The sequence below is a fragment of the Stutzerimonas stutzeri genome, from assembly GCF_024448695.1.
In the GTDB taxonomy this organism is placed as follows: domain Bacteria; phylum Pseudomonadota; class Gammaproteobacteria; order Pseudomonadales; family Pseudomonadaceae; genus Stutzerimonas; species Stutzerimonas stutzeri_T.
Genome location: NZ_JAMOHY010000002.1, coordinates 167,557 through 224,601, shown reverse-complemented (window position 1 = coordinate 224,601; position 57,045 = coordinate 167,557). Strand labels below are relative to the sequence as shown.

Genomic DNA, 57,045 nt, shown 5'->3' with positions numbered 1-57,045 from the left:
GATGCTGGCCCTGGGCGTGGGCATCCTGGTGCGCTGGAAAGACACGCCGGTGAAATGGCTGCTGAGCATGCTGATCCCGGTGCTGATCACCAGTGCCGTGCTGGGTGGGCTGGGTTCGATGCTGCTCGGGGATTTCCACTGGGCGGTGGTTGCCGTGTGCATGTTGGCTGCCTGGGTCGTGTCGGCCGGCGTGCGTGATGTGTTCGACAAGACCCGCCACAAGGGTCTTCTCAAGGGCATCCGCAGCCTGGCGCCGAGTTATTGGGGCATGCAGACTGCGCATCTGGGTCTGGCGGTGTGCGCCATCGGTGTGGTGCTTGTGAGTCAGAACAGTTCCGAGCGCGATTTGCGTCTGGCACCGGGTGAGTCGCTGGAGTTGGGCGGCTACAGCTTCGTTTTCGAAGGCGCCACACACTTCGAGGGGCCCAATTTCACCTCGGACAAAGGCACCATCCGTGTGTTCGACGGTGACAAGCAGATCACCACCCTGCATCCCGAGAAGCGGCTGTATACCGTGCAGCAGATGCCCATGACCGAAGCCGGGATTGATCCGGGCCTTACCCGTGACCTCTATGTAGCCCTCGGCGAACCGCTGGAAGATGGCGCCTGGGCAGTGAGGGTGCATATCAAACCCTTCGTGCGCTGGATCTGGCTGGGCGCGTTGCTTATGTCCGTCGGTGGTGTCCTCTCTGCCTGTGACCGGCGTTATCGCGTGAAGGTCAAGACTCGCGTCCGCGAGGCCCTTGGACTGGCCCAGCAAGGAGCCTGAGAATGAAAAGACTATTGATGCTGCTGCCGTTGGCGATCTTCCTGATGGTTGCAGTATTTCTTTATCGCGGTCTGTTTCTGGACCCGTCGGAGCTGCCGTCGGCACTGATCGACAAGCCGCTGCCCGCGTTTTCCCTGCCTTCGCTGGAAGACCCGGACCGTATGCTGAGCGCCGAGGACTTCAAGGGCGAGGCAGCGCTGGTGAATGTCTGGGCGACCTGGTGTCCGACCTGTCGCGCCGAGCATGAGATGCTCAACCAGCTGGCGAGTCAGGGCGTGGTCGTTTATGGGGTCAACTACAAGGATGACAGCGAGGCTGCACGTCGCTGGCTGAATGAGCTGGGCAACCCCTACCGGCTCAACGTTGAAGACCCGCAGGGCAGTCTGGGGATCAACCTCGGCGTCTACGGTGCTCCGGAAACCTTCCTGATCGACAAGGATGGCGTCATTCGCCACAAGTACGTCGGGGCCATCGACCAGCGCGTGTGGCGTGAACAGCTCGCGGCGCTCTATCAGGAGCTGGTAGACCAATGAAGCAGCTGATCCAGGGGTTTTTGCTGGCGCTGTGCATGATTGGCGGCGCGCAGGCGGCAATTGATGCCTACGAGTTCCAGAGCGAGGCCGAGCGCGAGCGTTACCGGACCCTGGTCGAGGAACTCCGCTGCCCAAAATGCCAGAACCAGAACATTGCCGACTCCAATGCACCCATCGCCATGGATTTGCGGCGTGAAATCTTCCGCATGCTCGAAGAAGGGCAGAGCAACGAACAGATCGTTGACTATCTGGTCGCGCGCTATGGGGATTTCGTGCGCTACAAACCACCGGTCAACATCAAGACGCTGTTGCTCTGGTACGGCCCGATAGCCTTGCTGGTGGTTGGCTTCGGCGTGCTCGCACTGATCCTGATGCGGCGTCGCCGCGGGACGGATAGCGATGCACACAACACCCTTTCCGAGGCAGAACGCGAACGCCTCGCCACGTTGCTGGATAAAAAAGAACCATGATCGATTTCTGGATAGGAGCCGGGTTGCTGCTGTTGGCTGCTCTGGCATTCCTTCTGCTTCCCGTGCTGCGGGGCCGTCGGGTACAGGCAGAGGAAGACAGGACAGCGCTCAATGTTGCGCTGTACGAAGAAAGGCTCGGCGAGCTGGCCAGCCAGCAGGCTGCCGGCACACTCGCGCCGGAACAGTTTGAGGAAGGGCGCGCCGATGCCGCGCGCGAGTTGCTCGACGACACTGAAGGTGCCGAAGTGCGGCGTAGCAGTAGCCTGGGTCGCACCATTCCGTTGATTGCAGCGATACTGGTGCCGCTGTTCGGGTATGGCATGTACATGCACTGGGGGGCCAGCGACAAGCTGGAGCTGACACGCGAGTTCATCGAGCAGCCCAAGACCATGGAAGAGATGACGGCGCGGCTCGAGCGTGCGGTCAAGGCGCAGCCCGAGTCTACCGAAGCATGGTATTTCCTGGCTCGTACCTACATGAATCAGGAACGTCCGGCTGACGCTGCTGCCGCCTATGCGCAGCTCGTCGAGCTGGCTGGGCGTGCGCCGGAGCTGCTCGGGCAGTGGGCGCAGGCACTGTATTTTGCCGGTGATCGCCAATGGACCGATGAGATTCAACAACTCACCGACGAGGCGCTGAAAGCTGATCCGCATGAAGTGACGAGTCTCGGCCTGTTGGGCATTGCAGCTTTTGAAGACGGACGCTTCGAGGAGGCTGCCGGCTTCTGGGAGCGCCTGGTGGCCACGCTGCCGCCCGAAGATCCTTCGCGCGAGGCCATTCAGGGCGGTATTGCCCAGGCCCGTGAGCGACTTGGTCAGCCCGCCAGTGCCGACAAGCCTGTTGAAGAGGCTACTGGGGCTGCGAGCCTGAGCGTCGAAGTTCGTCTCGGTGATGCGCTGACCGAGAAGGTGCGGCCCGATGATGCGGTATTCGTATTCGCTCGAGCGGTTTCAGGACCGCCCATGCCGTTGGCGGTCAAACGTCTTAATGTCAGTGATCTCCCCGCGACTGTCAGTTTGAGCGATGCCGATGCAATGACTCCGCAGCTTCGGTTGTCCAACTTCGAGCAGGTCAGGCTGTTCGCGCGCATATCCAGAGATGGCGATGCAACGCGTGGCGAGTGGCAGGGCAGCAGCGAACCCCTGGAACTGGGTGGTGAGGGTGCGGTCCAGCTGACCATAGATCAACCTGAAACGCCCTGATCGCGTACAGATCATCGAAACACTATCTGCGTTGGCAATACTGCGTCAAAACAGGCTTGGAATGTCCCTTGCGGCTAGCGCGCTTTAGCGCGACCCGGTGGGTAAACGAAGTGAGCGCTGCTCATCTGGATCACCCGGTTCGATCGCGAGCCGGTCCGCATTCTCGCCTGTTTTGACTCGTTGCACTCGCCCTCGGGCCCAGCCATCGGCTGTTACTCCCGCTGGTCGTTGCACCCTGTCTTGCCTGTCTTGATTGCGTTTTCAACGGTCTGCCTGCGGGGCGAGCGAGAGGCGCGTGATGACAGATTTGGTTTTCAGGCAGGCTGAGAGTCTGCTCAAGGCAGGCGTTGCAGTGATGCTGGCGTTACTGCTGGCAGCCTGCGCCGGTAGACCCTATCAACGCCCCGAGCTGGCCCCCAGGCCGGTCCCGCCTGCAACGGATGTGCCTCGAGAGCCTGCCATCAAACCGCCACCCGTGCGAGTACCTTCCGCTCCGCATCCTCCCGCCACGCAAAAAAGCCATCCGCGCTACGCGCCGCCGCCGCATGCTACCGCGCACTGGGACAACCGGTTGAATGTCTATGTCGTGGAAGGACGGAATCTGTACTACCGCGAACGCCTTTACTACCGCTGGGATGGCGACTGGTATAGCGCAGGACGTCCGGAGGGACCGTGGGACCCGGTAGCCGTACCCAGCGTGCCACCCGGGCTTCGGCAGTTGCATTGATCATTACAGACCTTGGTTCGTCCGTAGCCTTCGTCTTCGCGTGCTCCAGACGGTTGAATCCGGCGTATCGTTTAAGTCGCAGCAGGTTTTACAGCGGCCCGCTAAAGAGCTGTTAGCAATTGCCGATACAGTCATCAGGCACGCAAGAGGGTGCCACTTATCAGGCTGCAAGGGCCCGGCTGCGAACGGAGCGGATTCATGAATGCATCAGTCAAGCGTCTCGAAGAAACCGGTATCGCACTGCGCGACGCGATGGTGCAGCAGGACTGGACAGCAATCAGCGTTCTGGATACCCAGTGTCGCCAGGTTGTCGAAGCCGCAATGAACGAGCCCCGCGAAGACGAGTCGGCGATCCGTCGACATCTGCAAGAGCTGACCATTATTTATCGCGAGTTGGTGGGCGCCTGCCAGGCAGAGCAGAGTCGCGTGAAGGGAGAGTTGATCCATATCAATCACTCTCAACATCGGGCTAAAGTTTATAAACTGTTTGGTTGAGCGATGAATCATCCTGTTTCAAAAATTCACCGCTCGTCAGTTTAAGCAGACGCCTTCCTTTAATTTTCATTCGCCTCTTTTGTCGCGCTCTATGGATTTTCAGTGATTCCATCTTTCTTCAAATTTTGCCTATTGAGCAGCCTTTTTCGCTGAAAATCTTTTAACGTCCTGCATCCTTTATTTAAAACTGTTTAGTTTCCTTGTGCCGCCTCCCTGCCTGTTGCGGGGTGGCCGGCAAGTAACCAAACAAAAGAAGGTTGTTCTTTAGTCGCTAAATCACGTCATAAATTTGACTCCGCGCGATTTTTTTAATTAACCTAGTGGCTATCTGCCGGTGACGCTTCGTTTCTCTCGATGCGCATTCAGTATTTCTTCCCAGCCTCTAGAGCCTATAAACAAGATGTGGCGTGAAACCAAGATTTTGTTGATAGACGACGACAAGGATCGTCGGCGTGATTTGGCGGTTATCCTCAATTTTCTAGGCGAAGATCATCTGGCTTGTACCAGTGATGACTGGCGGGAAGTGGTGGGTTCGCTTGAGTCGAGCCGAGCCGTACTTGGGGTCATGCTCGGTGCTGTTTCGACAAAAGGTGGTGTGGCCGAGCTGCTCAAGCAGCTCGGCAAGTGGGATGAGAATCTGCCGCTGCTATTGATTGGCGAGCCTGTTCCGACTGACTGGCCGGAAGATGTTCGTCGACAAGTGCTGGCCAGCCTCGAGATGCCTCCCAGCTATAACAAGTTGCTCGACTCCTTGCACCGTGCGCAGGTTTATCGCGAAGTATATGACCAGGCCCGGGCGCGTGGACGTCAGCGCGAGACCAACCTGTTTCGCAGCTTGGTAGGCACCAGCCGTGCCGTGCAGCATGTCCGGCAGATGATGCAGCAGGTCGCCGATACCGAGGCGAGCGTACTGATCCTTGGCGAATCCGGTACCGGCAAGGAAGTGGTCGCCAGAAACCTTCATTACCATTCCAAGCGCCGCAACGGCCCCTTCGTTCCGGTCAACTGTGGCGCGATCCCGGCTGAGCTGCTGGAAAGCGAGCTGTTCGGTCACGAGAAAGGTGCCTTTACCGGGGCTATCACCTCCCGTGCCGGTCGTTTCGAGCTGGCTGAGGGCGGTACGCTCTTTCTCGATGAAATCGGCGACATGCCCTTGCCAATGCAGGTCAAGCTGTTGCGCGTATTGCAGGAGCGTACCTTCGAGCGGATAGGCAGCAATCGTACGCAGAACGCCGATGTGCGAATTATTGCGGCAACCCACAAAGACCTGGAAAAGATGATCGTGGAAGGCACTTTCCGCGAGGATCTTTACTACCGGCTCAATGTATTTCCCATCGAAATGGCGCCACTGCGCGAGCGCATAGAAGATATACCGCTGCTGATGAATGAGCTTATTTCGCGCATGGAGCACGAAAAGCGCGGCTCGATTCGTTTCAACTCTGCAGCCATCATGTCCCTGTGTCGGCACGACTGGCCAGGTAATGTGCGGGAGTTGGCCAATCTCGTCGAGCGCATGGCCATCATGCATCCTTACGGGGTGATCGGCGTGATGGAACTGCCGAAGAAATTTCGCCATGTCGACGATGACGACGAGCAGTATGCCGCCAGTCTGCATACAGAAATGGAAGAGCGTGCGGCGATCAATGCGCCCGTCGTGATCAGCGATGCGCAAGCTATGCTGCCTACGGAAGGGCTTGATCTGAAGGATTATCTGGCCAACCTCGAGCAGGGTCTTATCCAGCAGGCGCTGGATGACGCTGGCGGCGTTGTGGCGCGAGCTGCGGAACGCCTGCGCATTCGCCGGACGACTCTTGTAGAGAAGATGCGCAAGTACGGCATGAATCGCCGTGACGAGGAAGCCGAGGAGTAAGGTATTTGCCGCGCAGCTCAAAGGTGGCGCGGTTATCTCACCGTCATTAATCAATTGCCAGGCATGATCCTTGCTCCCTGACACTGACCGACCATCTTTTGACGGACATGGTGCCAGTGACTTCAGTGTTTTCTCCCTCCGCTGTCATTCCGCGTTCTACCGAAGCTTGTGTCAGCGCCGAGCTTGAGCAATCGCTCGAAAATTTTTCTCATCTTTCGGGACGCCTGAAAGGCTCGCAAGAGTTGTTGCAGGCCCACATGTCCGAACTCAAAGGACAGCTTGCCGAAGCCAGCGCTCAGCACCTGCGGGAGTTCGACGAAAAGGAGCGTCTGGCCAATCGTCTGCAAAGCCTGCTGGATCTGCTGCCCGGCGGTGTCATTGTGATTGATGGTCAAGGGGTCGTTCGCGAAGCCAATCCGGTGGCCCTTGACTTGCTCAGTGAGCCTCTCGAAGGGCAGTTGTGGCGCGAGGTGATTGCACGCAGCTTTGCGCCGCGCAAGGACGATGGGCATGAGGTTTCCCTGAAGGATGGTCGCCGTGTGTCGATTGCCACCCGCTCATTGAATGGCGAACCGGGGCAGTTGGTCTTGTTGACGGATCTGACTGAAACACGACGTTTGCAGGAGCAATTGGCACGTCATGAGCGCCTGTCATCACTGGGACGCATGGTGGCCTCGTTGGCGCATCAGATCCGCACGCCCCTGTCTTCAGCCCTGCTGTATGCCAGCCATCTGGAGCAGGGTGGCCTAAGCAATGAGCAGCAGCAGCGTTTTGCTGGCCGTCTGAAGGATCGCTTGAATGAGCTGGAACATCAGGTTCGCGACATGCTGGTGTTCGCTCGCGGTGATCTGCCCCTTGAGAACCGTCTGACTCCAGCGCAATTGCTGGCGGCCTTGCGCGCTGCATCCGAGGTTCGCTTGCAGGGCGCCGAGGTTCGCTGGCAATGCGATGTGCGTGAGGGTGTGTTGCTGTGCAATCGCGACACGCTGGTCGGGGCGCTGCTCAATCTGATCGAAAATGCACTGCAGGCCAGCGCTGATCATGCGCGTCTGAAAATACATCTATATGCACGGGATTCGGTCATGCATATCAGCATCAGCGACCAGGGTGTCGGCATCGATGCGGTGACCCTGGCGCGACTCGGCGAGCCTTTTTTCACGACCAGAGCGACTGGCACCGGTTTGGGAGTGGCTGTGGTCAAATCCATCGCCCGCGCTCACTCGGGCACGCTGACACTGCGCTCACGGCCAGGCCGGGGCACCTGCGCCACCCTGCGTTTGCCGTTGCTGACGGAGCAGGTCCGATGACTGTGAGACTTTTGCTGGTTGAGGATGACCGCGCCTTGCGTGAAGCTCTGAGCGACACGCTGGAGCTCGCAGGCTTTGACTATGAGGCGGTCGACAGCGCGGAGTCTGCGGTACTGGCGCTGCAAATGAATGTCTTTGGGCTGGTTATCAGTGATGTGAACATGCCGGGCATGGATGGTCATGCGCTGCAGGTCTTTATACGCCAGCGCTACCCGCAGCTGCCGGTCTTGCTGATGACGGCCTACGGCGCGGTCGAGCGGGCTGTCGAGGCGATGCGTCAGGGCGCGGTGGACTATCTGGTCAAACCCTTCGAGCCGAAAGTATTGCTTGAACTGATCGCGCGGCATGCCTGTGGCCAACCCGGTAGCCCGGACGCGAAAGGGCCTGTCGCCGAAGAGGCCACCAGCCTTCAGTTGCTGGCACTGGCTGCTCGCGTGGCACAAAGTGACTCCACGGTGCTGATATCCGGTGAGTCGGGCACCGGCAAGGAAGTGCTGGCGCGCTACATCCATCTGCAATCACGCCGCGCCAGCAAGCCCTTCGTGGCGATCAACTGTGCGGCGATCCCGGACAATATGCTCGAGGCCACATTGTTCGGCCATGAGAAAGGGGCGTTTACCGGCGCGATCGCCAGTCAGCCGGGCAAGTTCGAGCTGGCAGAAGGTGGCACCCTGCTGCTCGATGAAATTTCCGAAATGCCGCTGGCGCTGCAGGCCAAGCTGCTGCGTGTGTTGCAGGAGCGCGAGGTTGAACGTGTCGGTGCGCGCAAGCCGGTGGCGCTGGATATCCGCATCATTGCCACCACCAACCGTGACCTGGCCGAGGAAGTGCGCAGCGGGCGCTTTCGTGAAGACCTGTTCTATCGCGTCTCGGTGTTTCCGCTCGCCTGGGCGCCCCTGCGTGATCGCCCGGCGGACATCGTACCGCTGGCCGAACAGTTATTGGCAAGCCACGCAACCAAGATGCGCCAGCCTGTCGCGAGGCTGACGAGTGAGGCGCGTCAATACCTGCTCAGGCACGCCTGGCCCGGCAATGTTCGCGAGTTGGACAACGCTATTCAACGAGCTCTGATTCTGCAACAAGGCGGGTTGATTCGCCCAGAGGATCTGTGCCTGAGCGCAGCGGTAGGCTTTGCTTCGTCGACAGGTAGTGGCGCCGTACCTGCGTTCCCGGTGGAGCAGGAGTTCATTGCGCCGGTTCATTCGGATGGCAGTGGTGGCCTTGGTGACGACCTTCGTCGACGGGAGTTCGAGCTGATTCTCGAAACCCTGCGCAGCGAGCGTGGGCGCCGCAAGGAGACGGCTGATCGCTTGGGCATCAGTGCGCGCACCCTGCGCTACAAGCTGGCGCAGATGCGTGATGCTGGCATGGATATCGAGGCCATGCTGTCCGGCGAGTGAGCGGCGCCGCAGGCGACTCTGATAATCTCCGGCGAGTATGGGCTGCAAGGATCTGATTATGGACGAAGCGTTTTGGCACCGCCGTTGGGCGCAAAACGAAATAGGCTTTCATCTGCGCGAGGTTAACCCCTTGCTGCGTCGTTACTGGCCCGGGTTGCAGCTGGCGGTCGGAACGAAGGTGCTGGTGCCACTCTGCGGCAAAAGTCTGGACCTGGTCTGGCTGGTTGAGCAGGGTTTCGAGGTGCTGGGCGTCGAGTTGAGTGAGAAGGCTGTCGAGGGCTTCTTCGTCGAGCAGAATTTGCCTGTCCAGGTCGAGCGGCGGAGTGGGTTCAAGGTCTATCGTTCCGGCGTGCTGGAGGTTCACTGCGGCGATTTCTTTGCGCTGACAGCCGAGGATGTTGCCGGATGCGAGGGGCTATATGACCGGGCAGCGCTGATAGCCTTGCCGGCGTCGATGCGGCAGCGTTATACCGAACATCTGTCGAGTATCCTCGCCTCGGGCTGCACCGGCTTGCTGGTGGTGCTGGACTACGAGCAGGCGCAGATGGAAGGCCCGCCTTTTGCGGTAAGCGATGCGGAGATTCAGGCGTCTCTGGGTGATGGCTGGGATATTTCGCTGTTGGAGCGGGCGAGCGCCCTTGATGATAAATTCCTGCAGCGCGGTCTGAGGCGAATGGATCAGAACTGCTATCGGCTGATACGGCGCTAGTACCTCGTTCACCCGTTTGTGTAAGCCATGAAAAAGCCCAGCCTGATCAGGCTGGGCTTTTTCATGTCGTCGATCAACCGCGTTGGCGCAGGGCTTCGATACGGGCTTCCAGTGGCGGGTGGGTCATCAGCAGCCCGGCCAGGCCATTGCGCAGCGAGCCGTTGATGCTGAATGCCTTGAGGGTGTCGGGCATGTCAACCGGTACGCCCTGTTCGGCGCGCAGGCGCTGTAATGCGGCAATCATTGCGCCGGTACCGGCCAGTTGGGCGCCGGCTTCGTCTGCGCGGAATTCGCGTTTGCGCGAGAACCACATGACGACAATGCTGGCGAGAATGCCCAGTACCAGCTCGGCGAAGATGGTGGCGACGAAGTAGCCGATGCCGTGGCCATCCTCATTCTTCAGGATTGCCTTGTCGACGAAGTTGCCGAAGATACGCGCGAAGAACATCACGAAAGTGTTCACCACGCCCTGAATCAGCGCCAGTGTGACCATGTCACCGTTGGCTACGTGGCCGATTTCATGGGCCAGTACGGCCTTAACTTCATCCGGAGAGAAGCGCTCGAGCAAGCCCTGGCTAACGGCGACCAGGGCATCGTTCTTGTTCCAGCCGGTGGCGAAGGCGTTGGCTTCGTAGGCGGGGAAGATACCGACTTCCGGCATCTTGATGCCGGCATCGCGAGAAAGCTGCTCGACAGTCTGCAGCAGCCACTGCTCATGGCGCGTGCGCGGCTGGCTGATGATCTCTGTGCGGGTACTCATCTTCGCCATCCATTTGGAGATGAACAGCGATACCAGCGATCCAGCGAAGCCGAACACGGCGCAGAAGACCAGCAGGCTACCGTGGTTCTGGCCGGTGAAGCGGTCAACCCCGAGCAGCTTCAGGGTGATGCCTGCGACGACCAGTACGGCAAGGTTGGTGGCCAGGAACAAGAAAATGCGCATCATGTTGCGGCAAACTCCAAGGAAACAGTGAGAACGTTAGGCTATATAAGGTGCGGGTCGGCGCGATTCAACCAGGCGACTATTTCAAGCTATGTCGCCTGTGTCATTGCCCCGCGGATTCCTGCCAGTTACTGACTGTAAGAGCCAAGGAAGTTGCCGATGCGACCGATGGCCTGCTCCAGATCATCCACTCGGGGCAATGTGACAACCCGGAAGTGGTCAGGCCAGGGCCAGTTGAAGGCAGTGCCCTGGACAATCAGCAGCTTTTCGGAGAGCAGCAGGTCGAGTACGAACTTTTCGTCGTTGTGGATCGGGCAGACCTTCGGGTCGATGCGCGGGAAGGCATACAGCGCACCCATTGGCTTCACGCAGCTGACGCCAGGGATGTCGTTGAGCAGTTCCCAGGTGCGGTTGCGCTGCTCGAGCAGGCGTCCTGGCGGTAGCACCAAGTCGTTGATGCTCTGGTAGCCTCCCAGAGCCGTCTGGATCGCATGCTGCGCCGGCACGTTGGCGCACAGGCGCATGTTGGCCAGGATATCAATGCCTTCGATATAGCTTTTGGCCTTGTGCTTCGGCCCGGTGATGACGACCCAGCCGGAGCGGAAGCCGGCAACCCGGTAGGACTTGGACAGACCATTGAAGGTCAGGCAAAGCACGTCCGGCGCCAGGGAGGCGGTACAGATATGCACGGCACCGTCGTAGAGGATCTTGTCGTAGATCTCATCTGAGAACAGCACCAGATTATGCTGGCGTGCCAGCTCGACCATACCTTCCAGCACTTCTTTCGAGTAGACCGCGCCGGTGGGGTTGTTCGGGTTGATCAGCACCAGGGCCTTGGTGTTGGGTGTGATCTTGGCCTTGATGTCGTCCAGGTCGGGCCACCAGTTGGCCTGCTCGTCGCACAGGTAGTGCACCGGCTTGCCGCCGGCCAGGCTGACGGCGGCAGTCCATAGCGGATAATCCGGGGCAGGAATCAGCACCTCGTCGCCATTGTTGAGCAGCGCCTGCATGGACATCACGATCAGCTCGGATACTCCGTTGCCAAGATAGATGTCTTCGATGGTCACGCCTTCTACCTGCTTCTGCTGGTAGTACTGCATGATGGCCTTGCGTGCGCTGAACAGGCCCTTGGAGTCGCTGTAGCCTTGGGCGGTCGGCAGGTTGCGGATTACGTCCTGAAGAATTTCCTCCGGGGCTTCGAAACCGAACGGCGCCGGGTTGCCGATATTCAGCTTGAGGATGCGATGGCCTTCCTCTTCCAGGCGTTTGGCGTGCTTGAGCACTGGCCCGCGAATGTCGTAGCAGACATTGGCGAGCTTGTTCGATTTGCTGACCTGCATGATCCTGAATGTCCCGAAGTAAGGACGTGCCATGCCAGAAGGCTGGCAACGTTAGACGTGAACCTGGCGCCTTGGCAGTCTGAAACTCCACTGCCAGACTAGGCGTCTGAGAACGATGCATGATACGTGCGGCCCGATCACCGGAAAAGGTACAGATCCGCCTTTTTTGAGTTCAAGAGGTGTACCGATGGAAAAGCTTGAGAAACCCCTCGAAACCTGGCGTGCCGAGCTTTCGGATGAGCAGTTTCAAGTCTGCCGGCTGGGTGCGACAGAACGGCCATTCACAGGCCAATACAATGACACCAGGACGCCAGGCATTTACCACTGCGTCTGTTGTGATGAGCCGCTGTTCGACTCGGACGCCAAATTCAGTTCCGGCTGCGGCTGGCCGAGCTATTTCCAGCCGGTCAGCGAGCGCGCCATCGCCAGCGTCGATGACTTCAGTCATGGCATGCATCGCATCGAGGTCAAATGTTCCCGCTGTGACGCCCATCTGGGGCATGTTTTTCCCGATGGTCCGGCACCGACCGGTCTGCGCTACTGCATCAACTCGGCTTCCCTCACTCACAAGCCGCGCGATGTCTGAGCGGCCAGCACGCACTTAACGGGGTTCTACAGATGCGCGATCCGCTTTTTGATATTCCCTGCCAGACAATTGATGGTCAGGAGAAAACACTGGCCGAATTCGATGCCAGGGTGCTGCTGGTGGTCAATACGGCCAGTCAATGCGGATTCACACATCAATACAAGGGGCTGGAAGCGCTGTGGAAGCGCTACGGGGCGCAAGGGCTGGTCGTACTGGGGTTTCCCTGTGATCAGTTTGGCGGGCAGGAGCCGGGTGATGAGCAGCAGATTGCCACCTTCTGCGAGCGCAACTATGGCGTCAGTTTTCCGCTGTTCGCCAAGATCCAGGTGAATGGCGGTGATGCCCATCCCTTGTTCGTGCAACTGAAGAAGCGCGCGCCGGGACTGCTGGGCAGCAAGGCGATCAAGTGGAATTTCACCAAGTTTCTGATTGCCGATGAGGGGCGCTCCGTCGAGCGCTTCGCTTCGCGAACAGCACCGGAAGCCTTGGCGCAATCCATTGAGGCCCATTTGTAGGTCTGTCGCTTCGGCTGCCAATGCTGCTGTCTAGGCATGCTCTGGAGTTCGCTTGTTTTGTCATTGAAAGTCTTGGGGTAAATGAATGGAAGTCGAGCTGAAAGCCTTCTTGCAGCGTGCCGAAACGCTGATGGCCAGGCTGGAGCCCTTGCTGCCAGCTCCGCGCCTCGCGCTGGACTGGACGCAAAGCCTGGCTGCGCGCTGGCACCGGGAAGGGCAGGGAGGTTATCTGCAGGCGCTTGAGGTGACGCTGGACCTGCGCCTGGAGGACCTGATCGGCATCGACCGGCAGCGTGAGCGCCTGTCGAGCAATACCAGGCAGTTTGTTGCCGGGCTGCCGGCCAATCACGTGCTGCTTTGGGGCGCGCGTGGCACCGGTAAGTCCTCTCTGATTCGCGCCTTGCTGGCCGAGCATGCGTCGGCGGGTTTGCGTCTGATCGAGATCGAGCGTGACCATCTGGCCGATTTGCCGAAGGTGGTCGATGCGCTCGCCGGGCTGCCGCATTACTTCGTGGTGTTCTGTGACGACCTGTCTTTCGAGGCAGGTGAAGGCGATTACCGGGTGCTGAAAAGCGTGCTGGATGGCTCCCTGGAGCGTGCGCCCGAAAATGTATTGTTGTATGCAACTTCCAATCGCCGGCATCTGGTGCCGGAGCGTCAGAGCGATAACGAAAACTGGCAAATGATCGATGGCGAGCTGCATCCAAACGAGGCAGTGGAAGACAAGATCGCCCTGTCCGACCGCTTCGGTCTCTGGCTGTCGTTCTATCCCTTCAGCCAGGAGCATTACCTGAACGTGGTGCGCCACTGGGTCGGCTCGCTGGCCGGGCAGGCAGGGCTTGGTTGGGAATGGGACGAAACGCTGGAGAAGGATGCAATCCGCTGGGCTACCGCACGGGGCAACCGCAACGGACGCTGTGCCTATCAGTTTGCGCGACAGTGGGTAGGCATTCGTCTGTTGCAGTAACCCCAATGCGCTGATTCAGCCAGGCTGCTGCATCCTTTTGCCCATCTCGCCGAGTTTGGCATTCATGCGCTGCTCTTCCGGCAGCAGGCTGGTAACCGAGGTGAGTGTCTTCATTCGGTTGAAATGCGCTGCCAGGGCTGGCCAGCGGCTTGAATCGACCTGCTCTCCACCGTGTTCCATGTTGATCAGCTGACAAACGATGGCAATGTCGGCCAGTGACAACTGCGAGCCGACGAAATAGTCGTTCTGTCCCAGCTGCCGCTCAAGGTAGTCGAAGTGCGGCGGCAGCTTTTCGTTCAGCGCCGCCTGCACGCCGTCTTCATTGCAGGAGTGACCCATGCTGGGTTTGAGGATGCGATTGCGAAAGATGACGAAGGTCGTCAGCGGCGCCAGTTCATAGTCGGCATATTTTTCCAGCCAGCGTATCTGGGCGCGCTGTGTCGCATCAGCGCCGTACAGACGAGTAGTGCTTTCGTAGGCTTCTTCCAGGTACTGACAGATCACGCTGGAATCGGCCAGGCAAAGCTCATCATCCTTGAGTGCCGGAATGCGTCCGAGGGGGTTCAATTGCAGATACCACTCCGGTGGCGTGAACGGCATGACCACTTCAAGTCGGTAATCCAGCGATTTTTCCAGCAGGCACAGGCGTACCTTGCGCACGAAGGGTGACAGCTGAGCGCCAAACAGGGTTAGGGACATGCGGTTCTCCGGGAGTGGCTCAGGGGGGGTGTTTACAAGCTACTGCGCTCGACCATGCTGCGTTGAGATCAGCCTCACAGCCAGAGGCTGAACGCGCTTCAGCGCGGCCCCGAAGGGGTGAACGTAGCGAATCAAATGCTCATGTACAGCCGTACATTCCGCTTTCTCGGCTGATCTCGCCTTGTCTGATCTTCGCTCGCTACCTTTGTAAACACCCTCTCAGTAGATGTTGTTCTTCTTCCAGTCGTCTTCGCTTTCAAGATCCTTCAGACCTTCGGCCAGCTCGCTGGTTTCTTCAAGGAGGGGCTTCTGCTGCGTTTGTTCGAGCTGGCTGGCGTGGGCGTAATGGGCTTCAAGCTGTTTGAGCTGTGACTGAAAGCTGGCCTTGTCGGGCTGCTTGCGCACATGTTGGATGCCCCGCTCGAAAGCCAGACGTGCCTTGTGCGCATTGCCCTGCTGCAGGGCCTGTCTGCCGAGGTTGTTGAAGTACTCGATATGTAATATCACCATCATGCGCTGGATTTCGCCTACCCAGTGCTTGGCCGAAGCAGTATCCAGCTGGCCTTTCTTGTTGGCCCAGATTGCTTGTGCGTGCAGGTCTTCGAGCAGGAGGCGAACAGCCTTGGCCTGGGCTTCGGCAAGAATCTTCACAGGCATGTTCGATACGGGGATCGAATCGCCCAAAGCGACCATGGCGCGCAATGATTCGAGGCGAGCGGCAAGGTTCTGGTTTTTCTTTTCCAGCGCCAGCAAGCGCTCGCCCACATGAAGCTCAAGTCGAGTCAGCATCAGCTTGAGTGCGGGTGTCATCATCTGGCCAGGGAAAGACTCGGAAAGATCGGCACAACGTCGCATGCGATTGTTGAGCTCGGCCCGCGCGCGTGCCTTCTCCAGATTGTTCTTCTCTACGACCTGGTTGATGAAACCAATCAGAATCAGTATGAACAGGCCGGCAAGGACCAATCCTGCAATCAGAACAGGAGACACTAGGCGCACCTCTTTGGGTGGTGGTTTTTCCTGAGTGTAGTGCGTTGGATGGCAACCTGATAGCGCGATGCAGGGGGGTGAAGCCATTGATTGAAAAAGTTTTAGCTGACGCTTGACGACCTTGCGACTCATCCCTAGAATGCGCGCCACTTGCAGCGTGAAGCACAGCGTGAAAAGCTGCAAGCCGGAAGAAAGTTGTTGTTTCCGGGCAGCGTCCCCTTCGTCTAGTGGCCTAGGACACCGCCCTTTCACGGCGGTAACAGGGGTTCGAGTCCCCTAGGGGACGCCATTTTCTGTAAAAGTAGCGCGGGAATAGCTCAGTTGGTAGAGCACGACCTTGCCAAGGTCGGGGTCGCGAGTTCGAGTCTCGTTTCCCGCTCCAGTTTGTAAAGATGGCGCCGCATCAACCTGCGGCGCTTTCGTTTTGAGGCCGGTTGGCAGAGTGGTTATGCAGCGGATTGCAAATCCGTGTACGCCGGTTCGATTCCGACATCGGCCTCCATATTGAAAGCCCCGTAAATCTTTGATTTACGGGGCTTTTCTATTTACAGGTTGGCTTGCGAGGGTGGCCCGGGCTGTATATAGTCCGACCTCTTGAATGCACTACCGCCCGAATGGCGAAATCGGTAGACGCAGGAGACTTAAAATCTCTCGACCGCAAGGTCATGCCGGTTCGAGTCCGGCTTCGGGCACCATTGTCATCATTTCAGGTTTTTCCCTTCAGGCTCGTCGATAGGTAAGCAGGACAATTCCCGCAACCACGACGGCGCCGCCGAGAATCTGCACCGTAGACAGCATCTGCCCCAGTACCAGCCAGCCCATCACCAGCGTCGCCAGTGGCTCGATATTCATGACCGGCGCATTGCGTGGCATGTCCAGTCGCGGGATGGAGACAAACAGGGTGATGAAGCCGGTGCCGTAGAGCGTCATCAGAACAAGCAGGGCGAACCAGCCATTGGTTGTGGCTGGCATGTTCAGCGCGCCGGGTAGCGCATCGCTGGCTCCGGCGAGTGCTGCGCTGCAGAACACCACCAGCATGGTCAGCAGGCTGCGTACCGAGCCGCGGATCTGTGACAGCTTTTGATCGGTAATCCAGAGCGCGCTGGCGAATGCGCAGGCAGCGCCGAACGCGAGTGCCACGCCAGTCAGCCACTGTGCTTCCACATCCTTGCCGCGCATCTGGCCGGGAATATCGAGCACCAGCAGCAGGCCAAACAGAATCACGCCCATCAGTGCCGCGCTGCGTGCAGTTGGCCTGGGGCCACCCAGAGCCCAGGTGAGTAGAGCCAGGATGATGGGGAAGACATTGGCGACCAGCAGCGCCAGTGCTACCGGAATGCGCGCTACCGCGGAATACAGGCACAGGCTCTGGATCGCGATGAGCAGGCCGAGCAGGAGCTGCCAGCGGCGGCTTCCGGCAGGCAGCCTCAGACGCTGGCGCTGCCAGAGAACCAATGCCGACAGCGCCAGAAGGGCTCCACCGGATCGCATCAGAATAGCCAGCAGTACACCTGCTCCGTCGTCGAAGGCGACGCGGGCCGCGATATGGTTACCGGCGAATGCACACCCTATGCAAAGCAGTATCAGCACGGCGATGTGACGTGCAAAAGGTGCCGACGTGACAGGCAGGTGGTTTGCAGGCATGGAGTCGTTCCAGACGAGAAAACGGGGCAGGATACGAAATCCTGCCCCGTTCGTCTGTCTGCGTCTGTGCTTTCGCGCCAGCTCTCAGACGGTGCGCGAGAACCGACCGCGCTGTTCGCCGCCCAGATAGGCATCGAAGGCCATGGCCACGTTGCGCATCATCAGGTGTCCCTGGGGCATCAGTACCAGAGCATCGTTGCGGATCTCCACCAGGCCATCGGTGACGTGCTCGCCCAGCTGTGCCAGCGACTCGGCGAAGTAGTCCTTGAAGGCGATGCCGTAACGCTGCTCCATTTCGGCGAAATCGATACGGCCATGGCACATCAGCGAGATGATCACGTCGCGGCGCAGACGGTCGTCCTCGCTGAGCTTGTAACCGCGCTGTACCGGCAGCATGCCTTCGTTCAGGCGCGCGTAATACTGCGACAACTCCTTCACGTTCTGGCTGTAGCTGTTGCCTACCTTGCCGATCGAGGAAATGCCAAGGCCGATCAGATCGCAATCGGCATGGGTCGAATAGCCCTGAAAGTTGCGCTGCAGGGTGCCGTTGGCGCGGGCCAGGGTCAGCTCGTCCTCGGGAAGGGAGAAGTGATCCATGCCGATATAGACGTAGCCGGCATCGGTGAGGCGCTTGATGGTCAGTTCCAGCAGTTCCAGCTTGCGTTCGGGGGGCGGCATATCCTCGGGACGGATCAGCTTCTGCGCGCGCACCAGATCCGGCAGGTGTGCGTAGCTGTAGGCCGCGATGCGGTCGGGGCGGATGTCGATGATCTTGTCCAGCGTGGCGTCGAAGCTATCGACGGTTTGCAGCGGCAGGCCGTAGATCAGATCGACACTGATGGATTTGAACTTGGCATCACGCGCCGCCTGCACCAGTTCGCGGGTCTGTTCTTCGGTCTGGATGCGGTTGACCGCGATCTGCACTTGCTCGTCGAAGTCCTGCACGCCGAAGCTCAGTCGATTGAAGCCAAGTTTGCGCAAACCATGAATCTGTTCGGGCGTCACGGTGCGCGGGTCGACTTCAAGCGAGAATTCGTGGCTGTCGCTGTCATCCATGTTGAATGCCTGATGCAGCGTCGCCATCAGGTCTGCCAGCTGTTCACTGGTGAAATAGGTCGGGGTGCCGCCGCCCAGATGCAGCTGGGTCAGTTTGCGCGAGCGGTCGAACAGCGCGGCCTGCATCTGGATTTCGCGCTTGAGATACTCGAGATATTCGACGGCGCGTTCGGTCTTGTGGGTAATGATCTTGTTGCAGGCGCAGTAGTAGCAGAGGCTTTTGCAGAAGGGGATATGGATATACACCGACAAGGGTTTGGGCTCAGCGGCCTCGTTGGTCTCCTGAGCTGCGCGGCGATAGTCATCAATGGCGAAGGCCTGATGGAACTGCGGCGCCGTGGGGTAGGAGGTATAACGGGGGCCCGGGCGGTCATATTTCTCGACCAGGGCGCGGTTAAAGCTCGGCGTTTGGTCCATGTATAGTTTCACCTTGCGGTTGAGAGGGTTCTGGCTGGCCGGGGATGTGTTCCGGCAGCCTGTGATCTGATGCGAATTATCGATGATTCTAGCCCATTGGCCGGCTGTCCCAAATCAAGAATGGTAAGGCGGTCAATGGCGGCGATAACGCAAAAGCCGGGCATAGGCGCCCGGCTTCGGTAGTGGCGCGATCTTACAGCTTGAACTGGCTGACCAGTCGGTTCAGTTCGGCGGCCAGGCGTACCAGCTCTTCGCTGATCTGCGAGGTTTGCTGGGCATCGGTCGAAGTGGTGTCGGCAATCACGCTGATGGTGGTGATGTTGCGGTTGATCTCTTCGGCTACCGCGCTTTGTTCCTCGGCGGCGGTGGCGATCTGGGTGTTCATGTCGTTGATGGTGCCCACCTCACCGGCGATCACGTTGAGGCTCTGAGCAACCTTGGCGACGCTGTCCGAACCGGCATGAGCCTTGATCTGGGCACCTTCCATCGCCTTCACTGCATTGCGCACGCCGTTTTGCAGCTGCTCAATGGTCGCCTGGATTTCCTCGGTGGATTTCTGTGTGCGCGAGGCCAGGGTGCGCACCTCGTCGGCGACCACGGCGAAACCGCGACCCTGTTCGCCTGCCCGTGCCGCTTCGATGGCGGCATTGAGCGCCAGCAGATTGGTTTGCTCGGCAATGCCGTTGATCACGCCGAGCACCATGCCGATGCTGACGCTGTCGGCTTCCACCTGCTTGATCACCTGCGCCGCGTTTTCGATGTCGCGAATCAGCACTTCAATACCGTCCAGTGCTTCGGTGGCGACGCGAACGCCAAGCCTGGATTCATCGTCAGCCCCACTGGACGCCGAGGCTGTCTGGGTTGCATGGCGCGCTACTTCCTGAACGGTTGCACTCATTTCGTTCATGGCCGAGGCAACCATGTCGGTTTCGCTGCGCTGCTCCATGACCGCCGAATGGGTCTTCTCTGCCACGTTGGAGACACGTTCCGACACTTCACCCAGGTGGCGTGTAACCCCTGCAACCGCTTCGAGACTGTGACGAAACTTGTCGATCATGCGGTTGAAGGCATGTCCCATGGCACCTACTTCGTCTTCGGCATGGATGGATACGGAACGGCTAAGGTCCTCATCCTCGGTCATTGCCTCCATGGTGTGGCGCATGTCGTTGATGCGGCTGATGATCACGCGACGAATGATGTAGCCCATCACCAGCAGGCCGGCCAGAAGCAGCAGCAATTGGATGCCGGCGGAAATCATGATGTTGCGGTCGACCTCGCTGTCCAGCGCAGACAGGTCGTAACTGATGCGTACCGCACCCATGACCGAGTCTTCCTGCACCTGGTGGCAGGTCAGGCAGTTGGTGCCGCGATAGTCCTTGTGTCCGAGGATCGGGTTGACAACGGTCAGGATGCGACCGTTTTTCTCTTCGACCACTTCAATGATGGATTCGCCAGCCAGTGCCCGCTTGTCCAGTTCATCGGCGGGCGCCTGATGGGCGAAGCCCGGCCCGAATACCGACGTGACCGAGTCGCCACGGATGATCCGAGCATCGACCACGCCGGGACGCGCAAGGATCTTGTTTCGCAGTACGTCGCGCTGGGCCATGGTGCCGGTCAGCATCATGGTGTTGATGCTGTCGAAATAGGAATCGGCGGCATCCTTGGTCTGTTGTTCGACCACCTGCAGCACCAGACGCTTTTCAGTAATGGCGGCATAAAACAGGGACGCGGAAAGCACCGAGGCGAATACCACCAGCAGGGCCAGATTGATCTTGGCCTGGACAGACATTTGTCGAGTAGCGGGAGAATTGTTCATCGTTTTCCTTGGTATCTGCTGCGGGTGGCCACGTCGTTGTTACGGGTTCGCTGAGGGCCGCAGTTTCGCGAGTCGCCATATCAGCCACGCCAGTCATTGCTATCGGCTCGGTAATGATTTTCTTGAAGGGCGATGGCGTTCTGTCAGATTGATGGCTAAAGGCTACTTATGTGAATAGTCACATAGTATGAGCGGACCGTCCTGCGGGACGCCTGCCAACCTGTGCTTGGGAAATATATTTGCCAGTTCAATGATACAGGTCAGTTTTTTGGCATTTGATGCAAGGCTTCGAGCGTCCGCGCACGCTCGTGGCCGAAAGCACGTTGCGGTGCGATAAAAACGAGTCGGGGGACTTGGCATTCACGGGGTCAGGCGTCACGCTATGCTCAGCTGTGCAGGTCAACTACCGTCTGTCTTCTTCTTTCTCGACTTTTCGTTTTTCGTAGTGATCGAAGCGCGAACCCCGCGTGAATTCGATGGTCGTAGCCTCTGCGTCGGGTAGCCGACGGAGCGGGCAGGACAACGGCTATCGATGTCAGCGCTGCGCAGCAACCGGAACCCTTTTTCTTCAAGGACTCACATGATCAAGAAATGCCTTTTCCCTGCGGCCGGATATGGCACGCGATTCCTTCCTGCAACCAAGGCGATGCCCAAGGAAATGCTGCCGGTAGTGAACAAGCCCTTGATTCAGTACGGGGTTGAAGAGGCATTGGCGGCAGGGCTCAACCAGATTGCCGTCGTTACTGGCCGAGGCAAGCGCTCGCTGGAAGACCACTTCGATATCAGCTATGAACTCGAGCACCAGATCCGCAACACCGACAAGGAAAAATACCTGGTTGGCATCCGCCGTCTGATCGACGAGTGCAGTTTTTCCTACACCCGTCAGGTGGAAATGAAAGGCCTCGGCCACGCAATCCTCAGTGGTCGCCCCCTGATTGGCGATGAGCCGTTTGCAGTGGTGCTGGCCGATGACCTGTGCATCAACCTGGACGGTGATCCGGTACTGCTGCAGATGGTCAAGCTGTACAACCAGTTTCGCTGCTCGATCGTCGCGATTCAGGAAGTACCACCGGAAGAGACCAGCAAGTACGGTGTGATCGCTGGCGAAATGATCCGTGACGACATCTTCCGTGTCAGCCACATGGTGGAGAAGCCCAAGCCGGAAGAGGCCCCGTCCAACCTTGCCATTATCGGTCGCTATATCCTGACGCCGGATATCTTCGAGCTGATCGAGCAGACCGAACCCGGCAAGGGCGGCGAAATTCAGATCACCGATGCCCTGATGCGCCAGGCGAAAGACGGTTGCGTACTGGCATACAAGTTCAAGGGCCAGCGCTTCGATTGTGGAAGCGCAGAGGGTTACATCGCCGCGACAAACTTCTGCTACGAAAACTTCTACCTCACCGGCAAGGCATTCTGAGTCGGCAAGGGCCGCCATCACGGCGGCCCGCTCTCAGGGAGTCGGCAGTTCCTCGGCGCCCGGACCCAAGGGCTGACCGTAACTGAATTCCACGTAGTTCCCCGCTGGGTCACGCAGCCCGCAGTAATAGCCGACCGGGTAGGGCTCGTTTCGCGGTTCCCAGATCAGGCAGCCGGCTTCACGTGCGCGATCTGCTATGGCATCCACCTCGTTACGGCTGGAAAGGGCGAAACCGAAATGGCTGTAGTCATCGGCAGCCAGCGCCCGATCCGTTCCGCCCGGCATGATGACGAAGATGAACGTCCGCTCCTTGCCCGGCTCGGCCATCCAGACGATGCGCGAACCTTTCCCTGCGCGTTCGTGAAATACCCGCATGCCGCAGAACGTCGAGTAGAACTCGATACAGGCGTCCAGGTCCGGAACATGCAGGGCGAGATGGGTCAGGGTAGGGGGCATGCGGCACTCCAGTGATGAGCAGGCGTAATGCCTCGGTTATGCTGTAGGTTCATGACAGGAGACAACTGCTAATGGCTTACGACTTCGATCTTTTCGTCATTGGCGCCGGTTCGGGCGGCGTACGTGCCGCGCGTTTCGCCGCCAGCTATGGTGCGCGGGTGGCAGTGGCGGAGAGTCGCTACCTGGGTGGGACCTGCGTCAACGTCGGCTGCGTGCCGAAGAAACTGCTGGTCTACGGTGCGCACTACGCCGAGGACATCGATCAGGCGCGGGGCTACGGCTGGACCTTCGATGGCAGCAAGTTCGACTGGAAAACCCTGATTGCCAACAAGAACCGCGAGATCGAGCGGCTCAACGGTATCTACAAGAATCTGCTGACTGATAGTGGCGTCACACTGTTGCAGGCCCACGCGCGCCTGGTCGATGCCCATACCGTCGAGGTGGAGGGCAGACACTACAGCGCCGCACACATTCTGATTGCGACCGGCGGCTGGCCACATGTGCCGGACTTTCCAGGCAGTGAGCATGTGATCACGTCCAACGAAGCGTTCTATCTCGAAGCCTTGCCAGCTCGCGTCCTGGTGGTGGGCGGTGGCTATATCGCGGTGGAATTCGCCTCCATCTTCCATGGCTGCGGCGCCGACACCAAACTGCTCTACCGCGGTGAGCTGTTCATGCGCGGCTTCGACGGCTCGTTGCGCGAACATCTCAAGGACGAAATGATCAAGAAGGGCGTCGACCTGCAGTTCAATGCCGACATTGCACGTATCGACAGGCAGCCGGATGGCAGTCTGCTGGCGACTCTGAAAGATGGTCGCAGCCTGGAAGCGGATTGCGTGTTCTATGCAACGGGGCGGCGCCCTATGCTGGACAACCTCGGTCTCGATCAGGTGGGTATCAAGCTGGATGAGCGTGGCTTCATCAAGGTAAACGACAGCTTCTGCACTTCGGTGCCTTCCATCTTGGCAATTGGCGACGTGATTGGTCGCGTACAGCTCACGCCCGTGGCGCTGGCCGAGGGCATGGCCGTGGCACGGCAGCTGTTCAAGCCGGAGGAATACCGACCGGTGGATTACAACACCATCGCCACGGCGGTGTTCAGCCTGCCGAATCTGGCCACCGTGGGTCTGACCGAGGAACAGGCGCGCGAGCAGGGATACAGGTTGGCGCTGTTTGAAAGTCGCTTCCGGCCAATGAAGCTGACCATGACCGACAGCCTGGAACGCAGCCTGATGAAGCTGGTGGTCGATGCCGAGACCGACAAGGTGCTGGGCTGCCACATGGCGGGGCCGGAAGCCGGGGAGATCATGCAGGGTCTGGCGGTGGCCTTGAAGGCCGGCGCCACCAAGCGCGTTTTCGATGACACCTTCGGTATTCACCCGACGGCGGCCGAAGAGTTCGTCACCATGCGGACGCCGACTGGTAGCTGACCTGAAGGAGCCGGCTTGGCCGGCTCCTTCAGGTTTCAGTGTTGGTGATGGCTGTGGGCATCGCCAGCGGCTTGTGGTGGGTTGTCCTGAATGACCACATCGACGATAACTTCGCCGGCGTGTTCAAAGATCAGTGTCAACGGAAAGTGTTCGCCTGCAGTCAGCGGCTCATTCAGCTTGAACAGCATGACGTGATTGCCGCCCGGCTTGAACTCGGCATCACCGCCAGCAGGAATCTCGACCGAATCGATTTGCTGCATGCGCATGATGTCGCCTTCATGCACGTGGGTATGCAATTCGGTTTTACCTGCGCGTGCTGTCTGTGCGCCGATCAGGCGTTCCGGTTGATCACCCGGATTGTTCAGCGTGAAGTACACCGCGCCGGTCGGCGCGCTCGGTGGCATTGCGCGGGACCAGGCGCCGCTGACGGTGGGCGCCTCGACCTTCTGCTGATGATGCGAATGGGCATGATCATTGGCCAGGGCGGTCAGGGCGGTTGTGCTGAATACAAAAGCCGTTACCAGGCGAAGCAACATGGACGTCTCCAGGGTGATTTCAGTGTGGTCGCACATTAGGGTCTGTTGGCGGGTCAACGCAAGCCGCGATGAAAACGTCAACAGACCCTGATACGCAGGTGGTTTTCAACGACCTGTCAGCTCTGTGGCTTGCTGCGGATGGTCTTCATCAGATCCGCGGGGCTGATCTGCCCGACGATACTGGCCGCGCTGCCCGGTTGTGGCAGGTTGAGGATGTTGCCCTTGATCTTGCCAATCACGTGCATCTCGCAGGGTTTGCAGTCGAACGTCAGTGTGAGCACCTCGTCGCCATGCACCAGCTGCATCGGCGCGACCTTGGTGCGCACGCCGGTGACGCCCTTGGCCTGCTTGGGGCACAGATTGAAGGAGAAGCGCAGGCAGTGCTTGGTGATCATCACCGGCACCTCGCCGGTTTCCTCATGGGCCTCGTAGGCTGCGTCGATCAGCTGCACGCCGTAACGGTGGTAGAAGGCGCGAGCCTTCTCGTTGTAGACGTTGGCGAGGAACGACAGGTGCGACTCCGGGTAGACCGGCGGCGGCACGCTGACCGGCTTGCGCCCCCCACGCGGGCGCATGGCTTCGCGCGCGACGTTCAGCGCATCTATGGCTTCGCGGCGCAGGGCCTTGAGCTGGGAGTTGGGTATGAAGAATACCTGGGGTGCATCGATCTCGGTTTCTTCGGCGTGGTAGATCGTGGTGCCCAGCTGGCTCAGCAGATCGGCGATCTGGCCGGGCACCTGCTCGGGCTTCTTCGCTTCGCCGAAGGGGCCGGCCAGCGAGACGCTGGCATAGGCGCCTTCTTCGCTGGTGACATGCAGCTCCAGTTCATCGGCGCGCAATTTTGCCAGCCAACGTACGCCGATGCGGCGCTCGGCGGAGGTCTTGAGTAGTGCGTTCTGCCAGTTGTGGTCCAGGTTGCGATTGAGCGGGTGGTTCGGCCGCAGCTGCTTGAGCGCGGCCGGCATTTCGTTGGGCTCGATGCGGTATTGCCACTGCGCCTTGCCCTCGGCTTCGAACTGGCTCAACTGCTCGACCACGCTGGCGCGGAAACCCACCACTTCACGCTTGATCAGCACATTCAGGCCATCGCCGTTGGAGAGCGGCTCACCGGTTTGGGTGACGAAATCGTGCTTGCCGACCTTGAGCACTTCGCCCACTGGCAGGCCGGTGAAGGTCGGCGAATCGAAGGCGCCGATGTCGATCTTGCGGTCAGTGACGAAGTAGTCGGTGCTGCCGCGGTGGAAGGTCTTGTCCGGGTCCGGCACGAAGAAGTGCTCGGTACGACCGCTGGAGGCGCGGGCGAGGTCCGGTCGGCCTTCGAGAATGTCGTCGAGGCGCTGGCGGTAGTAGGCGGTGATGTTCTTCACATAGCCCATATCCTTGTAGCGCCCCTCGATCTTGAACGAGCGTACGCCAGCATCGATCAACGCGCTCAGGTTGGCGCTCTGGTTGTTGTCCTTCATCGACAGCAGGTGCTTGTCGAAAGCCACCACGCGGCCTTGGTCATCCTTCAACGTGTAGGGCAGGCGGCAGGCCTGGGAGCAGTCGCCGCGGTTGGCGCTGCGCCCGGTCTGCGCATGGGAGATGTTGCACTGCCCGGAAAACGCCACGCACAGCGCGCCGTGGATGAAGAACTCCAGGGTTGAATCCACCTGCTCATGGATAGCGCGGATTTCCGCCAGATTCAGCTCGCGGGCCAGGACCAGCTGGGAGAAGCCCGCCTGATCGAGAAACTTCGCCCGCTCCAGGGTGCGGATGTCGGTCTGGGTGCTGGCGTGGATCTCGATGGGCGGCAGGTCCATTTCCATGATGCCCATGTCCTGCACGATCAGCGCATCGACACCAATCTCATGCATCTGGTGGATCAGCGCGCGCGCAGGCTCCAGCTCGTCGTCATGCAGGATGGTGTTGAGGGTCACGAACACCCGCGCATGGAACAGGTGGGCGAATTCCACCAGCCCGGCGATATCGGTCACGCTGTTCTCGGCATTGTGCCGCGCACCGAAGCTCGGCCCGCCGATGTACACGGCATCGGCGCCGTGCAGGATGGCCTCCTTGGCAATGGAGACATCCCGAGCGGGGCTCAGCAGTTCGAGGTGGTGCTTGGGTAGGGACATGCGCGCGGACCGGGTACAGGGCGAAAGGGCGCCATTGTAAAGACTTGGGACGGATTTGGGGCTTGCGTCGGCTGTATGGCGCCTTGGTGGTTATGATCGTTCCCGCGCGGGAGCACGGGAACGATCACCTCACCTGTCAGAGCGTCAGCGTTACCTGATGGCTGCGCCCGTCCAGCGCCAGTCGAACCTGCCCCTGGCTGCAGTCGAGCGGGACGTCGTCGAGCTGGGCCTGCCTGATGCCGCGATTGGCTCGCGCCGGGTTTTCAACGCGGATGGCGTAGCGGGTGTCGCCCAGGGTGATGCTTGCCTCGAACGCCGGCCATTCGCTGCTGATGCAGGGGTCGAGGAACAGCCAGTCACCTTCGCGACGTATCCCAAGAATGCCCTCCACTCCGGCGCGGTACATCCAGCCGGCCGCGCCGGTGTACCAGGTCCAGCCGCCGCGGCCGTTATGCGGTGCGACCCCGTAGACGTCCGCCGCGACCACGTAGGGTTCAACCTTGTAGCGCTGGCTCTGCTCGGGCGTCAGCGCGTGGTTGATCGGGTTCAACAGACTGAACATTCCACAGGCCGCGTCGCCATCGCCAAGCTTGGCGAAGGCGAGCATCGCCCACATGGCGGCGTGGCTGTACTGCCCGCCGTTTTCGCGCAACCCCGCCGGATAACCCTTGATGTAGCCGGGCTCCTTCGCCGTCTTGTCGAACGGCGGGGTGAACAGCAGGGCCAAGCCGTCGTCTTCGCGGATCAGGTGATGCCGGACCGAGGCCATGGCCTGGCGCGCACGGCTCGGGTCGGCGGCACCCGACAGCACCGCCCAGGACTGGGCAATGGAATCGATGCGGCATTCGTCGCTGTCTTTCGAGCCGAGCCAGGTGCCGTCGTCGAAGGTCGCGCGGCGGTACCATTCGCCGTCCCAGGCCTTTTCTTCAAGCGAATCAGCCAGCTTCAGGGCATGTTCGCGCCAGTGGTCGGCGCGTTGTGCGTCGCCGATGCTGCCCCGTTGCTCGGCCAGTGGCGCGAACAACTCGATGGTGCGCAACAGCAGCCAGCCGAGCCAGACGCTCTCGCCCTTGCCATCTTCACCCACGCGGTTCATGCCGTCGTTCCAGTCGCCACCGCCGATCAGCGGCAGTCCGAGTTCGCCGGTCAGCGCCAGGCACTGGTCGAGCCCGCGAGCGCAGTGCTCGAACAGCGAGGCGGTCTCATCCGCGAGCATCGGCTGGAAGAAGGCGTCGTGTTCACCGGGCTTGAGCAGCGGTCCTTCGAGGAAGCTCACCGGCTCGTCGAGGATCGCCGCGTCGCCGGAAACCTGGATATAGGTCGCCGTGGCGAACGACAGCCAGACACGGTCGTCGGAGATGCGCGTACGCACACCCTGACCGGAGTGAGGCAGCCACCAGTGCTGCACGTCGCCTTCCGGGAACTGGCGACTGGCGGCGCGCAGAATGTGGCTGCGGGTGGCCTCGGGCTGGGAAAAGGTCAGCGCCATGCCATCCTGCAGCTGGTCGCGAAAGCCATAGGCGCCGCTGGCCTGGTAGAACGCCGAGCGTGCCCAGATGCGGCAGGCCAGGGTCTGATACAGCAGCCAGCCGTTGAGCATGATGTCCATCGCTCGGTCCGGCGTTTTCACCTGCACCGAGCCGAGGGCGTGGCGCCAGTGGTCCGTGACTTCGCGCAACACCGAATCGAGATCGGCCTGGCGATAGCGCTCGACCAGCGCCTGCGCTTCTTCGGCCGAGGCGCATTGGCCGAGGAAGGCAACGATCTCGATGCTTTCCCCGGGCGCCAGCTCGATGCTGCACTGCAGCGCGGCGCAAGGGTCCATGCCCGCGCCGATATTGCCGGATAGCGGCGTGCCGGCGAGCAGCGCCGCAGGCGTGGCCGGGCCACTGTTGCGGCCAAGGAACTCACAGCGATCGGCCGTCCAGGTCGTTTGCCGGCCGCCGAGGTCGGCGAAGGACACCCGCCCGGGAAAGGCGCTGCTCCAGGGATTGCGTGCCAGCAGCAGGCCGCTGCTGGCGTCGCGCTGGGTGATGATGAAGGGCGCAGAGGCGCCACGGGCGGTGCCGAGCACCCATTCGTTGTAGCTGGTGACCGACAGCCGGCGTGGCTCGGCGGACAGGTTGCGCAGCGTCAGGCGGGAAATCTTGATCGGGTCGGCGAGGGCGACGTATTGCAGCAGATCCAGGGCGATGCCTTCGGCCTGGTGTTCGAAGCGGCTGTAACCATGGCCATGACGCGCCACATAAGGGCCGTTATCGCGGATCGGCTGGGCGGTAGGGCTGAACAGCGCGCCGCTTTCCTCGTCACGTATGTAGAAGGCTTCGCCGCAGGGATCGGTGACCGGGTCGTTGGACCAGGGGGTAATCTGGTTCTCCCGACTGTTCTCCGCCCAGGTATAGCCGCTGCCCTGCGCTGAAACCTGGAAGCCAAAGCGCGGGTTGGCGATGACGTTGATCCAGGGCGCCGGCGTGTTGCGGCCCGCCTCCAGCAGCGTCACATACTCGCGACCATCCTTGTCGAAACCGCCCAGGCCGTTGAAGAATTCCAGGCCTTGCGCCAGCTCGCTACCGGAGGCGGGCGATGCCTGGACAAGCGCACGCTGTATCGGGGTATGCACAGGCTCAGCCCCGTTATCGGCCGGTTGCAGATGGTTGGCCAGCTGATTGGCGATCGATCCTCGGCGGGCGATCAGTGACACGCGCGCGACACTGCGCAGCAGGGCCCGTGCCTCGGTGCTCAACAGGTCGGCGCGCAGCATGTACACCGAGCCCTGCGCAAACTCGGCGCCGAAGCGCGGGCGCGACTGACTGCTGCGCACGGCGGTTTCGATGGCGATCTGCAGGTCCTGCAGGTAGGAACTGGCGTGCTCGTTGAGGATCACCAGGTCCACTGCCAGGCGCTTCATCCGCCAGTATTCATGCGCACGGAGCAACTGGCGGACCTGGGCAATGTCCTGAATGTCGTCGATGCGCAACAGCACGATCGGCAGATCGCCGGAAATCGCGTGGGGCCACAGACCGGACTGGGCACCGGCACCCTGGATAATCGCGGCCGAAGGGGCGCGGAATTTCGGGTTGGCATAGAGGATGGGCGCGGCCAGGCGCTGGAAGTCGGCGGCTTCGGCCGGTTTGATATCGAGATGGCGCAGCTGAACCTGGGCTTGCGTCCAGGCCAGCGTTTTGGCGCGGTCGTAGGCGCTGCGGTCATGGTGCTTCTCGATCAGGTTCAGCAGCTCGTCCCGCGAGCCGGCGACCAGGGTCCAGAACGCCACGCGACCGACCTTGCCCGGTGCCACCCGGATCCGGTACTTGAGCGAGAAGATCGGATCGAGCACCGTGCCGACGCTGTTCGACAGCGGCTGGCCTTCGGCGACTACGGCGGCAGCCGCTACGCTTGGTCGCTGGCCGATGAAGCGTGCGCGATCGGTCTCATATTGCGGATCGGCGACCACTTCGCCTTCCACTACGGCGAAATGCGCGGCCCAGATCGGTTTTTCCCCCTGGCTGCGCAGGCGTCGGGTGGCGGTCAACGCGCCGAACTCGGGCAGGTATTCGGTGACCACGAACAGCTTGGCGAAGGCCGGATGCGCGTTATCGGTGGAGGGCGTGGTCAGCACCACCTCACTGTAGGAGGTCAGTTCGATTTCCCGTGACTCGCGTCCGCAGTTGGCGAGCGATACGCGGCGCACTTCGCTGTCGTCCTCGCCGGAAACCAGCACGTCCATCGTGGTGGTCAGGTCCAGGTCGTGGCGGATGAACTCGGCATGATCCTCACCGAATATCACCTCGTGGCTGACCGCATCGCTATCGAACGGCTGTCCACCGGCGGGCCAGACCCTGCCGTCCGCGGTATCGCGCACGAAGACGAAAGAGCCGTAGTCGTCACGGCTGACGTCTTCGCGCCAGCGGGTGACCGCGAGGTCGCGCCAGCGACTGTATCCCGCGCCGGAGGCGGTGAGCATCACGGCATAGCGCCCATTGCTGAGCAGGTGCGTGTTCGGCGCGGCCACCGCCACCGAGCCCTGGATGCGGCGCAGCGCCTGCGGATCACCGCCGCCCTCGGCTGCGCGGATCTTCACTTCTTCGGCACGCGGATGGGCGATGGCGACATCACGTGGCATGCGTTCCTGCAGCAACAGTTCGCAGGCCTGGATCATCGGTTCGCGATGGAAGCGTGCGCGCATCTGGCCGCCCAGGAGCGTATTGGCAATGGCGACGATGGTCATGCCCTGATGGTGCGCCATGTAGTTGCGCACGACGGCGAATGACTTGCCGTCCGGCAGGCGTGCAGGGGTAAAGTCCAGCGCCTCATAGAAGCCGTAGCGCCCGAGTGCGCCCATCTCTGCCATACGCCGGAAGTTTGCTTGTGCGCCGGCTGCGTCGACCATGGTCGCCAAGCCGGTGGCGTAGGGGGCGATGACCAGGTTTTCCGCCAGGCCTCGCTTGAGGCCGAGGCCGGGCACGCCGAAGTTGGAATACTGATAGGTGAATTCCATGTCTCGGGCGTTGTAGGCCGACTCCGACACGCCCCAGGGCGCGTTGCGCTCATCACCATATTCCTGCTGACGCTGCACCACCAGGCGATTGGTCTGCTCCAGCAGGCTGCCGGCCGGTGCGCGCATGATCAGCGAAGGCATCAGGTATTCGAACATCGAGCCCGACCATGAGATCAGCGCCGAGGCATTGCCCAGTGGCGTCGCGGTGCGGCCCAGGCGGAACCAGTGGCGGGTGGTCACGTCGCCCTTGGCAATGGCGAACAGGCTGGCCAGGCGTGCTTCGGAGGCCAGCAGGTCGTAGCAGCTGGGGTCCAGGCTGTTGTCGGCCAGTCCGTAACCGATCGACAGCAGTTTGCGCTCGGGGTCGAGCAGAAAGCCGAAGTCCATCTCCAGTGCCATCTGCCGTGCGGCCCCGGCGAGGCTGCGCAGGCGCGCCTGCAGTTGGAGCAACGACTCATCCGACTGCTGACGGTCGCGGACGTGCTCGGCCAGCGTCTGGCTCAGGGAGCTGAGCCAGAAGTGCAACTCCTGCGAGTCGGCATCTGTATCTGCGCCTGATGGGCAGATTTCCTGGGCGATGCGAAGGGCCTTGTCCGTCAATTGCCTGAGTGTGGCTGAACGGGTGTCCAGCGCCTGCGCATTGTCCATTTGCGTGGCGATTTCATCGAGCACGTCCAGCAGCGGCCGGCCACGTTCGCCATTGGCGGCCGGCAGCGCGGCGATGGCCTGGCGCGTCAGTTGCAGGCTGTCATGCAGGCCCTGCCGGGCATGCGGCGGCAGTGGCTGGTCAAGCCACTCTTCGCAGGCGTTGGCGATGGCAATCAGATGGCCGGCAAGATTGCCGCTGTCCACGGCCGAGACATAAGCCGGTTCAAGGGCGCGCATGTCCTCGGTGGCGTACCAGTTGAAGAAGTGACCGCGGTGACGCGACAGTCGGCTCATGCTGTCCAGCGTCTCCTCCAGCCGCTCGAGGGTCTGGAGCGTACCGGCCCAGCCGAAATCACGGGCAGCGACGGCCGACAGCAGATACAGGCCCATGTTGGTGGGCGAGGTTCGGCGGGCGACGACCGGCTTGGGATCTTCCTGGAAGTTGTCCGGCGGCAGCATGTTGTCAGCGGGCGTGACGAAGGTTTCGAAGAAGCGCCAGGTGCGCCGTGCAATCAGGCGCAGCTCCTGCGCATCCGCGTCGGCCAGCCTCTGAGTGGGCGCCACCCGTGGGGAGCGGCTGACCCATAGCGCCAGAGCCGGTGCGCCCAGCCAGAGCAGGACGAAAGGCAACACCAGTGGCCAGGACGCCGGAGCTACGAGCAGTGCCCACAGCGATACGCCGAGACCGAGCGCGGTGCCGCCGGCCATGCCACGGTAGAAACCACTCAGTTTCAGCCGTGGGCTTATGGCTGCTTGGGCGGCGGTGGTCCATTCCAGGAGGTTGCGGCGGGTCACATAGAGCCGCGACAGCGTGCGCAGGATGGCGTCGATCATGCGCCAGGCCTGGTCCGGCAGAAAGGCCAGGTTCAGCAGGGTTTGCGAGGCCGCTGTGCGCAGATCGCCCGCCAGACGGTGCAGATGGCTTTGCGCACTGACGCCACTGCGAGACGGCAGCAGCGTGAAGCACAGGGGCAGGAAGCCGGGAATCGCCAGCGCGCCGAGCACCAGCAGGGTGCCGATCAGGGCAGCCGGCAGGGGCAGCATCCAGCACAACAGCAGGGCCAGCAGGCTCAGCGGCGCGAGCAGCGAACGGCGCAGGTTGTCGAGCATCTTGAAGCGCCCGATGATGGGCAGCGCCTGGGCATCGCGGCGTGTGCCGAATATCCACGGCAGCAGCTGCCAGTCGCCTCGGGTCCAGCGGTGCTGGCGTTTGCCCGATACGTCGTAGCGTGACGGAAACTCCTCCACGACCTCGACATCGGTCGCCAGGCCGGCACGGGCGAACACGCCCTCGAACAGGTCATGGCTGAGCATGGTGTTTTCCGGCACCCGCCCGGCCAGCGCCGCCTCGAAGGCGTCGATGTCGTAGATGCCCTTGCCGGTGTAGGAGCCTTCGCCGAACAGATCCTGATAAACGTCGGAAACGGCAGCAGCGTAGGGATCCATGCCGCCCGGGCTGGAGAATACCCGCTGATAGAAGGAGCCCTCGCGGCCCACCGGCAGCGACGGCGTGACCCGAGGCTGGAGAATCGCGTAGCCGTTGACCACACGTTGCTCGGGCACGCTGAACCTCGGCCGGTTCAGGGGGTGCGCCATCTTGCCGATCAGGCGCATGGCGGCATCGCGCGGCAAACGGGTGTCCGCGTCCAGCGTGATCACGTATCGCACATTCTCCGGGAGCCGCTGTGTGCAGCCGGCCAGCGGCATGTAGCTGGTGTCCGTGGCGCCACGCAGCAATCGATTCAGCTCATGCAGCTTGCCGCGCTTGCGCTCCCAGCCCATCCAGCGGCCTTCGCTGGGGTTGAACTGCCGCCGACGGTGCAGGAGGAGGAATCGACTGCCGCCGGGTGCCGGGCCATAGCGTTGGTTCAGTTGGGCGATGGCGTTGACCGCGACGTCGAGCAGGCGAGCGTCGCCGTCCAGCACTTCCTGGTCGGCGTCCAGCCCGTCAGTGAGCAAGGCAAAGGTCAGATCGCCACCGGCGCCAGCCAGATGGTGCACCTCGATTCGCTCGATCTGCTCCAGCAAGTCGGCTTCATTGGTCAGCAGCGTCGGTACCGCGACCAGCGTGCGCATCGACTGCGGCACCCCGGCGGTGAGGTCCAGGCCTGGCAGTGCCATGGCGCCGAAACGCCAGGTCACCAGGCGGTTGATCAGCGTCGTGGCCAGATCCGTGATCGGCAGGAAGGCGACAAGCGCCAGTAGCGCCAGCCAGCCGGCACCCACGCCGGCGCCGCCCAATGCCTGCAGGCCGAGGATCAGCAGCAGGGTGGTCACCAGGAGAATGGCGCCGACATAGCCGACGATGCCCAGCTGCACGTGGAAGCGGCTCAGGCGCAACCCCAGCGGTGGACGGAAATCGATGCGGCGTTCCAGTGCGAGGCGGCCCTCGCCGATCAGGTGATAGCCCGGATCACCCAGGCGTGCGTCTTGCGCGAGATCCGAGGTAGGCGCGGCGTTTGCGGCATCCAGCGCGGCACCGGCTATCTCCAGCTCGGTGGCGGCTGAGCCACGGGCCAGTTGCTCGATGGCGCTGCGATAGAGGTTGCGCGTCGGAAAATCCATGGTCGCGAAGGCGCTGCCACCGCGCAGCCGCTCATCCACCAGGCTGACGCTTTCGAACAGCTCGGTCCAGTCGATATCGGAAATCAGCCGCATGCTGGTGATGACGTTGCGCACGCTGAGGTTCGAGGCTCCCTGGCGCTGCTGGGCGAGCTGCACCATCTGATCGATGGTGGTGTCCTGCCGGGCGAGTTGCTCTTCCAGCCAGCCCAGTGCGGGCGTGGTGCGGGGGTCTTGGTCGCGCAGGCGCTTGGCCAGTTCGGCGGCGAAGACGTCCGACAGCTCGGCCGTGCCACGCGCGGCGATTTCATCGTCCAGCGCCTGCTTCGCGGAGGGGCCTGCAGCAGTCGGTCGGCCAGTGCGTCGGCGGCGGCTCGGGTTGCACGGCCTTAGGTGATCTGATCGGTCAGGCGGCGCAGATTTTCGATCAGCACGATGCGCAGTGTGATGGCCACGGCCCAGAGTTCGCCGATGGTCAGTGGCTGAATCTGTTGGTAGGCGCTGATGAATCGTCGCAGCGTCTCGGGATCTAAATGGCTGTCGGTATGGGCAACGAAGGCCCAGGCCAGGCCGAAGACGCGCGGGTAGCCGACGAAAGGCCCCTCGGCGAGCTTGGGCAGCTGGCGATAGAAGCCTGGCGGCAGGTCGTCACGAATTTCGCGAATCTGCGCTTCGACCAGGTGGTAATTGTCCAGCAACCACTCGGCAGCCGGCACCACGGTACCGCCACTTTCCAGCTTTTCGGCACTGGCGCGATAGGCTGCCAGCAGTACCGCTGCGTTGTCGTTCAGGCGCGCTTGCAGCGACAGCACGACGGGCGGGCAAGGCGTGACCGGCTGGGCGGCGGCCAGGCTGCGGGCGTGATGTTCGAGTCGCTCGGTGCCGAACAGCTCATCGCGAACGGGAGCCAGATCGCTCCACACCGGCGACGGCTGCGGGCGCTTGAAGAGGTGACGAAAATTCGTAGTCATGTGCGCCTGTCCGGCCAGCGGATGTCGGGGGAACAGGCGTTAGTGCGCCGGCTCCTGTCGGGAGGAGCCACGGCGGTAAGCTTTCGGAACAACGGGAAACCGATTGCCGGTTTCTGCCAAATCGCCGTACGGCCTCGTTCGTGTACCGGCGCGCAGTGCGGTCCGGCAGAGGCGTCAGAATCGGCGAGCCATGAAAGCGCTGGGCCCTGGGGCCGGTTCGCTTTCAGGAAGGATGCTGTCGCAGCAATTGCCCCACGATACAGCAATGGCGGGCTTATTGTCGGTTTCGGCCTGGGCGGGACGGCCCGGCGATGCCCAGCCAGGGCTGCGCCGGTACTGGCACGGTTGCGCCCATGGGCAGCTCACGGCATGGGCGTGCGGCCATCCGTTTCGGGGTTGTCACGCATCGGCCTTTCGTTGTCGCAGCGTCATGCGAGGCATAGAATCGCGCCTTTCCAGGCCCGCCTTGCACAGCCTGCAAGCGCGAGTATGCGTTTGCGGCTGCCTCCATTGGCATCTAGGGTCTGGTTCGCCTCCTTGCGCTTCGAGCTCGATCATCTTCATGACCCATCTGGAATCTACCGCACCCAGCGGGCGCTGGCTCAGTGTCGTGGCACTGGCGCTGGCTGCGTTCATTTTCAACACTACCGAATTCGTGCCGGTGGGGCTGCTCAGCGACATTGGTCGCAGTTTCGACATGCCCACCGCGCACGTGGGGTTGATGCTCACGGTTTACGCCTGGATCGTCGCGCTGGCGTCGCTGCCGCTGATGCTGCTGACGCGCAATATCGAGCGGCGCAAGTTGCTGATCGGCCTGTTCCTACTGTTCATCGTCAGTCATCTGCTTTCGGGTATCGCCTGGAGTTTCGAGGTGCTGTTGATCAGTCGTACCGGCATCGCTTTTTCCCATGCCGTGTTCTGGTCGATCACGGCTTCGCTGGCGGTGCGCGTGGCACCGCCGGGCAAGGCCGCGCAGGCGCTGGGCTTGCTAGCTACCGGCACCACCATGGCGATGGTGCTGGGCGTTCCTCTTGGCCGAGTGATTGGCGGAATGCTGGGCTGGCGCACGACCTTTCTGATCATTGCGGTGCTGGCTGGGCTGGCGCTGCTGTGTCTGGCGCGGACCTTGCCGCTGCTGCCCAGCCAGAATTCGGGTTCCTTGCGCAGCCTGCCGGTGCTGTTTAAACGGCCTCTGTTGGTCACGGTTTATGCGCTGACGGTGCTGGTGGTCACCGCCCAGTTCACGGCCTATAGCTACATCGAGCCGTTTACCCGCGAAGTCGCGCAGATGAGCGGCAACATGACGACCCTGGTCCTGCTGCTGTTCGGTGGGGCGGGCATTCTGGGCTCGGTGCTGTTCAGCCGCTACAGCCCGCGCTATTCGCGCCCGTTTCTGTTCTGCACCATTCTGATCCTGGCGCTGTGCCTGCTACTGCTGCGGCCCTTGTCGGGATACACAGCAGTTTTCCTGGTGCTGAGCGTGATCTGGGGCGTGGTCGTGCTGTGTTTTGTACTGGCGTTGCAGTCCAGAGTGCTGCATTTCGCCTCGGACGCCACCGACGTGGCCATGTCGCTGTTCTCGGGAATATTCAACGTCGGTATCGGCGCTGGCGCCTTGCTCGGCAGCGTGGTCAGCCAGCAGATAGGGCTGCAAAGCATCGGCTACGTTGGCGGGGCGCTGGGGCTGGCGGGATTGCTGCTGTGTGGCGTAATGATGAAGCGTTTTCCGGCTGCCGCCACGATTCCATCTGCGAACTAACCTCGCCGCGACATGCTCAATGCGATTCAGGCATCGCGCAGCAGGTCGTGGGCATCAAGCAGGCGGAAGGCGATCTCGGGCTGTTTCTCCAGGCCGCGGCGAATCGCTGCGGGAATCGACTGGCGGATCTTGCGGCACAGGCCTCGTTGCTCCGCGAAGTCGATGGCGATGCCGCGCATGCTGCGCACTTCGTTGTGACTGGGGGCAACGGTCATGCGCAGGCCCAGTTGGTCGAGCATCTTTTGCTGTAATTGCTTGAGGTCGTCCAGGCTTTGCATGTTTTCCAGGCGCTCAAGCAGGCGCCGTTCTTCATGCCGGGTCAGGCGCAGGATGCGCAGGTCTGCATCAGGCGTTGCCAACAGTTCGTTGCGCTCGCAGATGCAGGAGCCAGGAGGGCAGGGCGGGCGAAGGGGCGACGGGCTGTTCATGGTGCTCGATCATAGCCGCCCCGGTTCGGATACGCACAGGCGGACGTATCGTGCAGAGCGTCCGCACGTCGAAGAAGAGGCGGCTTGTGACTGCGAAATGGCATTGTGTATCTGGGCGGGTGCCTTATCGGGTGCATTGGAAAGTCAAACCGGGCCTGGAAAGCGTAAGCCCTTTTCAAATAGCCTTTGTACGACAGCCTCCTGCCAGATCCTGCTTCAATTCGGACACTTCGGACGGGCCAAGCGCTGCTGTTTATGGCGAGTGGGCTTTCGCCAGCGTTGCAACTACGACTTCAAGGAAAATCCCCATGCGCATCGGGTCATCGCTCATAGGTCTCACATTGCTGGGATTGCTGCTCGTCGGTACTGCCGGTGCGGGCGAGGAGGCGCGATTGGTGGAGTCGATCAACCTCTATCGTGGCGAGGTGCGCAGCTGTGCAGGGCAATCATTCGAGGCATTGCCGCCGCTGGCAACCGATAGCCGTCTGGTGTTGGCGGTACAGGGGCGCGCGGATCTGCACCGGGCGCTAGGCGCCAGGGGCTATCCATTTACCAGCGCTCAGGCGATCAGCCTGTCGGGCCCGCGCGATGCGCAGGCGGCGATGAGTGCGCTGCAGGAAAGCTACTGCCAGCTTCTGCTGGACCCGCAATTTGTCGACCTCGGCGTGAGCCAGCAGGGCCGCGACTGGCGTATCGTCCTGGCCCGCCCGCTGCTGAGTGGCAAGCTGGGCGACTGGCAGGTGGAAGGGCAGAAACTGCTCGCCCTGATCAACGAGGCGCGCAAGCAGCCGCGTCAATGCGGTGCGCAGTCCTTTGGCGGCACGTCACCGCTGGTCTGGAACGCCGCCCTCGGTACAGCGGCTGAGTCCCACAGCCGAGCCATGGCCAACGGCAACTTCTTCAGCCATCTCGGCAGCGATGGGCGCACGCCGGGCGACCGGGCGGAACTTGCAGGCTATGACGGCACGCGCACGGGTGAGAACATCGCCGCCGCACTGGACACGCCGCGCAAGGTGCTTGACGGCTGGCTGGCCAGCCCAGGTCATTGTGCAAACCTGATGAGCCCGCAATTCAGCGAGCTGGGCGCGGCCTATGCAGTCGATCCGCAGAGTGATGCCGGTATCTACTGGGCTGTCCTGTTCGGTGCGTCGTGAGCGGCAATCCGGAGCAGAAATCCGATAGCGGCAGCGTTCTGCCGGTTGGACAAATCCGCTACCCGAACTTCCGCCTCCCAATGTGAATGGTTTTTTGACTACTTCCTCATCCAATACCGACACGCTGCCGACGGTCCTTGCTGGCCCACTGTTGCGTCGCGTGGAGGCCGATCGCCTGGTGCTCTGGCTGGTTTCGACACGCCCGCTGACGCTTTCACTGGTAGTTGAAAGCGAGGCGCAGGGAACGCAGCGTGTGATCCCGCTGGAGGGTACAACCTGCCAGCGCCTGCCCATCGGTCGCGATGCGGTGCTGCATCTGATTGATGTGGCGCTGGAAGAAGCGCTGCCGCGCGATTGTCTGATCGAATACGACCTGCGCATCCGCAGCGAAGGGCAGGCGGAGCAGGGTATCGCCGACTGGGCGCCGCATTTGCTGTACCCGGGCGCGAGCCGGCCCAGTTTCGTCATCAAGTCCCGGCTCGACCGGGTATTGCACGGCTCCTGTCGCAAGCCGCACCACGCCGCGCAGGACGGGCTGTTGTGCGTCGACGAGCTGATCGAGCAGCAGCTCGACAATCCCGAGGGCCGGCCGGCGTTATTGCTGATGACCGGCGACCAGGTGTACGCCGACGATGTCGCGGGGCCGATGTTGGTCGCCATTCATGCGCTGGTGCACCGGCTCGGGCTGTATGGCGAGCAGCTGGAAGGTGCGGTGGTGGATGACAGTGCAGAACTGTTCGACCACCCGGCTACCTATTACCGGCGCGAGGAGCTCTTGCCTGCGTTCAAGTCCAACGAAGCATTGCGCGAGCGCTTTTTTGGTGGCGTGGAAAAGCCGGTGTTCACGACCTCCAACGGACAGAACCACCTGATCACCTTCGGTGAAGTCATGGCCATGTACCTGCTGGTCTGGTCGCCGCTGCCCTGGTCGCTGATCGCGCCGGTCATGCCGGGTTCGCTCACCGCCGAACAGGCCGAGCGCTACCGCCGCGAAGACGAGTGTCTGCAAGCTTTCGTCCAGGGGTTGCCTCAGGTGGCGAGAGGGCTGGCGCATGTGCCGTCGCTGATGATCTTCGATGATCACGACGTTACTGATGACTGGAATCTTTCGGCCCGCTGGGAGGAGACCGCCTACGGCCATCCCTTGTCCCGGCGAATCATTGGTAACGCATTGATCGCCTACCTGCTGTGCCAGGCATGGGGCAATCAGCCCAGGCGTTTCGGCGAGCTGTTGACGCAGACGCAACAACTAATGGCATCAGCTGCCGATGGCTGGCTGGACAGCGAGCTGCAGGATCGGCTGATCGAGGACCTGCATCAATTTCATGGCTGGGGCTACGAACTGGCCAGCGTGCCGCCGCTGGTGGTGCTGGACACGCGCACCCGCCGCTGGCGCAGTGAGCGCAATCTCAGCCGTCCTTCCGGTCTGATGGACTGGGAGGCGCTGAGTGAGTTTCAGCAGAACCTGCTGGACCATAAGGCCGTGCTCATCGTTTCGGCGGCACCCATGTTCGGCGTCAAGCTGATCGAGGCGGTGCAACGCGTCTTCAGCTGGGCGGGACACCCGCTGATGGTCGATGCGGAAAACTGGATGGCACACCGCGGCGCCGCCCACGTGATGATGAACATCTTCCGTCACTCGAGGACGCCCGGTAACTACGTGATTCTTTCCGGTGACGTGCATTATTCTTTCGTCTATCAGCTGCACATTCGCGACCGCGGTCGCGACACCGGTCCGCAGCTCTGGCAGATCACCAGCAGCGGTGTAAAAAATGAATTTCCACGGCGTCTGCTGGACTGGTTCGACCGGCTCAATCGCTGGCTTTACGCACCCTGGTCCCCTTTGAACTGGCTGACCAAACGTCGCCGGCTGGAGGTGGTGCCGCGAGTACCGGACCGTAGCCAGGCTGGCGAGCGGCTGTGGAACGGCAGCGGTATTGGTCTGCTGGTGCTGGACCATGAGGGAAGGCCGCAGGAAATCTTCCAGCTCAATGCCGATGGATCGCCGCCTACCGCGTTTCTGACGGAGCGACAGTGACGCGTGCCCTTTGACCAGTGAGGCTTGCAGATAGTCGCCGGGCGTCGTAGGTTGCGTGCCGCTTGTGCGTGGCGGCAGCAAACCGGCTCGTCGCGGCACTCAACTTTTAGCAGCTCACATGAGCTTTCAGGTTCGAGGTGGATGCGTGAGGAAAAAGAAACCCGTGGACCCGGTTCGTCAGGCGCAGAAGAACCGCGCCCACCGAATTGGCTGGCTGATCGCTCTGGCGGGCATCATCTGTGGCTTCGTGCTGTTGGCGCTGAAGCCTGCGGGCTGATCCTGTCATTGCGGCTGGCGGGCAACCGGGCGCAGTGGATCGGTGATCCATTCACTCCACGAGCCCGGATACAGCCGGGCCAGCGGGTAGCCGGCCAGGCAGAGGGCGAACAGGTTATGACAGGCCGTTACGCCGGAGCCGCAGTAAGCCACCAGCGTGTCCGGGGATGTTCCGGCCAGTTTCCGCTCGAAGCGCGACCGTAGCTGTTCGGGTGGCAGAAAGCGCCCGTCGGCATCAAGGTTCTCGGTGAAGGGCAGGCAGTGAGCGCCGGGAATGTGACCCGCAACAGGATCGATGGGCTCTGCTTCACCGAGAAAACGTGGCAGGGCGCGGGCGTCGAGCAGTGTCAGTTCAGCGGTTGCCAGCTGTTTTGAAAGCATCGTCGCGTCAACAGTCAGGCTGTTATCCGGCCTGCCTTGCAGCGTGCCCGGAGTGATCGCGGGGCGTTTGTCGTCGAGTGGCAGTCCGGCGTCGTGCCAGGCCTGAAGGCCGCCGTCGAGCAGGTAGAGGCCGTCGCGTTTACCCAGCCAGACCAGCAGCCACCAGGCGTGCGCGGCGAAGGCACCGGGACCGTCGTCATAGAGAACCACCTGGCTCTCCTCATTCAGGCCCAGAGCCTGAAATCTGGCGAGCAGTTGCCTGGGTTCCGGCAGCGGGTGGCGACCGGTCTGGCCGGTGATTACCGGGCCAGACAGGTCTTTCTCAAGATCGACAAAGCGGGCACCCGGAATATGTGCCTGGGCATAGCTGCGCTGGCCATAATCCGGGTCGTCCAGAGCGAAGCGGCAGTCGAGGATGACCAGGTTTGGCTGCTGCAAGCGTTCAGCCAGTTGCTGGGCATTGATCAGTTGGGCAAGCGGCATGGCGGCGCTCCGTGGGTCGATCGCTGAATGTTAGCGCCGCGCGGTGGATGTTTGCGCGGCGAATAGCTGAGCGCACCTATATACTGCGGCGCTCTTCGGTCGTCAGCCGACAATAAGGAGGCCATAGTGGCCATCAACACTCAATGGGTTCTGGATGATGCGCATCTGGCCCGCCTGTGCGCCGAGTGGCGGCAACTACCATTTGTCGCGCTGGACACCGAGTTCATGCGGGTCGACACCTTCTATCCCATCGCAGCCCTGCTGCAGGTGGGCGACGGGTGCTGTGCCTACCTGATCGATCCCTTGCTGATTAGCGACTGGACGGCTTTCAGCGGCCTGCTTGAAGATGAGTCAGTGGTCAAGGTGTTGCACGCTTGCAGTGAAGACCTTGAGGTTTTCCTGCGCCTGACTGGCAGCCTGCCTGCACCGCTGTTCGACACGCAACTGGCTGCCGGCTACCTGAATATCGGTTTTTCGATGGGCTATTCACGGCTGGTACAGGAAGTGCTGAACATCGAACTACCCAAGGGTGAAACACGTTCCGACTGGCTGCAGCGTCCACTCAGCGAGATGCAGATCCAATATGCCGCCGAAGATGCGCAGCATCTGGCCGAGCTTTACCAGACGCTGTTGCCGAAGCTGTCTGAGGAAAAGCGTGCGTGGATTCTGGAAGATGGCGCCGAGTGGGTAGCGAACCAGCGACGTGAAACCGATCCGGCTGAGGTCTATCGCGAGGTCAAGCAGGCCTGGCGGCTCAAGCCGCGTCAGCTTGCTGTCTTGCGTGCATTGGCGGCCTGGCGCGAGCAGCAGGCACGGGCGCGCAACCAGCCGCGCAATCGTGTTTTGCGTGAACACAGTCTGTGGCCATTGGCACGCACCCAGCCTGTGGATCTGGTCGGCCTGGCGCGCATAGAAGACATGCATCCGCGTACCGTGCGCCAGGATGGCGAGACCCTGCTCGAACTGATTCGCACGGCGGCTGCCACGCCCGAGCAGGACTGGCCCGCGCCTCTGCCCGAGCCGTTGCCGCTGGAAGCGTCCGCGCTGTTGAAGAAGCTGCGAGCAGTCGGACAGCGTGAGGCTATTGCCCTGAATATTGCGCCTGAGCTGGTGCTGCGCAAGAAAGTACTCGAGTCACTCTTGAAAACCGGCTACCCCGATGGCCCCTATCAATTGCCCGACTCCTTGCGGGGCTGGCGCCGCGAGCGGTTGGGGCAATCCCTTCTCGATGCACTGGAAGAAACCCGATGAAACGTCTTTGTTCCATTTATAAAAGTCCGCGCAAGGATGGGATGTACCTCTACGTTGAGCGCAGCGAAGCACTGGCGCGGGTCCCGGAAGCGCTGCTTGCGGTGTTCGGCACGCCGCAACATGCGTTCGATATGGTGCTGACACCCGAGCGTACACTGGCGCGGGAGAATATCGCGACCGTACTCGAGAACCTGGAAAAGCAGGGCTTCCACTTGCAGATGCCGCCACCTCCGGACGAGTATATCGAGCATCTTCCGGAAGAACTGCTGCGTCGCAACGACGCGATCTGACGACAGCATCCCTGTTCGAGGTGGACTGATGGCGGCGAAAGTCGAACCCTTCTGGAAGCGCAAGACCCTGGTCGAGCTGGACGCAGAGGAATGGGAGTCGCTGTGCGACGGTTGCGGCCTGTGTTGCCTGCAGAAGCTTGAGGATGAGGAGGATGGCTGCGTCTACTACACCCGCATCGCCTGCAAACTCCTTGATCTGCATAGCTGCCGTTGCACGGATTATCCCAATCGCCGCGCCAGCGTGCCTGATTGCATCCAGCTGACGGCTGCTGATGCGGCACAGTTCAAATGGCTGCCGCCCACTTGTGGCTATCGACTCGTCGCCGAAGGCAAGGACCTGCCCCTTTGGCATCATCTGGTGTGTGGTGATCCGCAGGCGGTGCATGTCGAGCGTATTTCCCAATCAGGGCGGATGCTCGCCGAGGGCACCGTGGCCGAGGACGACTGGGAGGATCATCTGATTTTCCGTGCCGGTTGAATCTAGGCCGGGGCACGTCGTCTTAGCACTGAATCTTTGTCTGGAGTCACCCCATGTTCCTCCGCCTGCTATCTCTGTTCGCCGTTCTGCTGTGCCTGTCTGCGGGTCCGACCCACGCGGCCAAACGTGTCGATCTGGACTTCAACGTCAAATTCCTGCCCGAACAGGATGTGGCCGAGGTCGAGCTGGTGCTTGAGGAGGGCAGTGCCATCGCCTATGTCGATTTCAACCTCGGTGATGAAGGCCTTTACAGCGATTTCGAAACCGATGCCAAGGGCCACTGGGAGGAGGAGGCTGGCCGTGGCCTCTGGCGACCGGCTGCCGGCAAGGCACGCTTGGGTTATCGGGTACGGATCAGCCATCAGCGTGACAACGGCCGCTTCGATGCACGCATGACCCCCGACTGGGCGCTGTTGCGAGGCGATGACCTGGTGCCTGCCGGGCGAGTCGATGTTCGGGACGGCGTCCGGCTGGTGTCGCGCCTGTCATTCGAGTTGCCTGAGGGCTGGAAGAGTGTGGAAACGGGCTGGCCGCGCATCGGCAAGAACCGCTTCCGTATCGACAATCCCGAGCGGCTGTTCGATAGACCAACCGGCTGGATTCTCGCCGGCAAGCTCGGCACTCGCCGGGCCAGGCTCGGTGAAACCGACGTGACGGTTGCGGCTCCGGTAGGCGAAGGGGTGCGTCGGATGGATATCCTGACGCTGCTGACCTTCGTCTGGCCCGAGGTGCAGAGCGTCTTTCCGCGGGACCCGAAAAAACTGCTGATCGTGGGCGCTGGTGATCCCATGTGGCGCGGCGGTCTGTCCGGCCCCAACTCCCTGTACATGCATGCCGACCGCCCATTGGTCAGCGAGAATGGCACCAGCTCGCTGGTGCACGAGCTGGTTCATGTGTTCAGTCGCATCAGCGATGCCGATCGCAGCGACTGGATCAGCGAAGGGCTGGCCGAGTATTACGCCATCGAGCTGATGCGTCGCGCCGGCGGCATGAGCGAGGATCGCTATCAGGCTGTCCGTAAGCATCTGGGGCAATGGAGCAGCAAGGTCAAATCACTGCGCACGGAGCGATCCACCGGCCCTGTTACTGCACGAGCCGTCTTGCTGCTGCAGGAACTCGACCGGGAAATCCGCCAGCGCAGCAAGAACCGTCATTCGCTGGACGATGTGGCGCGTGGGTTGATGCGCCTGGACAAGGTCACCACCGAGGATTTCGTCAGTATCACCGAGACGTTGCTCGGTGGCGCTTCGTCGGTTCTGGATACCCGTCTGCTGCGTTGACTTGCATTCGATGGCTCTTTGATGGCGTATCGGCGCGAATACTCGCGTTCTGCCATCAAATAGCTTGATTCAATCGAAGTTATCCCCTATGCGCAGCGCGCAGGCCCGATATAATGCGGCCCTTTGCCGATTATCCCTTTGGATAGTTGCAAGGCGGCTGTTTGTCTCACTGTGCCGTTTTGCAGCCATTCGGTCGCAGTCTTCTGGAAGAGATCTATGAAAAGCGCAGAAATCCGTGAAGCCTTCCTCCGCTTCTTCGAAGAGAAGGGACACACGCGTGTAGCCTCCAGTTCGCTGATTCCTGCGAACGACCCAACCCTGCTCTTTACCAATGCGGGGATGAACCAGTTCAAGGATTGCTTCCTGGGTCTGGAAAAGCGTGCCTACACCCGCGCCACCACCAGCCAGAAATGCGTGCGCGCCGGCGGCAAGCACAACGACCTGGAAAACGTCGGCTATACCGCGCGTCATCACACGTTCTTCGAGATGCTGGGCAACTTCAGTTTCGGCGACTATTTCAAACGCGACGCCATCACCTACGCCTGGGAATTCCTCACCTCGGACAAATGGCTGAACCTGCCCAAGGAAAAGCTCTGGGTCACCGTTTATGCCAGCGATGACGAGGCCTACGAGATCTGGACCAAGGAAGTCGGCGTGCCGGCCGAGCGCATGGTGCGCATCGGTGACAACAAGGGCGCGCCTTACGCCTCTGACAATTTCTGGGCAATGGGTGATACCGGCCCGTGCGGCCCCTGTACCGAGATATTCTTCGACCACGGTGAGCATATCTGGGGCGGTCCGCCCGGCTCACCGGAGGAAGATGGCGACCGCTACATCGAAATCTGGAACAACGTGTTCATGCAGTTCAATCGCACCGCCGATGGCGTCATGCATCCGCTGCCGGCGCCAAGCGTCGATACCGGCATGGGTCTGGAGCGCATCAGTGCGGTGCTGCAGCACGTCAACTCCAATTATGAGATCGATCTTTTCCAGAGTTTGCTGAACGCCGCGGCGCAAGCCATTGGTTGCAGCAACGATGGTCAGGCCTCGCTCAAGGTGGTGGCTGATCATATCCGCTCCTGCGGCTTCCTCATCGCCGACGGCGTGACGCCATCCAACGAAGGCCGCGGCTATGTGCTGCGCCGCATCGTTCGCCGCGCCTGCCGCCACGGCAACAAGCTGGGCGCCAAGGGCAGCTTCTTCTACAAGATCGTCGCGGCACTGGTCGCCGAGATGGGCGAAGCCTTCCCCGAACTCAAGCAGCAGCAGGTGCACATCGAGCGCGTGTTGAGGAATGAGGAAGAGCAGTTCGCCAAGACGCTGGAGCAGGGCCTGAAAATTCTCGAACAGGATCTGGCGGATTTGAAGGGCAGCGTGATTCCCGGTGAAATCATCTTCAAGCTGTACGATACCTACGGCTTTCCGGTGGACCTGACCGGCGACATCGCCCGCGAGCGCGAGCTGACGCTGGATGAGGAAGGTTTCGAGCGCGAAATGCAGGCCCAGCGCGAGCGTGCGCGGTCGGCCAGCGCTTTTGGCATGGATTACAACAGCCTGGTCAAGGTTGAGGGTGAAACCCGCTTTACCGGCTACGCAGGCACCAGCGGCAGCGGCACCATCGTCGCCCTGTTCAGGGAAGGCATGAACGTCGAACAGATGAATGCCGGTGACGAGGGCGTGGTAGTGCTTGATCAGACACCGTTCTACGCCGAGTCCGGCGGGCAGATCGGTGACTGTGGCTATCTGGCAGGCGAAGGCCTGCGCTTCGATGTGCGCGATACCAGCAAGGCGGGTGGCGCCTTCCTGCACCAGGGTATTCTCGACAGCGGCAGTCTGCGGGTGGGTGATAGCGTCGAGGCGGTGGTCGATGCATCGGTTCGCCAGGCGACTGCGCTGAACCACTCGGCGACGCATCTGTTGCACGCGGCACTGCGGCAGATCCTGGGTGAACATGTCACGCAAAAAGGCTCACTGGTCGACAGCCAGCGGCTACGCTTTGATTTCAGCCACTTCGAGGCGATCAAGCCCGAGCAACTCAAGGTGCTTGAGGACAAGGTCAACGCTGAGATCCGCAGCAATTCCGCCGTTGAAATCGAGGAAACCGACATCGAAACCGCCAAGCGCAAGGGCGCCATGGCCCTGTTTGGTGAGAAATACGGCGATCAGGTGCGTGTGCTGAGTATGGGCGGCGGGTTTTCAGTTGAGCTGTGCGGTGGTACCCACGTATCGCGTACCGGTGATATCGGCCTGTTCAAGATCGTCAGTGAAGGTGGTGTGGCCGCCGGTGTGCGTCGTATCGAAGCGCTCACGGGCGAACATGCGCTGAACTATCTGAACAGTGCCGAGGAGCAGTTGAAGGAAGTGGCGGCGCTGGTCAAGGGCAGTCGCGACAATCTGCTGGACAAGCTCGGTGGCGTGATTGAGCGCAACCGTCAGCTTGAGAAGGAACTTGAACAGCTCAAGGCCAAGGCTGCGAGCGCTGCCGGTAATGAGCTTGCCGGCTCTGCGGTCGAAGTGAAGGGTGTCAAGACCCTGGCGGCGCGAATCGATGGTCTGGATGGTAAGGCGCTGCTGGCCCTGGTCGATCAGTTGAAGAACAAGCTGGGCAGTGCGGTGATCCTGCTGGGCGGCGTTCTCGACGACAAGGTTGTGTTGGTCGCGGGCGTAACCCAGGATCTTACCGGCAAGTTGAAGGCCGGTGATCTGATGAGGCAGGCCGCAGCAACAGTAGGCGGCAAGGGTGGTGGTCGTCCCGATATGGCGCAGGGTGGTGGCAGCGAGCCGCAGAAGCTCGATGATGCGCTGGCGCTGACTCGCACATTTGTTGAGCAGGGGCTTTAAGGATAACCAGGTCAGCACTGGCAGGGCGGTGAGCGAGTCGCCCTGCGGATGATGAGGCATCGCAAGAGTCGGACTGGCTGTCGCCCGAGGCCCTGGTGATGAATGGGTTGTTTTTTAACGAATGGCTTAGGCGGCAATGAAATGGCGTTGATCGTACAGAAGTTTGGAGGGACCTCGGTGGGCTCCGTCGAGCGCATTGAGCAGGTGGCGGCGAAGGTCAAGACGTTCCGTGATAACGGTGACGATATCGTCGTGGTGGTCTCGGCCATGAGCGGTGAAACCAATCGGCTGATTGACCTGGCCCGGCAGATCAGTGAGCGACCTGTTTCCCGTGAACTGGATGTGATGGTCTCGACAGGCGAGCAGGTGACCATTGCCTTGCTGGCCATGGCGCTGATCAAGATCGGTGTGCCGGCTGTTTCCTATACGGGCAGCCAGGTGCGTATCCTTACCGACGGCTCGCATACCAAGGCGCGCATTCTGCAAATTGATGCGCAGAATATTCGCAAGGAGCTCAAGGCCGGGCGTGTAGTGGTGGTTGCCGGCTTCCAGGGTGTGGATGAAGCGGGCAATATCACCACGCTTGGACGTGGCGGCTCGGACACCACCGGCGTTGCGCTGGCGGCGGCCTTGAAGGCTGATGAATGCCAGATCTACACCGATGTGGATGGCGTGTACACAACCGATCCCCGAGTAGTAGCCAAGGCGCAGCGCCTGGAGAAGATAACCTTCGAGGAGATGCTGGAAATGGCCAGTCTCGGCTCCAAGGTGCTGCAGATTCGAGCCGTTGAGTTCGCCGGCAAGTACGGCGTACCTCTGCGTGTGCTGCACAGCTTTAAAGAGGGTCCGGGAACCCTTATTACCCTTGACGAAGAGGACTCCATGGAACAGCCCATCATTTCCGGCATCGCTTTCAACCGTGACGAGGCCAAGCTGACGATCCGTGGTGTGCCGGATACGCCCGGTGTGGCGTTCAAGATTCTCGGCCCGATCAGTGCGGCAAATGTTGAAGTGGACATGATCGTGCAGAACGTCGCGCACGATAACACCACCGATTTCACCTTCACTGTTCATCGCAACGACTATCAGAATGCGCTGCATGTGCTTGAGCACATCGCGCAGGAAATGGGTGCGCGCGAAGTTGTTGGGGATGTTGATATCGCGAAGGTGTCTATTGTCGGCGTTGGCATGCGCTCGCATGCCGGTGTCGCCAGCCGCATGTTCGAAGCCTTGGCCAAGGAAAATATCAATATCCAGATGATTTCCACCTCGGAAATCAAGGTGTCAGTGGTCATCGAAGAGAAATATCTGGAGCTGGCGGTGCGTGCGTTGCACACCGCGTTTGATCTGGATGCCCCGGCTGGGAAAGGGGAATGAGCCTGATTTGATGCAAAGCTCGAACCTTCCGTCGTTTGGAAGGCTGTAAAAGGAACTTTAGGCTTGCCGTTGCTGGTCAATAGCTGGTGAAAAGCTCCAGGTTTCATGTCCTGCGGAACATTATCCGCCTTTATCTTTGCAGACTGTTTACTGAACTGAATCCGTTTTAAGGAGAAAGGAATGCTGATTCTGACTCGCCGGGTCGGAGAGACCCTGATGGTGGGTGACGATGTGACCGTCACTGTGTTGGGTGTAAAGGGAAACCAGGTGCGTATAGGAGTGAATGCCCCCAAAGAGGTTGCGGTGCATCGCGAGGAAATTTATCAACGGATCCAGAAAGAGAAAGATCAGGAACCAAACCATTAATTTTTCTCGATTTTTCGCTTTGCAAGCGGGGTAAAGGCGGGTATTATGCGCCCCGTGTTGCGGAGAGGTGGCCGAGTGGCCGAAGGCGCTCCCCTGCTAAGGGAGTACATCTCAAAAGGGTGTCGGGGGTTCGAATCCCCCCCTCTCCGCCATTTTGCGTAGCGGGATCGTGGATGGTTCAAGTGTTCAGATTTGATGGAATTCATTGAATCAAAGAGCTTGACCGGTGGAATCACGAACTTATAATGCGCACCCTTAGTGGACTCATAGCTCAGCTGGATAGAGTACTCGGCTACGAACCGAGCGGTCGGAGGTTCGAATCCTCCTGAGTCCGCCACTATTAAAAGTGAATCGCAGCAATGCGCTTCATTGTTTAAGCCAGGGGTGATCTGGTCTAAAAGCGCAATACGGACTCATAGCTCAGCTGGATAGAGTACTCGGCTACGAACCGAGCGGTCGGAGGTTCGAATCCTCCTGAGTCCGCCAAACAAAAAAGGGCCTGCAGTGATGCAGGCCCTTTTTTCATTTTCTGTCTTCAGTGCTTGCCGCGCACGCAGCCGTTCTCATCGAAGCTGATGGTGTGGGTTCGGCCCTTGCGGGCGCTGTAGCGGTACTGCACCTGGCCGTTGCGGCTGGTGATGCTGTCCGGTTTGCCGAAGGTGCTTTCAATGTCGGCGCGGGTCATGCCGGGGCGGCTTTGCTGGCTGATCATGGCGTTGCGTCTTGCGCTGCCGGTCATGCGGTTGCCGCAGCCGTCATCCTGCTCACCGACGATGGTCAGCGGCTGGTCTTTCTTTCGGCGCTCGGTGCGCTGTTTCTGAGGCTTCGCCATGGGTACGGTTGTGCTGGAGCTGGGCGTTGGATTGAACGCCTGCTGCTTCTCGGAGGTCTGGTGAGTCGGGCAGCCTTGGCGGGTGAAGGTTAGATGCCCTGTTTCATCGACGCAGCGATAAATGCTTGTGGCAAGCGTGGGCGTGGTGGTGAGCAGCAGGGCACAACAGCCCGAAGCAAGCAGCTTGTTCATGGTCGTCCTCCTTGACGATCTTCAGGGTCAGCAGACCCTAGCCAATAATTGCATTCGTTGCAGCCGTGTCTTCTCACAACGTGAATGCGTCGACAGGACGGCGAGATCTGCGCTCGCCGTGATGTAACGCGCAAGCGGTTGTATTGCCTGTATTTCGTGGTCTGGGATGGCGACTGCAGTGTTATTATTGCGCGGTCCGCCCTTTCGGGCCTTTGGATCCCCCTCATGGATTTGCCCTGTAGTCGTACACGATTTTTGCTGGCCAATCACGTTTTGAATGATTGATCCCCTGGCGCGCTCCGTCCGTCGGGGGCGGAGTGCGCCATGACTGAAGTAGAAGCAAAAAAGCCGCAGGAAAGTCTCCAGGATCGTCTGGCGCAAGTTGTCGAGCTGCTGCAGCGTCAGAAGCTCGTAGAGGATCTGGTACATCGCCAGGGGAGCGGCCAGCATCAGGAGCTGATCGACAACCTGGTTCATCGGCAGAATCTCGTTGAGCTGCAACGCAAGCTTGAAGCACTGCACCCCGCGGACGTTGCCCACATCCTCGAAGCATTGCCGCTCGATGAGCGACTGACTGTCTGGCAGCTGGTCAAGTCCGAACGCGACGGTGACATTCTGCTCGAAGTGTCTGATGCGGTGCGTGAGACGCTGATCGCCGACATGGACGATCATGAGCTGCTGGCAGCTGCCAGGGAGATGGATGCCGACGAGCTGGCTGATCTGGCCGCTGAACTGCCTCGCGACATTGTCCATGAACTGATGGAAACGCTGGACGCGCAACAGCGCGAGCGTGTCCGTTCGGCGCTGTCCTATGAGGAGGACCAGGTCGGCGCGCTGATGGACTTCGAGATGGTCACCATCCGTGAGGACGTGAGTCTTGAGGTCGTCTTGCGCTACCTGCGGCGGCTGAAAGAGCTGCCGGGACATACCGACAAGCTGTTCGTGGTGGATTACGACGGCGTGCTCAAGGGCGTCCTGCCGATCAAGCGCCTACTGGTCAATGATCCGGAAAAGCAGGTGGCCGAGGTAATGGCCAATGATCCGGTCACCTTCCATCCGGATGAAGATGCCTACGAGGCAGCCCAGGCCTTCGAGCGTTATGACCTTGTTTCCACGCCTGTAGTGGACAAGAGCGGCAAGCTCATCGGGCGACTGACCATTGATGAAATGGTCGACCTGATCCGTGAGGAAAGTGAGAGCGAAGTGCTCAACATGGCGGGTCTGCGTGAAGAAGAGGATATCTTCGCGTCTGTCTGGAAATCGCTGCGCAACCGCTGGGCGTGGCTGGCCCTGAATCTGATTACTGCCTTCGTCGCATCGCGGGTGATTGGTCTTTTCGACGGGTCCATCGAAAAATTGGTGGCTCTGGCGGCGTTGATGCCTATCGTGGCGGGTATTGGTGGCAACTCGGGCAACCAGACGATCACCATGATCGTCAGGGCGATGGCGCTGGATCAGATGGGTACCGGGAACGGTGCCCGGCTGCTGCGCAAGGAAGTCGGAGTGGGGCTGCTGAACGGGTTGATATGGGGTGGAGTGATTGGCTTGGTGGTCTACTGGCTGTATGGCAGTTGGTCGCTTGGTCTGGTCATGACCGCTGCAATGACCCTCAACCTGCTACTGGCCGCGCTGATGGGGGTATTGATTCCGATAACCCTGGCGCGCATGGGGCGTGATCCTGCGCTGGGAGCGAGTGTGATGATCACCGCCGTTACCGACAGCGGAGGTTTTTTCATTTTTCTTGGACTGGCGACGCTCTTTCTCCTCTGATCTCTTTCTGCTGCGGCCATTTGGCATTTGCCTTGCGGCTGTTGGGCGAGCTACTGTTCTCAGGTTTCGTCAGCTGGCGAAACCTTATAGCCAATCAATCACGAATAACAGGCGGCATGAGCTGCTGAAAGAAAGGGTATGCCAATGACCTCAAGCGAACTCCTGCTCGAAGGCTTTGAACTGATGCTGTTCGGTATAGGTTCTGTCTTCCTGTTCCTCGTTCTGTTGATAGGCTGCATTCGCTTGATGTCGCTCGTGGTCAGCCGTTTCGAGCCAGTGGCGACAAACCTGCCTGCCTGTAACCAGCAGCTTGTCGCAACGGCGCAGCCAGACGCTGACATCCTCGCGGCCATCCAGGCTGCCATTCACCAGCACCGCGCTCGCCGTGGTTGATTCAGGAAAGGGAGTTCCTTCCATGACTTCAGTTAAACAACCGCTCGGCATTACCGATGTGGTGTTGCGTGACGCCCACCAGTCCATTCTCGCTACCCGCGTTCGCCTTGAAGACATGTTGCCGATTGCCGACAAGCTTGATCGCGTCGGTTTCTGGTCGGTTGAATCCTGGGGTGGTGCGACCTTCGATTCCTGTATCCGTTATCTCGGTGAAGATCCTTGGGATCGCATTCGCGAATTGAAGAAAGCGATGCCCAATACACGTCAGCAGATGCTTCTGCGCGGCCAAAACCTGCTTGGCTATCGGCACTACGCCGATGATGTGGTGGAAAAGTTCGTTGAGCGGGCAGCGGTCAATGGAGTGGATGTCTTCCGCGTGTTCGATGCGATGAACGATCCGCGTAATCTGGAAACCGCACTGCGTGCTGTCAGGCAGCAGGGCAAGCACGCCCAGGGCACCATCTCGTACACCACCAGTCCGGTACATACTCTAGAAATGTGGGTCGATCTGGCCAAGCAGATCGAGGACATGGGCGCCGATTCGATTGCGATCAAAGACATGGCGGGCATTCTCGCGCCTTACACCGCATTCGAGCTCGTATCGCGACTCAAGACTAGCCTTTCCATTCCGATTCACATGCAGTGCCATGCCACCGCAGGATTGTCGACTGCGGCGATCCTCAAGGCGGTTGAAGCCGGCATCGATAATGTCGATACCGCGGTGTCCTCGCTTTCGATGACCTACGGGCATTCGCCGACCGAATCGGTTGTTGCGATTTTCCAGGGTACCGAGCGCGATACGGGCCTTGATCTTGAGCTGCTGGAAGAAATCGCCGCTTATTTCCGTGAGGTTCGCAAGAAATACGCGAAATTCGAAGGCACGCTCAAGGGAGTTGATTCTCGTATCCTCGTGGCGCAGGTGCCAGGCGGCATGCTCACCAATATGGAAGGGCAACTGAAGGAGCAGGGTGCTCTCGACAAGTTCGATGAAGTGCTCGCTGAAATTCCGCGCGTACGCGAAGATCTCGGCTTCATTCCGCTGGTCACTCCGACTTCCCAGATCGTAGGTACCCAGGCCGTTATCAACGTCCTCACGGGTGAACGCTACAAGTCCATCACCAAGGAAACCGCCGGCATTCTCAAGGGTGAGTATGGTGCAGCCCCTGCACCCTTCAATGCCGAGTTGCAGCGCCGGGTGCTGGATGGCGCCGAAGCCATCACGTGCCGTCCGGCTGATCTGCTTGAGCCGGAAATGGACAGGCTAACTGCCGAGCTTAAAGCCTTGGCGCAGGAAAAAAGCATTCAACTGGCGAGTGAGGTAATCGATGACGTACTCACTTATGCACTGTTTCCTCAGATTGGCCTGAAATTCCTTGAGAATCGAGGTAATCCTGCGGCATTCGAACCGGCGCCAGGTGGAGCCGAGAAGCCACAGCTGGAGGCTGGAAAGCCAGAGGTTTATACGGTTCAGGTCAACGGCAAATCATTTGTGGTGCAGGTGGACGAGGGGGGCGATATTGAGGGAATCAAGCCTCTCGGAGCTGCTCCGGGCGCAGCGCCGGCACCTGCCGGGGGCGTACCCGCTGCGGTTGGTGGTGAGCCTCAGACGGCTCCGCTTGCAGGCAATATTTTTAAGGTTCTGGTACAGCCAGGCCAGTCCGTGCAGGAAGGTGATCTGGTCATAATCCTTGAGGCCATGAAGATGGAAACCGAGATTCGCGCCTTCAAGGCCGGTACGGTCTCCGGTGTCAGCGTCAAGGTTGGTGACGCAGTGTCCGTGGGCGATTGCCTGCTGACCATCGCTTAAGGAGAGCTGCATGGACAAGTTGCTCAAGCTGTGGCAAAGCACCGGCCTGTATCATGTGGAGCCAGGGCAGTTGCTGATGATCGTGGTCTGTCTGGGGCTGATCTATCTGGCAATTCGCAAGGGTTTTGAGCCGTTGTTGCTCATTCCGATTGGCTTCGGTGGCCTGCTCGCCAATATTCCAGTGGCGAATATGGCTGAGGGCCAAGGCATTCTGCATCTGTTCTATGAGGTGGGCCTGCCGACCAGCGTGTTTCCCCTGCTGATCTTCATGGGGGTCGGGGCGATGACCGATTTCGGCCCCATGTTGGCCAACCCGAAAACATTGCTCTTGGGAGCTGCTGCTCAATTCGGGATTTTCGCGACGCTGCTGGGCGCCTTGGCACTGGCGGCGATGGGTATTCCCGGAATGGAGTTCACCCTGCGTGAAGCAGCATCGATCGCAATCATCGGTGGAGCGGACGGACCTACCTCGATTTTTGTTACCGCCAAGCTTGCACCTCATCTGCTGGGTCCTATTGCTGTGGCGGCCTATTCGTACATGGCTCTGGTTCCGTTGCTCCAGCCACCCATCATGCGGGCGCTGACAACCAAGGAAGAGCGCGCCATTGTCATGAAACAGCTGCGTCCTGTCGGTCATGTGGAAAAGATCATCTTCCCCCTGATGCTGGCATTGCTTGTCGGAATGTTGCTGCCCGATGCAGCTCCGCTGGTGGGGATGTTCGCTTTCGGCAACCTGCTGCGCGAGTGCGGTGTCGTTGATCGGCTGGCGGATACGACGCGCAATGCGCTGATCAATATCGTGACCATCCTGCTTGGGCTGACGGTAGGTTCGAAGCTATCAGCTGACGCCTTCTTGCAGATAAAAACACTGGGAATATTAGTGCTTGGCCTGGTGGCATTCTGCGCCGGTACGGCTGCGGGTGTGCTGATGGCCAGGGTTATGAATATGTTCAGTACGAACAAGATCAACCCTCTTATTGGCTCTGCAGGTGTTTCAGCCGTACCCATGGCGGCGCGTGTTTCCAATAAGGTTGGGCTTGAGGCGAATCCGCAAAACTTCCTGCTCATGCACGCGATGGGCCCTAATGTGGCCGGGGTCATCGGCTCTGCCGTGGCTGCGGGCATTCTGCTAAGCTTCGTGGGCTAGTTAGCCCTCCACGAATACAAAAACGCCTCGACAAGTCGAGGCGTTTTTGTATGTACGGCGGCGGTGCAACTGCAATGTTAGCGCCCCGTTTTTTGTCACTCGTCGTCTTTGACGGCTTCGCTATCTTGTGCAATCAGAGCGATCAGGGCGTTTTGCTGACGGTGAGCCAGATGGCGAAAGCGCTGCAGCAACTCGCGCTCATGAAGCGAAAGCTCGGGGCTGTCGAGGCGCATATTCAGATCATCACCCAGCGCACCTTCCTGAAGAAGGCTTTGCTCCAGACGAGCAATGATTTCTGAATTCATGCTGCGATGATGATTACGTGCAACCTCGGCAATACGCTCACGCATTCCGTCAGGTAACCGAACCACGAACTTGTCAGCCGTGCGGCTGGAATAAACTGCCTGCTTCAATGGGCGCATACTTTAAACCGGTAGTCAGGTGGGCGATGGTGGCTTATTGCCGTTCTAGTCATCGGTCTGACAACCAAAATCCCTTGGCTGTTCCCTCAGCTGGGAATAAAGATGGCAGACGACTTAATGACGCCAATTATACGTCGATAGCGGGTCGAGTAAAGTCATGATGGTATCAGAATGCCTCTATTGTGATCTGATGCCCTTTTCCTAGCGCAATACAGGGTCAAATTTGATCCGCTTTCCAACAATCAGTGAGCCGGTAAAAAGTGACCCGAACAGGACTGCTCCGGCTTTCGCCAGGGTTGCCCAGGCTTCGGCTAGCTCGACACTTAGCCCCAGGAGCGCGCAAGTAATGCAGAGCGAGAGGAAGAAAAAAGCAAGGAGAGACATGGTTGTTTCCTCGGTTGATTCAACGATTGTGGGGGTCTAGAAAACCCAACGCTGTGGTTGCTGGACTGATCTCACTTCGCCATTCCCGATGGTTTGGGCGGGAGGGGGCGAGCTGTGAAAAGTCATTGGGCGGGATTCGTTCGAAGTGATATCCGGGTGTAAGCGATCCATGCCCGAACTCATGCCTTGCAAGTGGATCGCAGCTGCGGCTGCCAGCACGGCGGTGCTGAGCAAGTAAGCTGAATGTGTCATAGGCGTCTCCTTCGCGTTTATGGTGACTACCTAGCTAGCATTCGTTGTGCCAGTTGTGTTATTCAAAAAACTCTAAAAAAATCAATGAGTTAGTTGTTGTATCTGCGGGCTTTAGGGTGCGTTTTGCAAGGATTGGCCGGTCGCTTCGTGCAAAATGCAATTGCGCTCGGTCTTCTGGGTGCGCGAGAGAGGTTTTCGTCGAAAGCTGTTTCAAGGATGTGCTGGTAGGGACCACGCTCAAGCATGACAAATATTCTGCAGCTCGCTACTATGTCGCCCCGCCTGAAGTCCCAGTAGCTCAATTGGATAGAGCATCCCCCTCCTAAGGGGAAGGTTGTGAGTTCGAACCTCGCC

General features: G+C 60.4%; 47 protein-coding genes and 8 tRNA genes (2 of these 55 cut by a window edge). 38 read left to right on the top strand and 17 right to left on the bottom strand.

Annotation, left to right across the window (positions count from 1 at the left end; all coding sequences use genetic code 11):
* The 10 genes from NAV32_RS03215 to NAV32_RS03170 form a co-directional block, all read left to right on the top strand.
* Positions 1 to 769: the 3' end of a heme lyase CcmF/NrfE family subunit gene (locus tag NAV32_RS03215; protein WP_256051349.1), read on the top strand. The gene continues 1,205 nt to the left of window position 1, outside the view; only the last 769 of its 1,974 coding nucleotides appear in the window; its start codon lies off the left edge, out of view; the stop codon is at positions 767 to 769.
* A gap of 2 nt (positions 770 to 771) precedes the next feature.
* Entirely contained in the window at positions 772 to 1,302 is a 531-nt protein-coding gene (locus NAV32_RS03210) for a DsbE family thiol:disulfide interchange protein (RefSeq protein WP_256051348.1), read from the top strand.
* Positions 1,299 to 1,772 (top strand): cytochrome c-type biogenesis protein, encoded by a 474-nt coding sequence (locus NAV32_RS03205; protein ID WP_256051347.1) that lies wholly within the window; start codon positions 1,299 to 1,301, stop codon positions 1,770 to 1,772. The genes NAV32_RS03210 and NAV32_RS03205 overlap by 4 nt, the downstream gene beginning before the upstream one ends.
* On the top strand, positions 1,769 to 2,974 hold the full coding sequence (gene ccmI / locus NAV32_RS03200) for a c-type cytochrome biogenesis protein CcmI (protein ID WP_256051346.1): 1,206 nt from the start codon (positions 1,769 to 1,771) through the stop codon (positions 2,972 to 2,974). Before NAV32_RS03205 ends, ccmI begins: the two co-directional genes overlap by 4 nt.
* A gap of 298 nt (positions 2,975 to 3,272) precedes the next feature.
* Positions 3,273 to 3,701 (top strand): hypothetical protein, encoded by a 429-nt coding sequence (locus NAV32_RS03195; protein ID WP_256051345.1) that lies wholly within the window; start codon positions 3,273 to 3,275, stop codon positions 3,699 to 3,701.
* A gap of 198 nt (positions 3,702 to 3,899) precedes the next feature.
* Positions 3,900 to 4,196, top strand: a complete 297-nt coding sequence (locus NAV32_RS03190; RefSeq protein ID WP_256051344.1) for a flagellar protein FliT — start codon at positions 3,900 to 3,902, stop codon at positions 4,194 to 4,196.
* Positions 4,197 to 4,596: 400 nt separating this feature from the next.
* Positions 4,597 to 6,066, top strand: a complete 1,470-nt coding sequence (locus NAV32_RS03185; RefSeq protein ID WP_256051343.1) for a sigma-54 dependent transcriptional regulator — start codon at positions 4,597 to 4,599, stop codon at positions 6,064 to 6,066.
* Between the two features lie 107 nt (positions 6,067 to 6,173).
* Positions 6,174 to 7,373 (top strand): sensor histidine kinase, encoded by a 1,200-nt coding sequence (locus tag NAV32_RS03180; protein WP_256051342.1) that lies wholly within the window; start codon positions 6,174 to 6,176, stop codon positions 7,371 to 7,373.
* Positions 7,370 to 8,773, top strand: coding sequence for a sigma-54-dependent transcriptional regulator (locus NAV32_RS03175; protein WP_256051341.1), 1,404 nt, complete (start codon positions 7,370 to 7,372; stop codon positions 8,771 to 8,773). Before NAV32_RS03180 ends, NAV32_RS03175 begins: the two co-directional genes overlap by 4 nt.
* 58 nt (positions 8,774 to 8,831) lie before the next feature.
* Positions 8,832 to 9,482 carry a thiopurine S-methyltransferase gene (locus tag NAV32_RS03170; protein WP_256051340.1) on the top strand — a complete coding sequence of 217 codons (651 nt, stop codon included), beginning with the start codon at positions 8,832 to 8,834 and terminating at the stop codon, positions 9,480 to 9,482.
* 73 nt (positions 9,483 to 9,555) lie between these two features.
* On the opposite strand, the gene htpX is transcribed toward NAV32_RS03170, so the two are convergent.
* Entirely contained in the window at positions 9,556 to 10,428 is an 873-nt protein-coding gene (htpX, locus tag NAV32_RS03165) for a protease HtpX (RefSeq protein WP_256051339.1), read from the bottom strand.
* A 125-nt stretch (positions 10,429 to 10,553) separates the two neighbouring features.
* Positions 10,554 to 11,765: a pyridoxal phosphate-dependent aminotransferase gene (locus tag NAV32_RS03160; RefSeq protein WP_256051338.1), complete on the bottom strand. Its 1,212-nt coding sequence runs from the start codon at positions 11,763 to 11,765 to the stop codon at positions 10,554 to 10,556.
* Positions 11,766 to 11,952: 187 nt separating this feature from the next.
* On the opposite strand from NAV32_RS03160, the gene msrB reads away from it, so the two are divergent.
* From msrB to NAV32_RS03145, 3 genes are all read left to right on the top strand, one after another.
* Positions 11,953 to 12,351, top strand: coding sequence for a peptide-methionine (R)-S-oxide reductase MsrB (gene msrB / locus NAV32_RS03155; RefSeq protein WP_256051337.1), 399 nt, complete (start codon positions 11,953 to 11,955; stop codon positions 12,349 to 12,351).
* Between the two features lie 32 nt (positions 12,352 to 12,383).
* Positions 12,384 to 12,866 (top strand): glutathione peroxidase, encoded by a 483-nt coding sequence (locus tag NAV32_RS03150; protein ID WP_256051336.1) that lies wholly within the window; start codon positions 12,384 to 12,386, stop codon positions 12,864 to 12,866.
* 85 nt (positions 12,867 to 12,951) lie between these two features.
* A complete protein-coding gene (locus tag NAV32_RS03145) occupies positions 12,952 to 13,833 on the top strand; it encodes an ATP-binding protein (protein WP_256051335.1) in 882 nt (293 codons plus the stop codon).
* Positions 13,834 to 13,848: 15 nt separating this feature from the next.
* On the opposite strand, the gene NAV32_RS03140 is transcribed toward NAV32_RS03145, so the two are convergent.
* On the bottom strand, positions 13,849 to 14,532 hold the full coding sequence (locus NAV32_RS03140) for a glutathione S-transferase family protein (RefSeq protein ID WP_256051334.1): 684 nt from the start codon (positions 14,530 to 14,532) through the stop codon (positions 13,849 to 13,851).
* A gap of 219 nt (positions 14,533 to 14,751) precedes the next feature.
* Positions 14,752 to 15,519 (bottom strand): hypothetical protein, encoded by a 768-nt coding sequence (locus NAV32_RS03135; protein WP_256051333.1) that lies wholly within the window; start codon positions 15,517 to 15,519, stop codon positions 14,752 to 14,754.
* 213 nt (positions 15,520 to 15,732) lie between these two features.
* On the opposite strand from NAV32_RS03135, the gene NAV32_RS03130 reads away from it, so the two are divergent.
* From NAV32_RS03130 to NAV32_RS03115, 4 genes are all read left to right on the top strand, one after another.
* Positions 15,733 to 15,808 (top strand) — tRNA-Glu (locus NAV32_RS03130).
* A 17-nt stretch (positions 15,809 to 15,825) separates the two neighbouring features.
* Positions 15,826 to 15,901 (top strand) — tRNA-Gly (locus tag NAV32_RS03125).
* 46 nt (positions 15,902 to 15,947) lie between these two features.
* Positions 15,948 to 16,021, top strand: a tRNA-Cys gene (locus NAV32_RS03120).
* Positions 16,022 to 16,127: 106 nt separating this feature from the next.
* Positions 16,128 to 16,214, top strand: a tRNA-Leu gene (locus NAV32_RS03115).
* 25 nt (positions 16,215 to 16,239) lie between these two features.
* On the opposite strand, the gene NAV32_RS03110 is transcribed toward NAV32_RS03115, so the two are convergent.
* The 3 genes from NAV32_RS03110 to NAV32_RS03100 all read right to left on the bottom strand — a co-directional run bounded on the left by NAV32_RS03110 (position 16,240) and on the right by NAV32_RS03100 (position 20,452).
* Positions 16,240 to 17,163 (bottom strand): EamA family transporter, encoded by a 924-nt coding sequence (locus tag NAV32_RS03110; protein WP_256051332.1) that lies wholly within the window; start codon positions 17,161 to 17,163, stop codon positions 16,240 to 16,242.
* A gap of 84 nt (positions 17,164 to 17,247) precedes the next feature.
* Complete coding sequence (hemN, locus tag NAV32_RS03105) at positions 17,248 to 18,636, bottom strand: oxygen-independent coproporphyrinogen III oxidase (RefSeq protein ID WP_256051331.1); 1,389 nt, start codon at positions 18,634 to 18,636, stop codon at positions 17,248 to 17,250.
* Positions 18,637 to 18,829: 193 nt separating this feature from the next.
* Positions 18,830 to 20,452, bottom strand: coding sequence for a methyl-accepting chemotaxis protein (locus NAV32_RS03100; RefSeq protein WP_256051330.1), 1,623 nt, complete (start codon positions 20,450 to 20,452; stop codon positions 18,830 to 18,832).
* 580 nt (positions 20,453 to 21,032) lie between these two features.
* On the opposite strand from NAV32_RS03100, the gene galU reads away from it, so the two are divergent.
* Complete coding sequence (gene galU, locus NAV32_RS03095; RefSeq protein WP_256051329.1) at positions 21,033 to 21,872, top strand: UTP--glucose-1-phosphate uridylyltransferase GalU; 840 nt, start codon at positions 21,033 to 21,035, stop codon at positions 21,870 to 21,872.
* Between the two features lie 33 nt (positions 21,873 to 21,905).
* Here galU and NAV32_RS03090 read toward each other — a convergent pair whose 3' ends face one another.
* Complete coding sequence (locus NAV32_RS03090; RefSeq protein WP_256051328.1) at positions 21,906 to 22,328, bottom strand: VOC family protein; 423 nt, start codon at positions 22,326 to 22,328, stop codon at positions 21,906 to 21,908.
* A gap of 71 nt (positions 22,329 to 22,399) precedes the next feature.
* Between NAV32_RS03090 and gorA the strand changes: the two genes are divergently transcribed.
* Complete coding sequence (gene gorA, locus NAV32_RS03085) at positions 22,400 to 23,758, top strand: glutathione-disulfide reductase (protein ID WP_256051327.1); 1,359 nt, start codon at positions 22,400 to 22,402, stop codon at positions 23,756 to 23,758.
* Positions 23,759 to 23,793: 35 nt separating this feature from the next.
* Here gorA and NAV32_RS03080 read toward each other — a convergent pair whose 3' ends face one another.
* The 4 genes from NAV32_RS03080 to NAV32_RS03065 form a co-directional block, all read right to left on the bottom strand.
* Entirely contained in the window at positions 23,794 to 24,294 is a 501-nt protein-coding gene (locus NAV32_RS03080) for a copper chaperone PCu(A)C (RefSeq protein WP_256051326.1), read from the bottom strand.
* Between the two features lie 116 nt (positions 24,295 to 24,410).
* Positions 24,411 to 26,411 carry a peptidase U32 family protein gene (locus NAV32_RS03075; RefSeq protein ID WP_256051325.1) on the bottom strand — a complete coding sequence of 667 codons (2,001 nt, stop codon included), beginning with the start codon at positions 26,409 to 26,411 and terminating at the stop codon, positions 24,411 to 24,413.
* A gap of 136 nt (positions 26,412 to 26,547) precedes the next feature.
* On the bottom strand, positions 26,548 to 34,281 hold the full coding sequence (locus NAV32_RS03070; RefSeq protein ID WP_256051324.1) for a GH36-type glycosyl hydrolase domain-containing protein: 7,734 nt from the start codon (positions 34,279 to 34,281) through the stop codon (positions 26,548 to 26,550).
* 227 nt (positions 34,282 to 34,508) lie between these two features.
* Positions 34,509 to 35,090 (bottom strand): hypothetical protein, encoded by a 582-nt coding sequence (locus NAV32_RS03065; RefSeq protein ID WP_256051323.1) that lies wholly within the window; start codon positions 35,088 to 35,090, stop codon positions 34,509 to 34,511.
* Between the two features lie 562 nt (positions 35,091 to 35,652).
* Between NAV32_RS03065 and NAV32_RS03060 the strand changes: the two genes are divergently transcribed.
* The gene (locus tag NAV32_RS03060) at positions 35,653 to 36,849 is read left to right on the top strand and encodes a sugar transporter (RefSeq protein ID WP_256051322.1); all 1,197 of its coding nucleotides are present in this window, start codon (positions 35,653 to 35,655) and stop codon (positions 36,847 to 36,849) included.
* Positions 36,850 to 36,875: 26 nt separating this feature from the next.
* Here NAV32_RS03060 and NAV32_RS03055 read toward each other — a convergent pair whose 3' ends face one another.
* Positions 36,876 to 37,277 (bottom strand): hypothetical protein, encoded by a 402-nt coding sequence (locus tag NAV32_RS03055; protein WP_256051321.1) that lies wholly within the window; start codon positions 37,275 to 37,277, stop codon positions 36,876 to 36,878.
* 308 nt (positions 37,278 to 37,585) lie between these two features.
* Between NAV32_RS03055 and NAV32_RS03050 the strand changes: the two genes are divergently transcribed.
* The 3 genes from NAV32_RS03050 (at position 37,586) to NAV32_RS03040 (ending at position 40,746) form a co-directional block, all read left to right on the top strand.
* Positions 37,586 to 38,431 (top strand): CAP domain-containing protein, encoded by an 846-nt coding sequence (locus tag NAV32_RS03050; RefSeq protein WP_256051320.1) that lies wholly within the window; start codon positions 37,586 to 37,588, stop codon positions 38,429 to 38,431.
* A 94-nt stretch (positions 38,432 to 38,525) separates the two neighbouring features.
* Complete coding sequence (locus NAV32_RS03045) at positions 38,526 to 40,469, top strand: alkaline phosphatase D family protein (RefSeq protein WP_256051319.1); 1,944 nt, start codon at positions 38,526 to 38,528, stop codon at positions 40,467 to 40,469.
* A 145-nt stretch (positions 40,470 to 40,614) separates the two neighbouring features.
* Positions 40,615 to 40,746 (top strand): hypothetical protein, encoded by a 132-nt coding sequence (locus tag NAV32_RS03040; protein WP_256051318.1) that lies wholly within the window; start codon positions 40,615 to 40,617, stop codon positions 40,744 to 40,746.
* Positions 40,747 to 40,751: 5 nt separating this feature from the next.
* On the opposite strand, the gene NAV32_RS03035 is transcribed toward NAV32_RS03040, so the two are convergent.
* Complete coding sequence (locus NAV32_RS03035; protein ID WP_256051317.1) at positions 40,752 to 41,609, bottom strand: sulfurtransferase; 858 nt, start codon at positions 41,607 to 41,609, stop codon at positions 40,752 to 40,754.
* Positions 41,610 to 41,735: 126 nt separating this feature from the next.
* Between NAV32_RS03035 and rnd the strand changes: the two genes are divergently transcribed.
* The 10 genes from rnd to NAV32_RS02985 all read left to right on the top strand — a co-directional run bounded on the left by rnd (position 41,736) and on the right by NAV32_RS02985 (position 49,978).
* Positions 41,736 to 42,860, top strand: coding sequence for a ribonuclease D (gene rnd / locus NAV32_RS03030; protein ID WP_256051316.1), 1,125 nt, complete (start codon positions 41,736 to 41,738; stop codon positions 42,858 to 42,860).
* Entirely contained in the window at positions 42,857 to 43,150 is a 294-nt protein-coding gene (locus NAV32_RS03025; RefSeq protein ID WP_256051315.1) for a YcgL domain-containing protein, read from the top strand. Before rnd ends, NAV32_RS03025 begins: the two co-directional genes overlap by 4 nt.
* A gap of 28 nt (positions 43,151 to 43,178) precedes the next feature.
* Entirely contained in the window at positions 43,179 to 43,628 is a 450-nt protein-coding gene (locus tag NAV32_RS03020) for a YcgN family cysteine cluster protein (RefSeq protein WP_256051314.1), read from the top strand.
* A gap of 53 nt (positions 43,629 to 43,681) precedes the next feature.
* A complete protein-coding gene (locus tag NAV32_RS03015; protein WP_256051313.1) occupies positions 43,682 to 44,908 on the top strand; it encodes a hypothetical protein in 1,227 nt (408 codons plus the stop codon).
* 216 nt (positions 44,909 to 45,124) lie between these two features.
* The gene (alaS, locus tag NAV32_RS03010) at positions 45,125 to 47,749 is read left to right on the top strand and encodes an alanine--tRNA ligase (protein WP_256051312.1); all 2,625 of its coding nucleotides are present in this window, start codon (positions 45,125 to 45,127) and stop codon (positions 47,747 to 47,749) included.
* A gap of 141 nt (positions 47,750 to 47,890) precedes the next feature.
* Positions 47,891 to 49,126 (top strand): aspartate kinase, encoded by a 1,236-nt coding sequence (locus NAV32_RS03005; protein WP_256051311.1) that lies wholly within the window; start codon positions 47,891 to 47,893, stop codon positions 49,124 to 49,126.
* A gap of 180 nt (positions 49,127 to 49,306) precedes the next feature.
* Complete coding sequence (gene csrA, locus NAV32_RS03000; protein ID WP_003085981.1) at positions 49,307 to 49,492, top strand: carbon storage regulator CsrA; 186 nt, start codon at positions 49,307 to 49,309, stop codon at positions 49,490 to 49,492.
* A gap of 61 nt (positions 49,493 to 49,553) precedes the next feature.
* Positions 49,554 to 49,644, top strand: a tRNA-Ser gene (locus tag NAV32_RS02995).
* A gap of 108 nt (positions 49,645 to 49,752) precedes the next feature.
* Positions 49,753 to 49,829, top strand: a tRNA-Arg gene (locus tag NAV32_RS02990).
* 72 nt (positions 49,830 to 49,901) lie between these two features.
* A tRNA-Arg gene (locus tag NAV32_RS02985) sits at positions 49,902 to 49,978 on the top strand.
* Between the two features lie 49 nt (positions 49,979 to 50,027).
* Here the strand turns inward: NAV32_RS02985 and NAV32_RS02980 are convergent.
* The gene (locus NAV32_RS02980; protein ID WP_256051310.1) at positions 50,028 to 50,516 is read right to left on the bottom strand and encodes a DUF4124 domain-containing protein; all 489 of its coding nucleotides are present in this window, start codon (positions 50,514 to 50,516) and stop codon (positions 50,028 to 50,030) included.
* 324 nt (positions 50,517 to 50,840) lie between these two features.
* On the opposite strand from NAV32_RS02980, the gene mgtE reads away from it, so the two are divergent.
* From mgtE to NAV32_RS02960, 4 genes are all read left to right on the top strand, one after another.
* The gene (mgtE, locus tag NAV32_RS02975) at positions 50,841 to 52,286 is read left to right on the top strand and encodes a magnesium transporter (RefSeq protein WP_256051309.1); all 1,446 of its coding nucleotides are present in this window, start codon (positions 50,841 to 50,843) and stop codon (positions 52,284 to 52,286) included.
* Positions 52,287 to 52,430: 144 nt separating this feature from the next.
* Positions 52,431 to 52,679, top strand: coding sequence for an OadG family protein (locus NAV32_RS02970; RefSeq protein WP_256051308.1), 249 nt, complete (start codon positions 52,431 to 52,433; stop codon positions 52,677 to 52,679).
* 22 nt (positions 52,680 to 52,701) lie between these two features.
* Complete coding sequence (gene oadA, locus NAV32_RS02965; RefSeq protein WP_256051307.1) at positions 52,702 to 54,486, top strand: sodium-extruding oxaloacetate decarboxylase subunit alpha; 1,785 nt, start codon at positions 52,702 to 52,704, stop codon at positions 54,484 to 54,486.
* A 10-nt stretch (positions 54,487 to 54,496) separates the two neighbouring features.
* A complete protein-coding gene (locus NAV32_RS02960) occupies positions 54,497 to 55,633 on the top strand; it encodes a sodium ion-translocating decarboxylase subunit beta (protein ID WP_256051306.1) in 1,137 nt (378 codons plus the stop codon).
* Positions 55,634 to 55,728: 95 nt separating this feature from the next.
* On the opposite strand, the gene NAV32_RS02955 is transcribed toward NAV32_RS02960, so the two are convergent.
* Positions 55,729 to 56,055 carry an Arc family DNA-binding protein gene (locus tag NAV32_RS02955; RefSeq protein ID WP_256051305.1) on the bottom strand — a complete coding sequence of 109 codons (327 nt, stop codon included), beginning with the start codon at positions 56,053 to 56,055 and terminating at the stop codon, positions 55,729 to 55,731.
* A 201-nt stretch (positions 56,056 to 56,256) separates the two neighbouring features.
* A complete protein-coding gene (locus NAV32_RS02950) occupies positions 56,257 to 56,439 on the bottom strand; it encodes a PA3371 family protein (RefSeq protein WP_256051304.1) in 183 nt (60 codons plus the stop codon).
* A 539-nt stretch (positions 56,440 to 56,978) separates the two neighbouring features.
* Here NAV32_RS02950 and NAV32_RS02945 point away from each other — a divergent pair.
* A tRNA-Arg gene (locus NAV32_RS02945) sits at positions 56,979 to 57,045 on the top strand; it runs 10 nt beyond the window's last position.

Bases quoted from the DNA above. Each gene is read 5' to 3' on its own strand.
- NAV32_RS03210 (WP_256051348.1), top strand. From the start codon at position 772: ATGAAAAGACTATTGATGCTGCTGCCGTTGGCGATCTTCCTGATGGTT.
- NAV32_RS03205 (WP_256051347.1), top strand. From the start codon at position 1,299: ATGAAGCAGCTGATCCAGGGGTTTTTGCTGGCGCTGTGCATGATTGGC.
- ccmI (WP_256051346.1), top strand. From the start codon at position 1,769: ATGATCGATTTCTGGATAGGAGCCGGGTTGCTGCTGTTGGCTGCTCTG.
- NAV32_RS03195 (WP_256051345.1), top strand. From the start codon at position 3,273: ATGACAGATTTGGTTTTCAGGCAGGCTGAGAGTCTGCTCAAGGCAGGC.
- NAV32_RS03190 (WP_256051344.1), top strand. From the start codon at position 3,900: ATGAATGCATCAGTCAAGCGTCTCGAAGAAACCGGTATCGCACTGCGC.
- NAV32_RS03185 (WP_256051343.1), top strand. From the start codon at position 4,597: ATGTGGCGTGAAACCAAGATTTTGTTGATAGACGACGACAAGGATCGT.
- NAV32_RS03180 (WP_256051342.1), top strand. From the start codon at position 6,174: ATGGTGCCAGTGACTTCAGTGTTTTCTCCCTCCGCTGTCATTCCGCGT.
- NAV32_RS03175 (WP_256051341.1), top strand. From the start codon at position 7,370: ATGACTGTGAGACTTTTGCTGGTTGAGGATGACCGCGCCTTGCGTGAA.
- NAV32_RS03170 (WP_256051340.1), top strand. From the start codon at position 8,832: ATGGACGAAGCGTTTTGGCACCGCCGTTGGGCGCAAAACGAAATAGGC.
- htpX (WP_256051339.1), bottom strand. From the start codon at position 10,428: ATGATGCGCATTTTCTTGTTCCTGGCCACCAACCTTGCCGTACTGGTC.
- NAV32_RS03160 (WP_256051338.1), bottom strand. From the start codon at position 11,765: ATGCAGGTCAGCAAATCGAACAAGCTCGCCAATGTCTGCTACGACATT.
- msrB (WP_256051337.1), top strand. From the start codon at position 11,953: ATGGAAAAGCTTGAGAAACCCCTCGAAACCTGGCGTGCCGAGCTTTCG.
- NAV32_RS03150 (WP_256051336.1), top strand. From the start codon at position 12,384: ATGCGCGATCCGCTTTTTGATATTCCCTGCCAGACAATTGATGGTCAG.
- NAV32_RS03145 (WP_256051335.1), top strand. From the start codon at position 12,952: ATGGAAGTCGAGCTGAAAGCCTTCTTGCAGCGTGCCGAAACGCTGATG.
- NAV32_RS03140 (WP_256051334.1), bottom strand. From the start codon at position 14,532: ATGTCCCTAACCCTGTTTGGCGCTCAGCTGTCACCCTTCGTGCGCAAG.
- NAV32_RS03110 (WP_256051332.1), bottom strand. From the start codon at position 17,163: ATGCCTGCAAACCACCTGCCTGTCACGTCGGCACCTTTTGCACGTCAC.
- hemN (WP_256051331.1), bottom strand. From the start codon at position 18,636: ATGGACCAAACGCCGAGCTTTAACCGCGCCCTGGTCGAGAAATATGAC.
- NAV32_RS03100 (WP_256051330.1), bottom strand. From the start codon at position 20,452: ATGAACAATTCTCCCGCTACTCGACAAATGTCTGTCCAGGCCAAGATC.
- galU (WP_256051329.1), top strand. From the start codon at position 21,033: ATGATCAAGAAATGCCTTTTCCCTGCGGCCGGATATGGCACGCGATTC.
- NAV32_RS03090 (WP_256051328.1), bottom strand. From the start codon at position 22,328: ATGCCCCCTACCCTGACCCATCTCGCCCTGCATGTTCCGGACCTGGAC.
- gorA (WP_256051327.1), top strand. From the start codon at position 22,400: ATGGCTTACGACTTCGATCTTTTCGTCATTGGCGCCGGTTCGGGCGGC.
- NAV32_RS03080 (WP_256051326.1), bottom strand. From the start codon at position 24,294: ATGTTGCTTCGCCTGGTAACGGCTTTTGTATTCAGCACAACCGCCCTG.
- NAV32_RS03075 (WP_256051325.1), bottom strand. From the start codon at position 26,411: ATGTCCCTACCCAAGCACCACCTCGAACTGCTGAGCCCCGCTCGGGAT.
- NAV32_RS03070 (WP_256051324.1), bottom strand. From the start codon at position 34,281: ATGGTGCAGCTCGCCCAGCAGCGCCAGGGAGCCTCGAACCTCAGCGTG.
- NAV32_RS03065 (WP_256051323.1), bottom strand. From the start codon at position 35,090: ATGACTACGAATTTTCGTCACCTCTTCAAGCGCCCGCAGCCGTCGCCG.
- NAV32_RS03060 (WP_256051322.1), top strand. From the start codon at position 35,653: ATGACCCATCTGGAATCTACCGCACCCAGCGGGCGCTGGCTCAGTGTC.
- NAV32_RS03055 (WP_256051321.1), bottom strand. From the start codon at position 37,277: ATGAACAGCCCGTCGCCCCTTCGCCCGCCCTGCCCTCCTGGCTCCTGC.
- NAV32_RS03050 (WP_256051320.1), top strand. From the start codon at position 37,586: ATGCGCATCGGGTCATCGCTCATAGGTCTCACATTGCTGGGATTGCTG.
- NAV32_RS03035 (WP_256051317.1), bottom strand. From the start codon at position 41,609: ATGCCGCTTGCCCAACTGATCAATGCCCAGCAACTGGCTGAACGCTTG.
- NAV32_RS03025 (WP_256051315.1), top strand. From the start codon at position 42,857: ATGAAACGTCTTTGTTCCATTTATAAAAGTCCGCGCAAGGATGGGATG.
- NAV32_RS03020 (WP_256051314.1), top strand. From the start codon at position 43,179: ATGGCGGCGAAAGTCGAACCCTTCTGGAAGCGCAAGACCCTGGTCGAG.
- NAV32_RS03015 (WP_256051313.1), top strand. From the start codon at position 43,682: ATGTTCCTCCGCCTGCTATCTCTGTTCGCCGTTCTGCTGTGCCTGTCT.
- alaS (WP_256051312.1), top strand. From the start codon at position 45,125: ATGAAAAGCGCAGAAATCCGTGAAGCCTTCCTCCGCTTCTTCGAAGAG.
- NAV32_RS03005 (WP_256051311.1), top strand. From the start codon at position 47,891: ATGGCGTTGATCGTACAGAAGTTTGGAGGGACCTCGGTGGGCTCCGTC.
- csrA (WP_003085981.1), top strand. From the start codon at position 49,307: ATGCTGATTCTGACTCGCCGGGTCGGAGAGACCCTGATGGTGGGTGAC.
- NAV32_RS02980 (WP_256051310.1), bottom strand. From the start codon at position 50,516: ATGAACAAGCTGCTTGCTTCGGGCTGTTGTGCCCTGCTGCTCACCACC.
- mgtE (WP_256051309.1), top strand. From the start codon at position 50,841: ATGACTGAAGTAGAAGCAAAAAAGCCGCAGGAAAGTCTCCAGGATCGT.
- NAV32_RS02970 (WP_256051308.1), top strand. From the start codon at position 52,431: ATGACCTCAAGCGAACTCCTGCTCGAAGGCTTTGAACTGATGCTGTTC.
- oadA (WP_256051307.1), top strand. From the start codon at position 52,702: ATGACTTCAGTTAAACAACCGCTCGGCATTACCGATGTGGTGTTGCGT.
- NAV32_RS02960 (WP_256051306.1), top strand. From the start codon at position 54,497: ATGGACAAGTTGCTCAAGCTGTGGCAAAGCACCGGCCTGTATCATGTG.
- NAV32_RS02955 (WP_256051305.1), bottom strand. From the start codon at position 56,055: ATGCGCCCATTGAAGCAGGCAGTTTATTCCAGCCGCACGGCTGACAAG.
- NAV32_RS02950 (WP_256051304.1), bottom strand. From the start codon at position 56,439: ATGTCTCTCCTTGCTTTTTTCTTCCTCTCGCTCTGCATTACTTGCGCG.